42 protein-coding genes and 1 riboswitch are annotated in these 47,380 nt (G+C 74.4%); of the genes, 23 read left to right on the top strand and 19 right to left on the bottom strand.

Annotated features, from left to right (window positions below; translation table 11 throughout):
• Window positions 1-147 precede the first annotated feature (147 nt).
• Window positions 148-291, top strand: a riboswitch (cobalamin riboswitch).
• 31 nt (window positions 292-322) lie between these two features.
• Genes ACFWUY_RS32620 through ACFWUY_RS32600 form a run of 5 tightly spaced genes read left to right on the top strand, consistent with a single transcriptional unit; the run spans window position 323 to window position 6,984 of the window.
• Window positions 323-1,309 (top strand): cobalamin biosynthesis protein, encoded by a 987-nt coding sequence (locus tag ACFWUY_RS32620; RefSeq protein WP_384118317.1) that lies wholly within the window; start codon window positions 323-325, stop codon window positions 1,307-1,309.
• Window positions 1,306-2,814 (top strand): cobyric acid synthase, encoded by a 1,509-nt coding sequence (locus ACFWUY_RS32615; RefSeq protein ID WP_384118315.1) that lies wholly within the window; start codon window positions 1,306-1,308, stop codon window positions 2,812-2,814. The genes ACFWUY_RS32620 and ACFWUY_RS32615 overlap by 4 nt, the downstream gene beginning before the upstream one ends.
• Window positions 2,815-2,861: 47 nt before the next feature.
• On the top strand, window positions 2,862-5,012 hold the full coding sequence (locus ACFWUY_RS32610) for a putative cobaltochelatase (protein WP_384118313.1): 2,151 nt from the start codon (window positions 2,862-2,864) through the stop codon (window positions 5,010-5,012).
• Window positions 5,012-5,620: a cob(I)yrinic acid a,c-diamide adenosyltransferase gene (gene cobO / locus ACFWUY_RS32605; protein ID WP_384118311.1), complete on the top strand. Its 609-nt coding sequence runs from the start codon at window positions 5,012-5,014 to the stop codon at window positions 5,618-5,620. The genes ACFWUY_RS32610 and cobO overlap by 1 nt, the downstream gene beginning before the upstream one ends.
• Window positions 5,614-6,984 (top strand): cobyrinate a,c-diamide synthase, encoded by a 1,371-nt coding sequence (locus ACFWUY_RS32600; RefSeq protein WP_384118309.1) that lies wholly within the window; start codon window positions 5,614-5,616, stop codon window positions 6,982-6,984. Before cobO ends, ACFWUY_RS32600 begins: the two co-directional genes overlap by 7 nt.
• 2 nt (window positions 6,985-6,986) lie before the next feature.
• Here ACFWUY_RS32600 and ACFWUY_RS32595 read toward each other — a convergent pair whose 3' ends face one another.
• The gene (locus tag ACFWUY_RS32595) at window positions 6,987-7,715 is read right to left on the bottom strand and encodes a ZIP family metal transporter (RefSeq protein WP_384118308.1); all 729 of its coding nucleotides are present in this window, start codon (window positions 7,713-7,715) and stop codon (window positions 6,987-6,989) included.
• Between the two features lie 21 nt (window positions 7,716-7,736).
• Here ACFWUY_RS32595 and cobC point away from each other — a divergent pair, with 21 nt between their 5' ends.
• Window positions 7,737-9,434 carry an Rv2231c family pyridoxal phosphate-dependent protein CobC gene (cobC, locus tag ACFWUY_RS32590; protein WP_384118306.1) on the top strand — a complete coding sequence of 566 codons (1,698 nt, stop codon included), beginning with the start codon at window positions 7,737-7,739 and terminating at the stop codon, window positions 9,432-9,434.
• Window positions 9,435-9,692: 258 nt separating this feature from the next.
• Here cobC and ACFWUY_RS32585 read toward each other — a convergent pair whose 3' ends face one another.
• Together ACFWUY_RS32585 and ACFWUY_RS32580 are read right to left on the bottom strand one after the other, a co-directional pair.
• Complete coding sequence (locus ACFWUY_RS32585) at window positions 9,693-10,670, bottom strand: SCO1860 family LAETG-anchored protein (protein ID WP_384118304.1); 978 nt, start codon at window positions 10,668-10,670, stop codon at window positions 9,693-9,695.
• Between the two features lie 325 nt (window positions 10,671-10,995).
• Window positions 10,996-11,679, bottom strand: a complete 684-nt coding sequence (locus ACFWUY_RS32580; protein ID WP_384118302.1) for a siderophore-interacting protein — start codon at window positions 11,677-11,679, stop codon at window positions 10,996-10,998.
• 105 nt (window positions 11,680-11,784) lie between these two features.
• Between ACFWUY_RS32580 and ACFWUY_RS32575 the strand changes: the two genes are divergently transcribed.
• Both ACFWUY_RS32575 and ACFWUY_RS32570 read left to right on the top strand, forming a co-directional pair.
• Complete coding sequence (locus tag ACFWUY_RS32575) at window positions 11,785-13,980, top strand: penicillin acylase family protein (protein WP_384118300.1); 2,196 nt, start codon at window positions 11,785-11,787, stop codon at window positions 13,978-13,980.
• Window positions 13,977-14,540 (top strand): GNAT family N-acetyltransferase, encoded by a 564-nt coding sequence (locus tag ACFWUY_RS32570; protein WP_384118298.1) that lies wholly within the window; start codon window positions 13,977-13,979, stop codon window positions 14,538-14,540. Before ACFWUY_RS32575 ends, ACFWUY_RS32570 begins: the two co-directional genes overlap by 4 nt.
• Before the next feature lie 94 nt (window positions 14,541-14,634).
• Here the strand turns inward: ACFWUY_RS32570 and ACFWUY_RS32565 are convergent, their stop codons facing one another.
• Window positions 14,635-15,720 carry an amidohydrolase family protein gene (locus ACFWUY_RS32565; RefSeq protein WP_384118296.1) on the bottom strand — a complete coding sequence of 362 codons (1,086 nt, stop codon included), beginning with the start codon at window positions 15,718-15,720 and terminating at the stop codon, window positions 14,635-14,637.
• Window positions 15,721-15,870: 150 nt separating this feature from the next.
• Here ACFWUY_RS32565 and ACFWUY_RS32560 point away from each other — a divergent pair, with 150 nt between their 5' ends.
• Complete coding sequence (locus ACFWUY_RS32560) at window positions 15,871-16,971, top strand: pyridoxal-phosphate-dependent aminotransferase family protein (RefSeq protein WP_384118325.1); 1,101 nt, start codon at window positions 15,871-15,873, stop codon at window positions 16,969-16,971.
• 58 nt (window positions 16,972-17,029) lie between these two features.
• Here ACFWUY_RS32560 and ACFWUY_RS32555 read toward each other — a convergent pair whose 3' ends face one another.
• Window positions 17,030-18,097 carry an alkene reductase gene (locus tag ACFWUY_RS32555; protein WP_384118295.1) on the bottom strand — a complete coding sequence of 356 codons (1,068 nt, stop codon included), beginning with the start codon at window positions 18,095-18,097 and terminating at the stop codon, window positions 17,030-17,032.
• A 113-nt stretch (window positions 18,098-18,210) separates the two neighbouring features.
• Here ACFWUY_RS32555 and ACFWUY_RS32550 point away from each other — a divergent pair, with 113 nt between their 5' ends.
• Window positions 18,211-18,717, top strand: a complete 507-nt coding sequence (locus ACFWUY_RS32550; RefSeq protein WP_384118293.1) for a MarR family winged helix-turn-helix transcriptional regulator — start codon at window positions 18,211-18,213, stop codon at window positions 18,715-18,717.
• Window positions 18,718-18,727: 10 nt separating this feature from the next.
• On the opposite strand, the gene ACFWUY_RS32545 is transcribed toward ACFWUY_RS32550, so the two are convergent.
• From ACFWUY_RS32545 to ACFWUY_RS32535, 3 genes are all read right to left on the bottom strand, one after another.
• Window positions 18,728-19,786 carry an aminotransferase class V-fold PLP-dependent enzyme gene (locus ACFWUY_RS32545; protein ID WP_384118291.1) on the bottom strand — a complete coding sequence of 353 codons (1,059 nt, stop codon included), beginning with the start codon at window positions 19,784-19,786 and terminating at the stop codon, window positions 18,728-18,730.
• A gap of 100 nt (window positions 19,787-19,886) precedes the next feature.
• Window positions 19,887-20,594 (bottom strand): DsbA family oxidoreductase, encoded by a 708-nt coding sequence (locus ACFWUY_RS32540; RefSeq protein ID WP_384118289.1) that lies wholly within the window; start codon window positions 20,592-20,594, stop codon window positions 19,887-19,889.
• A gap of 64 nt (window positions 20,595-20,658) precedes the next feature.
• Window positions 20,659-21,135, bottom strand: coding sequence for a GNAT family N-acetyltransferase (locus ACFWUY_RS32535; RefSeq protein ID WP_384118287.1), 477 nt, complete (start codon window positions 21,133-21,135; stop codon window positions 20,659-20,661).
• Here ACFWUY_RS32535 and ACFWUY_RS32530 point away from each other — a divergent pair.
• Window positions 21,134-21,304 carry a hypothetical protein gene (locus ACFWUY_RS32530; RefSeq protein WP_384118285.1) on the top strand — a complete coding sequence of 57 codons (171 nt, stop codon included), beginning with the start codon at window positions 21,134-21,136 and terminating at the stop codon, window positions 21,302-21,304. The two genes, ACFWUY_RS32535 and ACFWUY_RS32530, sit on opposite strands and share 2 nt — an antisense overlap.
• Before the next feature lie 75 nt (window positions 21,305-21,379).
• Here ACFWUY_RS32530 and ACFWUY_RS32525 read toward each other — a convergent pair whose 3' ends face one another.
• The 3 genes from ACFWUY_RS32525 to ACFWUY_RS32515 form a co-directional block, all read right to left on the bottom strand.
• Complete coding sequence (locus ACFWUY_RS32525; protein ID WP_384118323.1) at window positions 21,380-21,589, bottom strand: S1 RNA-binding domain-containing protein; 210 nt, start codon at window positions 21,587-21,589, stop codon at window positions 21,380-21,382.
• A gap of 94 nt (window positions 21,590-21,683) precedes the next feature.
• Entirely contained in the window at window positions 21,684-21,836 is a 153-nt protein-coding gene (locus tag ACFWUY_RS32520) for a hypothetical protein (protein ID WP_384118327.1), read from the bottom strand.
• Window positions 21,837-21,944: 108 nt separating this feature from the next.
• On the bottom strand, window positions 21,945-23,456 hold the full coding sequence (locus tag ACFWUY_RS32515) for an aldehyde dehydrogenase (NADP(+)) (protein WP_384118283.1): 1,512 nt from the start codon (window positions 23,454-23,456) through the stop codon (window positions 21,945-21,947).
• 146 nt (window positions 23,457-23,602) lie between these two features.
• Here ACFWUY_RS32515 and ACFWUY_RS32510 point away from each other — a divergent pair, with 146 nt between their 5' ends.
• Window positions 23,603-24,373, top strand: a complete 771-nt coding sequence (locus tag ACFWUY_RS32510; RefSeq protein ID WP_384118280.1) for an IclR family transcriptional regulator — start codon at window positions 23,603-23,605, stop codon at window positions 24,371-24,373.
• Between the two features lie 90 nt (window positions 24,374-24,463).
• Here ACFWUY_RS32510 and ACFWUY_RS32505 read toward each other — a convergent pair whose 3' ends face one another.
• A complete protein-coding gene (locus ACFWUY_RS32505; RefSeq protein WP_384118278.1) occupies window positions 24,464-24,961 on the bottom strand; it encodes a cupin domain-containing protein in 498 nt (165 codons plus the stop codon).
• A 176-nt stretch (window positions 24,962-25,137) separates the two neighbouring features.
• Between ACFWUY_RS32505 and ACFWUY_RS32500 the strand changes: the two genes are divergently transcribed.
• The 8 genes from ACFWUY_RS32500 (at window position 25,138) to ACFWUY_RS32465 (ending at window position 35,964) form a co-directional block, all read left to right on the top strand.
• Window positions 25,138-26,136, top strand: a complete 999-nt coding sequence (locus tag ACFWUY_RS32500; RefSeq protein WP_384118276.1) for a hypothetical protein — start codon at window positions 25,138-25,140, stop codon at window positions 26,134-26,136.
• The gene (locus ACFWUY_RS32495) at window positions 26,133-27,374 is read left to right on the top strand and encodes a sensor histidine kinase (protein WP_384118274.1); all 1,242 of its coding nucleotides are present in this window, start codon (window positions 26,133-26,135) and stop codon (window positions 27,372-27,374) included. The genes ACFWUY_RS32500 and ACFWUY_RS32495 overlap by 4 nt, the downstream gene beginning before the upstream one ends.
• A 71-nt stretch (window positions 27,375-27,445) precedes the next feature.
• On the top strand, window positions 27,446-28,063 hold the full coding sequence (locus ACFWUY_RS32490; RefSeq protein WP_384118321.1) for a response regulator: 618 nt from the start codon (window positions 27,446-27,448) through the stop codon (window positions 28,061-28,063).
• Window positions 28,064-28,158: 95 nt separating this feature from the next.
• Window positions 28,159-29,607 (top strand): peptidoglycan D,D-transpeptidase FtsI family protein, encoded by a 1,449-nt coding sequence (locus tag ACFWUY_RS32485; protein WP_384118272.1) that lies wholly within the window; start codon window positions 28,159-28,161, stop codon window positions 29,605-29,607.
• 161 nt (window positions 29,608-29,768) lie between these two features.
• Entirely contained in the window at window positions 29,769-30,158 is a 390-nt protein-coding gene (locus tag ACFWUY_RS32480; protein WP_384118319.1) for a hypothetical protein, read from the top strand.
• A gap of 48 nt (window positions 30,159-30,206) precedes the next feature.
• Window positions 30,207-30,845, top strand: coding sequence for a hypothetical protein (locus tag ACFWUY_RS32475; protein ID WP_384118270.1), 639 nt, complete (start codon window positions 30,207-30,209; stop codon window positions 30,843-30,845).
• A gap of 110 nt (window positions 30,846-30,955) precedes the next feature.
• Window positions 30,956-33,022 (top strand): SpoIIE family protein phosphatase, encoded by a 2,067-nt coding sequence (locus ACFWUY_RS32470; RefSeq protein WP_384118268.1) that lies wholly within the window; start codon window positions 30,956-30,958, stop codon window positions 33,020-33,022.
• Window positions 33,019-35,964: a SpoIIE family protein phosphatase gene (locus tag ACFWUY_RS32465; protein WP_384118266.1), complete on the top strand. Its 2,946-nt coding sequence runs from the start codon at window positions 33,019-33,021 to the stop codon at window positions 35,962-35,964. Before ACFWUY_RS32470 ends, ACFWUY_RS32465 begins: the two co-directional genes overlap by 4 nt.
• Before the next feature lie 52 nt (window positions 35,965-36,016).
• Here the strand turns inward: ACFWUY_RS32465 and ACFWUY_RS32460 are convergent, their stop codons facing one another.
• Window positions 36,017-37,150, bottom strand: coding sequence for a hypothetical protein (locus ACFWUY_RS32460; protein ID WP_384118264.1), 1,134 nt, complete (start codon window positions 37,148-37,150; stop codon window positions 36,017-36,019).
• Complete coding sequence (locus ACFWUY_RS32455; protein ID WP_384118262.1) at window positions 37,147-38,079, bottom strand: 5-dehydro-4-deoxyglucarate dehydratase; 933 nt, start codon at window positions 38,077-38,079, stop codon at window positions 37,147-37,149. The genes ACFWUY_RS32460 and ACFWUY_RS32455 overlap by 4 nt, the downstream gene beginning before the upstream one ends.
• 212 nt (window positions 38,080-38,291) lie before the next feature.
• Here ACFWUY_RS32455 and ACFWUY_RS32450 point away from each other — a divergent pair, with 212 nt between their 5' ends.
• Window positions 38,292-39,101: an NAD-dependent epimerase/dehydratase family protein gene (locus ACFWUY_RS32450; RefSeq protein ID WP_384118260.1), complete on the top strand. Its 810-nt coding sequence runs from the start codon at window positions 38,292-38,294 to the stop codon at window positions 39,099-39,101.
• 238 nt (window positions 39,102-39,339) lie between these two features.
• Here the strand turns inward: ACFWUY_RS32450 and ACFWUY_RS32445 are convergent, their stop codons facing one another.
• Entirely contained in the window at window positions 39,340-40,275 is a 936-nt protein-coding gene (locus tag ACFWUY_RS32445; protein WP_384118258.1) for an AraC family transcriptional regulator, read from the bottom strand.
• A gap of 139 nt (window positions 40,276-40,414) precedes the next feature.
• Here ACFWUY_RS32445 and ACFWUY_RS32440 point away from each other — a divergent pair, with 139 nt between their 5' ends.
• Together ACFWUY_RS32440 and ACFWUY_RS32435 are read left to right on the top strand one after the other, a co-directional pair.
• Complete coding sequence (locus tag ACFWUY_RS32440) at window positions 40,415-40,654, top strand: hypothetical protein (RefSeq protein ID WP_384118256.1); 240 nt, start codon at window positions 40,415-40,417, stop codon at window positions 40,652-40,654.
• A gap of 36 nt (window positions 40,655-40,690) precedes the next feature.
• A complete protein-coding gene (locus ACFWUY_RS32435; protein ID WP_384118254.1) occupies window positions 40,691-41,935 on the top strand; it encodes a TerD family protein in 1,245 nt (414 codons plus the stop codon).
• Between the two features lie 22 nt (window positions 41,936-41,957).
• Here ACFWUY_RS32435 and ACFWUY_RS32430 read toward each other — a convergent pair whose 3' ends face one another.
• The 4 genes from ACFWUY_RS32430 to ACFWUY_RS32415 all read right to left on the bottom strand — a co-directional run bounded on the left by ACFWUY_RS32430 (window position 41,958) and on the right by ACFWUY_RS32415 (window position 47,132).
• Entirely contained in the window at window positions 41,958-42,977 is a 1,020-nt protein-coding gene (locus tag ACFWUY_RS32430; RefSeq protein ID WP_384118252.1) for a 1-aminocyclopropane-1-carboxylate deaminase, read from the bottom strand.
• Window positions 42,978-43,062: 85 nt separating this feature from the next.
• On the bottom strand, window positions 43,063-43,755 hold the full coding sequence (locus tag ACFWUY_RS32425; RefSeq protein WP_384118250.1) for a GntR family transcriptional regulator: 693 nt from the start codon (window positions 43,753-43,755) through the stop codon (window positions 43,063-43,065).
• A 52-nt stretch (window positions 43,756-43,807) separates the two neighbouring features.
• A complete protein-coding gene (locus tag ACFWUY_RS32420; protein ID WP_384118248.1) occupies window positions 43,808-45,250 on the bottom strand; it encodes an alkaline phosphatase PhoX in 1,443 nt (480 codons plus the stop codon).
• A 427-nt stretch (window positions 45,251-45,677) separates the two neighbouring features.
• Complete coding sequence (locus tag ACFWUY_RS32415; protein ID WP_384118246.1) at window positions 45,678-47,132, bottom strand: hypothetical protein; 1,455 nt, start codon at window positions 47,130-47,132, stop codon at window positions 45,678-45,680.
• Window positions 47,133-47,380 lie beyond the last annotated feature (248 nt).

The following is a 47,380-nucleotide window of genomic DNA, read 5'->3' as shown; positions in this document are numbered from 1 at the left end:
CGGGGGACTGGGCCAGCTGCTTGCTCGCCGGCGGCGGCCTCGTCCTGCGGGGGGGGGCTGCCCCCCCGGGGGGGGGCGCCCCCCCCCGCCGTCGTGTTTGTGGTGCTTCGCACAGTGACGCGGTGCAGGTCAAGGGTGAGTTGACGGGTGTTCTCAGGGCGTGGTGGACTGCCGAGGCCATTACGGCGGCAGTAGAGGAAGTCCGGTGCGAATCCGGCGCGGTCCCGCCACTGTGACCGGATCCGAAGGGTCCGGGAGTCAGGAACTCTTGCCGCCGGTCACGTCGATCCAGGGCGCGGACCCTGAGTGAGGACATGCGCCCATGCCCGGCCGCAGCCGCAGCTTTCCCAGAGCCAGTCGCCTTTCCCCGGACGGATTCGCGTACGGAGCGGCCGCCGGTCTCGCCGTCGACCTGCTCGTCGCGGACCCCCGCCGCGGGCACCCCGTCGCCGCGTTCGGCCGGGCCGCCGCCGCGGTCGAACAGCGCCTCCACCACGACCACCGCGGCTGGGGCGCCCTGCACACCGCCGTCTGCGCCGGCTCCACGATCGCCCTGGGCGCGCTCGCCGCACGGGCCGTACGGAACCGGCCGGCCGCCGCCGCGGCCCTGACCGCCGCCTCCGTGTGGGCCGTCGTCGGCGGTACGTCCCTGGGGCGGGAGGCCCGCGCGATCGGCGGGGCGCTCGCCGCCGGCGACCTGGAGGTGGCCCGGGAGCGGCTGCCGCACCTGTGCGGGCGCGACCCGCAGTCCCTGGACGGACCCGCGATGGCCCGCGCGGTCGTCGAGTCCGTCGCCGAGAACACCTCCGACGCCGTGGTCGGCGCCCTCTTCTGGGGCGCGGTCGCGGGCGTGCCGGGCCTGGTCGGCTTCCGGGCCGTCAACACCCTGGACGCGATGGTCGGCCACAAGTCCCCCCGCCACCGGCGCTTCGGCTGGGCCTCGGCCCGGCTCGACGACGTGGCCGGCTGGCCCGGGGCCCGGCTGACGGCCGTGCTCGCGACCGTCGCCGGCGGGAACCCGCGCGGGGCCGTCCGGGCCTGGCGCGCGGACGCCGCGAAACACCCGAGCCCCAACGCGGGGCCGGTCGAGGCCTCCTTCGCCGGGGCCCTCGGCATACGGCTCGGCGGGACCCTGTCGTACGGCGGACGGGTCGAGCACCGGCCCGTGCTCAACGGGGAGGGGCGGCCCGTCGAGGTCGCCGACATCGACCGCGCGGTCCGGCTGTCCCGCCGGGTCACCGGACTGACCCTGGCCGTCTGCGTGGGCGGCCGGCTGCTCGGACACGCGCTGAAGCGGAGGAACGCATGAGGGGTGGGGGGCTGCTCGTCGCCGGGACCACGTCCGACGCCGGCAAGAGCGTCGTGACGGCCGGCATCTGCCGCTGGCTGGTCCGCGAGGGCCTGAAGGTGGCGCCGTTCAAGGGACAGAACATGTCCCTCAACTCCTTCGTGACCCGCGAGGGCGCCGAGATCGGGCGTGCCCAGGCCATGCAGGCGCAGGCCGCGCGGGTCGAGCCGACCGCGCTGATGAACCCGGTGCTGCTCAAGCCGGGCAGCGACCGGTCCAGCCAGGTCGTGCTGATGGGGAAGCCTGTGGGTGAGCTCAGTGCCCGGGGCTACCACGGAGGGCGGCAGAAGGAACTGTTCGAGCCGGTCCTCGCGTGCCTGGAGGAGCTGCGGAGCACGTACGACGCGGTGATCTGCGAAGGCGCGGGCAGTCCGGCCGAGATCAACCTGCGGCGCACGGACATCGTGAACATGGGCATCGCGCGGGCCGCCCGGCTGCCCGTGGTCGTCGTCGGCGACATCGACCGGGGCGGGGTCTTCGCCCAGTTCTTCGGGACGACGGCGCTGCTGAGCCCCGAGGACCAGTCGCTCGTCGCCGGATACCTCGTGAACAAGTTCCGGGGCGACGTGACGCTGCTCGAACCGGGCCTCGACATGCTGCACGGGCTGACCGGGCGCCGGACCTTCGGCGTCCTGCCGTACGCCCACGGGCTCGGCATCGACGAGGAGGACGGGCTCCGGGTCTCGCTGCGGGGTGCGGTGCGCGAGTCGGTCGTCGCGCCGCCGGTGGGCGAGGACGTGCTGCGGGTCGCCGTGTGCGCCGTACCGCTGATGTCGAACTTCACGGACGTGGACGCGCTGGCCGCCGAACCGGGCGTCGTCGTCCGGTTCGTGGACCGGGCCGAGGAACTCGTCGACGCGGACCTGGTCGTGGTGCCGGGAACCCGGGGGACGGTCAGGGCACTGGCGTGGCTGCGGGAGCGGGGGCTCGCGGACGCGCTCGCGCGGCGGGCCGCCGAGGGGCGGCCGGTGCTCGGGATCTGCGGCGGGTTCCAGCTGCTCGGCGAGCGGATCGAGGACGACGTCGAGTCGAAGGCGGGTGTGGTCGACGGGCTCGGGCTGCTGCCCGTACGGGTGCGGTTCGGGGTCGAGAAGACCCTCGCGCGGCCGGTCGGCGAGGCGCTCGGGGAGCGGGTCGAGGGGTACGAGATCCACCACGGCGTCGCGTCGGTGGACGGTGGCGAACCGTTCCTGGACGGCTGCCGGGTGGGCTCCGTGTGGGGCACGCACTGGCACGGCTCCCTGGAGAGCGACGGGTTCCGGCGGGCCTTCCTGCGGGAGGTCGCGGCGGCGGCCGGACGGCGGTTCGTGCCGGCTCCGGACACGTCGTTCGGGGCGCTGCGGGAGGAGCAGCTCGATCGGCTCGGCGATCTGATCGAGGAGCACGCGGACACGGACGCGCTGCTGCGGCTGATCGAGGAGGGCGCTCCCTCGGGGCTGCCGTTCGTGCCGCCGGGTGCGCCGTGAGCATGACGCCCGCCGAACATCAACGAGTTGAAGGAGTGACCCGACCGATGAGCACCCGGTATCCGTTCACCGCCGTCGTCGGCATGGACGACCTGCGGCTCGCGCTGCTGCTGAACGCCGTCAGCCCGGCCGTGGGCGGTGTGCTGGTCCGTGGTGAGAAGGGGACCGCCAAGTCCACCGCCGTGCGGGCGCTCGCCGAGCTGTTGCCCGCCGTGCCGGTGGTCGTGGGGTGCCGGTTCAGCTGTGATCCGGGCTCGCCCGATCCCGGCTGCCCCGACGGACCGCACGAGGCCGGTCCCGGTACCGAGCGGGCCGCGCGGATGGTCGAGCTGCCCGTCGGTGCCTCCGAGGACCGGCTCGTCGGCGCGCTCGACATCGAGAAGGCGCTCGCCGACGGCGTGAAGGCCTTCGAGCCCGGACTCCTCGCCGACGCCCACCGCGGCATCCTGTACGTCGACGAGGTCAACCTGCTCCACGACCACCTCATCGACCTCCTCCTCGACGCCGCCGCCATGGGCTCCTCGTACGTCGAGCGCGAAGGCGTCTCCGTACGGCACGCCGCCCGGTTCCTGCTCGTCGGCACGATGAACCCCGAAGAGGGCGAGCTGCGGCCGCAGTTGCTCGACCGGTTCGGGCTGACCGTGGAGGTCGCCGCCTCGCGCGAGCCCGAGCAGCGGGTCGAGGTCGTCCGGCGGCGGCTCGCCTTCGAGGACGACCCGGCCGCGTTCGCCGCGCGCTGGGCGGGGGACGAGGCCGCGCTGCGCCAACGGGTGGTCGCCGCCCGGGAGTTGCTTCCGAAGGTGGTCCTCGGCGACGCCGTGCTGCTCCAGATCGCCGCGACCTGCGCCGCGTTCGAGGTGGACGGCATGCGCGCCGACATCGTCATGGCCCGCACCGCGACCGCGCTCGCCGCGTGGGCGGGGCGCGTCGAGGTCACCTCCGAGGACGTGCGGCAGGCCGCGCTGCTGGCCCTCCCCCACCGGCGGCGGCGCTCGCCCTTCGACGCGCCCGGCCTCGACGAGGAGAAGCTCGACGAGACGCTGGAGCGGTTCAAGGGCGAGGAACCGGACGAGGAACCCGAGCCGGACGGTCCGGATGACGGCGGTCCCGGCGACGGCGGTCCGGATGGCGGCGGTCCCGGCGACGGCGGTCCGGATGGCGGCGGTCCCGGCGGGGGGATTCCGCCGCAGGGTGAGGGGCCCGCGGCGGACGACGTACCCGCGCCGGACGACGTACCCGCGCCGGACGACGTACCGTCACCTGAGGACGTGCCGGCTCCCCGGGAGTCGCCGGCGCCCGCGCCCGCCCCGCAGGGCCCCGGCGTCGGGGAGCGTGCCGCCGTCAAGGCCGCCGAACCCTTCCGTACGAAGACGCTGAGCGTGCCCGGTCTCGGCGAGGGCGCGGCCGGACGCCGCTCCCGGGCCCGTACCGAACACGGCCGTACGACAGGATCCGTGCGCCCGCGCGGCGCGCTGACCAAGCTGCACCTGGCCGCGACCGTGCGGGCCGCCGCCCCGCACCAGAAGGCCCGTGGGCGTACCGGTCCCGGGCTCGTGGTCCGGCGGGACGACCTGCGGCAGGCGACCCGGGAGGGGCGCGAGGGGAACCTGGTGCTGTTCGCCGTGGACGCCTCCGGTTCGATGGCGGCCCGGCAGCGGATGAGCGCCGTCAAGGGCGCCGTCCTGTCCCTGCTGCTCGACGCCTACCAGCGGCGCGACAAGGTCGGCCTGATCACCTTCCGGGGCCGGGACGCCGAGGTCGCCCTGCCGCCGACCTCGTCCGTCGACGCGGCCGCCGCCCGGCTCGAGAAGCTTCCGACCGGGGGCCGTACTCCGCTCTCGGCGGGGCTCCTCAAGGCCCATGACGTGCTGCGGGTCGAGCGGCTCCGGGACCCCTCGCGCCGTCCGCTGCTCGTCGTCGTGACCGACGGGCGGGCCACCGGCGGCGGCGGCGACCCGGTGGCGCTCGCCGCCCGTGCGGCGCGGCTGCACGCCGCCGCGGGCACGGCGTCGGTGGTCGTGGACTGCGAGACCGGGCCGGTCAGGCTCGGACTCGCGGGGACCCTGGCGCGTGAACTCGGCGGGACCGCCGTCGGCCTGGACGAGCTGCGCGCCGACTCGATCGCCGGCCTCGTCAGAGACGTACAGGGAAGCCGGAAGACCACTGCCGGGAAGACCACTGCCAGGAGGGCCGCTTAATGCCACAGGGACAGCCGACCGTCGTACCCGACGACGGTCTCACCACCCGCCAGCGCCGCAACCGGGCGCTCGTGATGGTGCACACGGGCGTCGGCAAGGGGAAGTCGACCGCCGCGTTCGGCATGGCGCTGCGCGCCTGGAACCAGGGCTGGCCGATCGGGGTGTTCCAGTTCGTCAAGTCCGCCAAGTGGAAGGTCGGCGAGGAGAACGCCCTCAAGGCGCTCGGCGAGACCGGCAAGGGCGGCACCGTCACCTGGAACAAGATGGGTGAGGGCTGGTCCTGGATCCAGCGCGAGGTCGCCGAGGGCGAGCAGTCGCACGAGGAGAAGGCCCGCGAGGGCTGGGAACAGGTCAAGCGGGACCTCGCCGAGGAGAAGTACAAGTTCTACGTCCTCGACGAGTTCGCCTACCTGCTGCACTGGGGCTGGATCGACGTCAAGGAGGTCGTCGAGGTGCTCCGCGACCGTCCCGGGCAGCAGCACGTCGTCATCACCGGCCGCAACGCACCGCAGGAGCTCGTCGACTTCGCCGATCTCGTCACCGACATGTCCAAGGTCAAGCACCCGATGGACGCCGGTCAGAAGGGCCAGCGGGGCATCGAGTGGTAGCACGTCTCGTCATCGCCGCGCCGTCGTCGGGCGCGGGCAAGACCACGGTCGCGACCGGCCTGATGGCCGCGTTCGCCGGCCGTGGTCTGGCCGTCTCCCCGCACAAGGTCGGCCCCGACTACATCGACCCCGGCTACCACGCCCTGGCGACCGGCAGGCCGGGCCGCAACCTCGACGCGTACATGTGCGGTACGGGGCTGATCGCGCCGCTCTTCGAGCACGGGGCGCGCGGCTGCGACCTGGCCGTGGTCGAGGGGGTGATGGGCCTGTACGACGGAGCCGCCGACCAGGGCGAACTCGCCTCCACCGCACAGGTGTCGAAGCTCCTCAAGGCGCCGGTGGTGCTCGTCGTCGACGCGTCCTCGCAGTCGCGGTCGGTGGCGGCGCTCGTGCACGGCTTCGCGTCCTGGGACCCGGAGGTGCGGATCGGGGGCGTGATCCTCAACAAGGTCGCCACCGACCGGCACGAGCATCTGCTGCGGGAGGCGCTCGGGGAGTCGGGGGTGCCGGTGCTCGGCGTGCTGCGGCGGGCTCCTGCCGTGGCCACGCCGTCGCGGCACCTGGGGCTCGTGCCGGTGGCCGAGCGGCAGGCCGCGGCGGTGTCCGCGGTGGCGGCGCAGGCGGAGCAGGTGCGCCAGGGGTGCGATCTGGAGGCGCTGCTCGCGCTTGCGCGGTCGGCGCCGCCGTTGGGCGCCGAGCCGTGGGTGGCCGAGGTCGGGGAGCGGCCGCACGCCGGTGGGTCCGGCGTGCCCACACCGAGGGTGGCGGTCGCCGGCGGGGCCGCCTTCACGTTTTCCTACGCCGAGCACGCCGAACTGCTCACCGCCGCCGGCGCCGAGGTCGTCACCTTCGATCCGCTGCGGGACGAATCGCTTCCCGAGGGGACGAGCGGGCTCGTCATAGGCGGCGGCTTCCCCGAGGTGTACGGGGCCGAGCTGTCCGCCAACGAGCCGCTGCGGAAGTCCGTCGCCGCGCTCGCCGCGTCGGGGGCGCCCGTCGCCGCCGAGTGCGCCGGCCTGCTGTACCTGGCGCGGTCGCTGGACGGGCGGCCGATGTGCGGGGTCCTCGACGCCGACGCGCGGATGTCGGAGCGGCTGACGCTCGGGTACCGGGACGCCGTCGCCGTCAGCGACAGCGTGCTCGCTCCCGCCGGGGCGCGGATGCGGGGGCACGAGTTCCACCGCACCGTGATCGAGCCGGGTGCCGGGGCGCGGGCCGCCTGGGGACTGCGGCAGCCCGCGCGACGCGTGGAGGGCTTCGTACAGGGGGGTGTGCACGCCAGTTACGTGCACACGCACTGGGCGGGTGCGCCCGAGGCGGCCGCGCGGTTCGTGGCGCACTGCGCGGGCGGTCCTGTCGCGTGAGATCAGCCGCCGGAGACGCCCACCACGAGCCAGATGAAGGCCACGCCCGCCACCGTGCACAGCAAGGTGGAACGGGCGGGGTGGTCGTGGTGGGCCTCCGGCAGGATCTCGGCGGCGGCCAGGTAGAGCAGGGCGCCGCCGAAGAAGCCCAGATAGCTGCCGAGAAGTTCCTCCGGAAGGGTGAACAGCAGGGTGGAGGCCGCGCCGAGGACCGGCGCGACCGCGTCGGCGACGAGCATCCCGACGGCCTTGCGGCGGGCGTTCCCGTAGAGGCTCGTGATCGTGTACGTGTTGAAGCCGTCGGCGAAGTCGTGGGTGATGACGGCGAGGGCGACGGTGGCGCCCATGCCGCCGCCGACCTGGAAGGCGGCACCGAGGGCGATGCCGTCCATGAGGCTGTGCAGGACCATCGCGGCGGCGGCGGTGAGGCCGACCTGCGGGACCCTCTCGCCGGCTCCGACCCCGTGTGCCGCACGGCGGACGGCGAGGAGGCGTTCCACGACATGGGCGAAGAGGAAGCCGCCGACGAAGAGCAGCAGGGCCTCCGGGACACCGAAGACCTCGGCACTCGCCGCCTCCAGTGCCTCCGGCAGCAGGTCGAGTCCGACGACGCCGAGCATGAGGCCGCCGGCCAGGCCGAGGACGAGGTGGCGCCGGTCGGTGACGCGCCCTGCCACCCAGCCGCCGAAGAGCGTCATGAGGAACGCGCCGAGCGCGACGACTACAGCCATGGGCCTTTGGTATCGGATCGGATGGCGTCCGCGCACATCGGCGTCGGCGCCCGGCCGGGGGTTCCGGTGGACGAGGTGCTCGCCCTGGCCGACGCGGTGCTCCGGGAGGCGCGGCTGACGCGCGCGGACGTCCGGTCGCTCGCCACGCTCGACGCGCGGGCGGCGGAACCGGGCCTCGCGGGGGCGGCGGCGGTTCTCGGCGTGCCGGTACGGGGGTTCACGGCCGAACAGCTGGCGGCCGTGTCCGTACCGCATCCGTCGGCGCTGCCGCTGGCGGCGACGGGCACGGCGTCCGTGGCGGAGGCGGCGGCGCTCCTCGCGGCGGCCGGTGGGGGCGCGGGGGCCGGGGACGGGGACGGGGCGGGGCCTGGTGCTCGCACGCGCGCGGGTGCCGGGGGCGGGGGCGGGGCGGGGACAGAGGCAGGGGGCGGTGGGGGTGCTCGGGCGGGTGGCGGCGGCCCGGGCGGGACGGTCGACGGGGCCGTACTGCTCGTACCGAAGCGGAAAACCCGGCGCGTAACGTGCGCTCTCGCCGCTTCCGTCCCGTTTCTTCCGAACGAAGACGCCCCAGGCGTACGGTTGTTGCCCCTGACGCACGGGTACATCGCTGGCGAGCCTGGCTCACCCCCCACCATCCCCACCCCCCACACGACGGCGGCCATGGACATGCACACGCATACCGACGCCCACGACCTGCGCCACCACGGTGACGCCGAGGTACGGGACGAGAAGCTCATCGATCTGGCGGTCAACGTCCGGACGAACACCCCACCGGACTGGCTGCGCAGGCGCATCGCCGACTCCCTGACCGGACTCGCCTCCTATCCCGACGGCCGGGCCGCGCGGGCGGCGGTCGCCGAGCGGCACGACCTGCCGCCGAACCGGGTGCTTCTCACGGCCGGCGCGGCGGAGGCCTTCGTGCTGCTCGCCCGGGCCCTGCCGGTGCAAAGACCCGTCGTGGTGCATCCGCAGTTCACCGAGCCGGAGGCGGCGCTGCGCGACGCCGGCCACGAGGTGCGCAGGGTGCTGCTGCGCGAGGAGGACGGTTTCCGGCTGGATCCGGCGGCGGTCCCGGAGGACGCGGACCTGGTGGTGATCGGGAACCCCACGAACCCGACCTCCGTGCTGCACCCCGCCGCCTCGATCGCCGCGCTCGCCCGGCCCGGGCGGATCCTGGTGGTGGACGAGGCCTTCATGGACGCGGTGCCGGGCGAGCGCGAGTCGCTGGCCGCGCGGACCGACGTGCCGGGGCTCGTGGTGCTGCGCAGCCTCACCAAGACCTGGGGGCTCGCCGGGCTGCGGATCGGGTACGTGCTGGCCGAACCGGACACGGTCGCCGCCCTGGAACGGTCGCAGCCGCTGTGGCCGGTGTCGACGCCGGCCCTGGTGGCGGCGGAGGCGTGCATGTCACGGGGGGCGCTCGCGGAGGCCGAGCACGCGGCGCACCGGATCGGGGTGGAGCGGGCCCATCTGCTGGCCGGTCTCGCCGAGTTCGACGAGGTGCGGACGGTGGAGGGGTCGGAGGGCCCCTTCGTGCTGATCCGCATCGACGGGGCGGACACGGTCCGGGAGCGGCTGCGGTCGCTGGGCTTCGCGGTGCGCCGGGGCGACACGTTCCCGGGGCTCGACCGGAACTGGCTGCGGCTCGCGGTCCGGGAGCGGGCGACGACGAACCGCTTCCTGCAAGCTCTCGACCAGGCCTTGTTGATCGGCGGCTGACGCCGCACGCGGTCCGGGGAGGGCGACGGTGACGACGTCGCCCTCCCCGGACCTTCACCCCCTCGCCCTCCCCCTGCACGGCTCCCCCGGAGCCTCCCGCGCCCCCGGCGCCGGCCCCCCTCAGGGCCCTCTCTCAGGCCTCCCCCTCAGTCCCCCCTCGGGCCGGATCCCGCAGGCCGTCCCCCTCGGGCGCCCGTCCCCCGGGCGTGTCGGCCTCGGACCGTCCTGGCCGTCCCCCTCGGCCGGGATCCCCGGCCGTCAGCCTCGGGAGCGGGCGCGCGAGCGGGTCAGCGCGAGGGCGCCGCCGCCCGCCACGACGAGGGCGAGTGCCCCGCCCGCGATGTACGGGGTGGTGGAACTGCCGCCGGTCTCGGCGAGGTTCCCGGTGGGCGTGATGCCGCCGGCGTCGCTCGGCTCGGCCGAGGGCTGCCGCGTGGGCTGCTCGGAGGGCCGCTCGCTGGGCTTCTGGGTGGGCCGCTCGGCCGGCTTCTCGGTCGGCTTCCCGGTCGGGGCCGTGCCCTCGGGCGTCTCGCAGGTCGCCTCCGCGAGGGTCACGGTGCCGTTGACCTCGGCCACGCCGAGCTTCAGCGGGTCGACCTCCACCTTGAGTTCGAGGGCCGTCGCGGCGGCCGTGCGGGAGGTCGTGGAGGTACGGGAGAGGTCCAGGGTGACCTGGCCGACGCCCGGCACGGCGACCTGGGTCCTGCCCCCGGTGGAGAGGGTGGTCTTCTTGCCGAAGACCGTCACGTGACCGAGGACGTTGGACTCGGCGACCGGCTGCTTCCCCACCTCGCACAGTGCCTTGGAGGTGACCTTCTCGACCTCGATGAGGGAGAGCAGCGGGATGCCGGGGACGTGCACCTGCGCCTTGACGAGGTTGACGTACCCCTCGGCCTTCTCCTCGTCCACGGTGGCCTTCGAGGTGGCCACGTCGGCGGCGAGGATGTCGATCGGCTTCCCGCCCTCGGCCCCCTGCACCTTCACGGCGAGCGCGGTCTCGCTCTCGGTCTCCGGCGCCTTGACCTCGTTGAGGGAGGTACGCAGCGGCACGTCGACCGCCTTGTCGAGGAGGGAGACGTCGAGGCCGGTCCGCAGGACGACGGCGGTGGCGCGCCCTTCACCGCCCGTGGCGTGCGCCGCCGGAGCCACGAGGAGGACGGGGCCGACGGTCAGGGCGGCGACGGTCGCGGCGGCGGCGGTACGGCGTACGGGCATACGGAAGGTGTTGCTGTTCAAGGTGGTGGAACCCCCACAAGAGACATGGCGTCGCCGGCCGCTCACCACGGGGACGGTGGGTCGGCGCGGCCTCGGCGACTTGAGACACCGGAATCTTTACGCACGGAGAGTGAACCGGCAGTCGCCTGGCGTGAGTTCACTCCAAAGGGGGTTTCCGTGTTCATTTTCGATTTTTTTCGGCACAACCGTTCTCGGTCGCCCCGCGTCTCTCGTACGTGCGGGCGGGAGCCGCACCGTACGAGAGGGATGAGAACGATCCGCACTTCGCCGAAGTAACGGATCGTCAACGCGGTGCCGTCCGCGCGATGTCGTCAGCGCGGTGCGTTCAGCTCGCGCGCCAGTACCCGAGGGCGTGGACGCGCTCCTTGGGGAGGGCGAGTTCCTTGCGCGCGTACGTGGCGAGAGCGCAGGTGGTCGCGGTGTCGCAGGCGATCCAGACGTACGAGGAGGCGTCGGCGAGCGCGGGAAGCTCGGCCTTCACCCGGGCGACGAGGTCGGCCCCGCCGTTTCGGCGCGGCACCCGGCGCAGTTCGTGCCGCTCGGGGTCGAGCCGGACCGGCAGGTCCTCGTCGGAGGCGTGCTGGGTCTCGAACCAGACGGTGGCCGGGACGCCGGGAAGCGCGTCGAGGAGGGAGTTGACCGCGGGCAGGGAGGCCGGGTCGCCGACCACGAGCAGCCGGCCGGGGGACGGCTCGGGGGCCTCGAAGCCGGTGCCCTGGAGGGTCGCGTCCACGGCGTCGCCGGGGGCGCAGGCACGGGCCCAGCGGCTGGCGACGCCGTCGTGGAGGGCGAACTCCAGGCTGAACGTGCCCGCCTCCGCGTCCGGGTCGACCAGGGTGTAGGCGCGCTGGTGCGGCTTGCCCCCGGCGTCGAACCAGATCCGCACCCACATCGTGGGGTGGACTCCGGCGGCGGCGAGGAGACCGCCGTCCGTGAAGTGCACCCTGCGGTAGTCCTCGGTGACCTGCTCGGCCCCCGTCACGGTGAACGTGAAGTCCTTGCCGCGCATCAGCTTGAGAACGGCACCCTGTCAGCCGTGACCCACCGCAATCCCCTCCCCTGAACTCCTGTAGATTAATTTAGGTCAGCCTAACCTAAGAAAACCGCAGCGGACATGGACGGGAACGGGGTCTCCGTGAGCATCGAGGTCTACCGGGACGCCTGGGGCGTCCCCCATCTGCGCGCCGCGGACCCGGACGAACTCGCCTTCGCGCAGGGCCGGGTCACCGCCCGCGACCGGGCCTGGCAGCTGGAGGTCGAGCGGCACCGGGCCCAGGGCACCACGGCCGCCTTCCTCGGCGCCGCCGAACTCGGCTGGGACACCTTCGCCCGCCGTTCCCGGCTCGCCGACACCGCCCGCCGCTGCTTCGAGCGGCTCGAACGCGACGACGCGCGGACGGCAGCGTGGGTACGCGCGTACGTGGACGGGGTCAACGACGGCCTGGCGGAAGGGGCCCGGCGCGCGCCCGAGTTCGCGGAGACCGGCCTCACCGCCGGCCGGTGGGAGCCGTGGACGCCGCTCGCCGTCTGGCTCTCCACCCACATCCTGTTCGCGGGCTTCCCCACCAAGCTGTGGCGCGAGGAGGTGGCCCGGCGTCTCGGCGAGGAGTGGACGGAGCTCTTCGCGACCGACGGACCCGGCACCGCCGGCTCCAACGGCTGGCTGGTCGCGGGCGAGCGGACCGCGAGCGGCGCGGCCCTGGTGGCCGGTGACCCGCACCGGTTCATCGAGGCGCCCGGCGTCTACCAGCAGATCCGGCTCGCCTGCCCGGCGTACGACGTCGTGGGCATCGCCGTGCCGGGCGTCCCCGGGCTCGCCCACTTCGGCCACACCGGTCCGGTGGCGTGGGCCATCACCAACGCGATGGCCGACTACCAGGACCTCTACCGGGAGCGGCTGCGGCGGCTCCCGGACGGCGGGGTGGAGGCGTACGGCCCCGAGGGGTGGCGCCCGGCGGCGACGCACACCGAGACGATCGAGGTCGCGGGCACGGAACCGGTCGTCGTCGAGGTGGTCGAGACGGACCGGGGTCCGGTGATCATCGGCGTCGACGACGAGCCTTCGGCCGAGGGCGGCCCCGGGAACGGCTCTGGGGAGGGCTCCCGGGAGGGCTCCTGGGACGGCTCCTGGGAGGCGGTCGCCCTCCGCCACCCGCCACGGGTCACCGGAGAGCTCGGCTTCGGCGTGCTGCCCACACTGCTGCGCGCCCGGACCGTCGACGACGTGGACGCGGCCCTCGACGGCTGGGTCGAGCCCGTGAACGTCGTCCTCGCCGCCGACACGGGGGGCGGCCTGCTGCACCGGGCCGCCGGCCACGTACCCGTACGGGACCGGACCAACTCCCTGCGGATCGTGCCCGCCTGGGATCCGGCGCACGACTGGCAGGCCGCTCCGGCGCCGCTGCCCCGCGCCGAGGTGCGCGGCCACGCCGTGATGGCCAACGCCCGGGGCCTGGCCGCGCCCCTGGGCGTCGAGTTCGCCCCGCCGCACCGAGCGGCCCGGATCGACGCGCTGCTCGGCGCCTCGGCGGAGTGGACCCCGGAGACGACGGCCGCGGTCCACCGGGACACCGACAACCCCTCGGCGGCCCGACTCCTCGCGGCGGTCGCCCGGGCGGGGGGCGCGGATACCGATGGCGCTGGTGCGAGTGGCGCCGATGCGGGTGCCGGACTCTCCCCCGCCGCCTCCGCCGTACGGGACCGGCTGCTCGCCTGGGACCGGCGGATGGACGCCGAGAGCACCGACGCCGGTCTCTACGCCGCCGTACGGGGAGCCGTGGTACGCCGGCTCGCCGCCCACGAGGCCTTCGCGGCGCTGCGCGAACCCGCCCCGTACCCCGAGGTGTTCCGGCCCTGGCTGGCCCTCGGGCCGCGCGTCGCCTACGCCCTGGAGACCCTGCTCGTGGCCGGGCCCGTGCCCGCAGGGGACGTCGACCGGATCGTACGGGAGGCGCTCGACGAGGTCGGGTCCGGCGAGCCGCCCGCCGCCTGGGGCGTCACGCACCGGCTCGCGCCCTGGCAGGCGCTGCCCGACCCCGACGACGAGCAGTGGCCGGGGCTCGGCGGCGACCACGACTGCGTGCTCTCCACGTCCAGCGTGCCCGGGTGGACCGACCGCAGCGCCCGCGCTTCCGCCGCCCGCTACGTCTGGGACCTCGCCGACCGCGAACGGAGCGGGTGGATCGTGCCGTTCGGCGCGTCCGGCGTCCCGGGCGACCCCCACCACCGCGACCAACTCCCCCTGTGGCTGAGGGGCGAACTCGCCCCCGTCACCACCGACTGGCAGTACCTCACCAAGGAGCAGGGATGACCACCGCCGTATACGTCCACAGCGTCGAGGGCTTCGGCACCGTCACGGTCCGGCCCGTCGAGCCCGGGCGCGACGCCCCGCTCCTGCACGGCTGGGTCAACGAGGAGCGGGCGCGCTTCTGGGGCATGGTCGGAACCACCGTCGAGCAGGTCCGGGACATCTACGCGCACCTCGACTCGCTCACCACCCACCACGGCTTCCTGGTCAGCCTGGACGACGAGCCGGTAGCCCTGTTCCAGACGTACGACCCCGAGGCCGACCGCGTCAGCGAGTGCTACGAGGCGCTGCCGGGGGACATCGGCGTGCACCTGCTGATCGCCCCCGGCACGGCCCCGAGGCCCGGCTGGACGGGACGGCTGCTCACCGCGCTCGTCGCCTTCTCGCTGCGGGACCACACCCGGATCGTGGTCGACCCGGACGCCGCCAACGAGAAGGCGATCGCCCGCATGGTGCGCGCCGGGTTCGAGCTGGGCCCGGAGGTGGTGCTGCCGGAGGTGGACCTGCCGGAGGTCTTCATCCCGGAGAAGAAGGCCCGCCTGGCCTTCCTGACCCGCCGCTGACCGGCGGCCGGCCGACCGCTGACCCGCCGCGGGCCGGCCGGCGGCCGGCCTGCGCGGGACGCCTGTCGGGCCTGTCGGGCCGGGCGTTCGCCGGTCAGCCGGTCACCAGGCCGTTGACGACGACCCGGCGCGGTGCCGCCAGGACGCGGACGTCCGCGCGCGGGTCCTCGGCGTAGACGACGAGGTCGGCCGGGGCGCCCTCCTCCAGGGACGGGCGGCCCAGCCAGGCCCTGGCCCCCCAGGCGGTGGCGGAGAGCGCGTCGAGCGGCGGGATGCCGGCCTTCGTCAGCTCCTCCACCTCCTCGGCGACGAGCCCGTGCGCGAGGGAACCGCCCGCGTCGGTGCCCACGAAGACCGGGACGCCGGCGTCGAAGGCGGCGCGCACGGTGTCGTACCGGCGCTCGTGCAGCCGGCGCATATGGGCCGACCAGCGGGGGAACTTCTCCTGGCCGCCGTCGGCGAGGTGCGGGAAGGTCGCGATGTTGACCAGGGTCGGCACGATCGCGACGCCCCGCTCGGCGAAGAGCGGGATCGTGTCCTCGGTGAGCCCGGTGGCGTGCTCGATACAGTCGATCCCGGCCTCGACGAGGTCGCGGAGCGAGTCCTCCGCGAAGCAGTGCGCGGTGACGCGGGCGCCGAGCCGGTGCGCCTCCGCGATGGCCGCCTCCACCTCGGCGCGCGGCCAGCAGGCGGTGAGGTCGCCCGCCTCGCGGTCGATCCAGTCGCCGACGAGCTTGACCCAGCCGTCACCGCGCCGGGCCTCGCGGCCGACGTACGCCACGAGGTCGGCGGGCTCGATCTCATGGGCGTAGTTGCGGATGTAGCGGCGGGTGCGGGCGATGTGCCGCCCCGCGCGGATGATCTTCGGCAGGTCCTCGCGCTCGTCGATCCAGCGGGTGTCGGAGGGCGAGCCCGCGTCCCGGATGAGCAGGGTGCCCGCGTCCCGGTCGGTGAGGGCCTGCTTCTCGCTGGTGGCCTCGTCGACGGGGCCGTGCCGGTCGAGGCCGACGTGGCAGTGGGCGTCGACGAGCCCGGGCAGCGCCCAGCCCTCGACGGTGACCGCCTCGACGGCGGGCCGGTCGAAGGTGATCCGCCCGTCGACGCACCACAGTTCGTCCCGTACGTCCTCGGGGCCGACGAGCACCCGTCCCTTCACGTGCAGCACCGCGTGATCGCTCATGTCTGCACTGTACGAGGGCGGGCACCCGGCGGGGAGCCCGGGCCCGGGGGCTTCCGGGCGGCCGCGGCGAGGGGGCCTCGGTACCCTGATCCGGAGCTTCACCCCCACCGCACCACGTCGTATCAAGTCGAAGAAGGCACCACCGTGACCGTGACGCACCCGCTCCTGGACCTGGCCCCGCTGACCGCCGCGCACTTCGCGTCGATCGAGCGGCGGGTGGCCGCGCTGCTCTCCACGGAGCAGGACGTGGTGATCACCCAGGGCGAGGCGCTGCTCCCCCTGGAGGGGTGCATCCGCAGCGGCGCGCGGGCCGGTTCGACCGCGCTGAACGTGGTCACCGGGCCGTACGGGCAGACCTTCGGCAACTGGCTGCGGGACTGCGGCGCGACCGTCGTCGACCTGGAGGTGCCCTTCCACACCGCCGTGACGGCCGAGCAGGTGGAGCGGGCGCTCGCCGCGCGTCCGGAGATCGACTTCGTGTCCCTGGTGCACGCGGAGGCGGCGACCGGCAACACCAACCCGGTGGCCGAGATCGGTGAGGTCGTACGGGCCCACGGCGCGCTGTTCTACCTGGACGCGGTGGCCTCGATCGGCGCGGAGCCGGTGCTTCCGGACGCGTGGGGCGTGGACATGTGCATCATCGGCGCGCAGAAGGCGATGGGCGGTCCCGCGGGTGTGTCGGCGGTGTCCGTGAGCGCGCGGGCCTGGGAGCGGTTCGCCGCCAACCCGGCCGCCCCGCGCCGCTCCTACCTCTCGCTCCTCGACTGGAAGGAGCGCTGGATCGACGGCGGCCGGAAGGCGCTGCTGCACGCGCCGGCGCAGCTGGAGATGCTGGCGCTCGAGGCCTGTGTGGAGCGGATCGAGTCGGAGGGCCTGGACGCCCTGATGGCGCGGCACGCCTCGGCGGCGACGGCGACCCGGGCGGGCGCGCTGGCCCTCGGCGGCGGTCTCGAACCGTACGTGTACGAGGCGAAGGACGCGGCCCCGGTCGCGACGACGCTGCGCACGCCGGCCGGGGTGGACGCCTCGGAGCTGGTCGCGAAGGCGCTGGCCGCGGACCCGTCGCTGCCGCTGATCGCGGGGGGCGGGGCGCTCGCGACGGAGATGATCCGGGTCAACCACTACGGGGTGGACGCGACGCCGGGCGCCGTGCAGTCCTCGCTGGCCGCCCTGGGCGCGGCGCTCGGCGAGACGGGCCGCGCGGTGGACCTGGAGGGCGCGCGTCGGGCGGTCACGGAGGCGTGGAAGTAGGACGTACGCGAGGGGGCGGGGGCCCGGGTGCCGGGCTCCCGCCCCTCGTCGTACGCCCTCACAGGGCGGGGTAGTCGGTGTAGCCGCGGTGGTCGCCGCCGAAGAAGGTCGTGGTGTCCGGGGTGTTGTACGGGCCGCCCGCCTTCAGCCGGGCGGGCAGGTCGGGGTTGGCGAGGAACAGCGCCCCGTACGCGACGAGGTCGGCGGTGCCGTCCTCGATCAGGGTCAGCGCGTCGGCGCCGGTCGGTCCTTCGGTGGCCGGGTTGAGGATGAAGGTGCCGGGGAACGCCTTGCGCAGGGCGAGGGTCAGCTCGCGGATCTCCGGCGCGGGCTCCGTGACGTGCAGGTACGCGATGCCGACCGGTTCGATCGCGGCGACGAGGGCGGGGTAGAGCTCCTCGGTGTCGGTCTCGGCGATGTCGTTGTAGGTGTTGGCCGGGGAGATGCGCAGGCCGGTGCGCTCGGGGCCGATCTCGGCGGCGACGGCCTTGACGACCTCGACGGCGAAGCGGATGCGGTTCTCGACGGAGCCGCCCCACCGGTCGGTGCGGTGGTTGGAGCCGGAGGCGAGGAACTGCTGGATCAGGTAGCCGTTGGCGCCGTGGATCTCGACGCCGTCGAAGCCCGCCTCGACGGCGTTGCGGGCGGCGGCGGCGAAGCCGGCGATCGCCTCCGGCACCTCGTCGGCGGTGAGCTCGCGCGGGGCGACGAAGTCGATGAGTCCGGTGCCGGCGAAGAGCTGTCCGGCCGGGGCGACGGCGGAGGGCCCGACGGGGTGGAGGCCGTCGGCGAGGACGACGGGGTGGCTGATGCGGCCGGCGTGCATGAGCTGGGCGAAGATCTTTCCGCCGCGTTCGTGGACGGCGTCGGTGACCTCGCGCCAGGCGGCGATCTGTTCGCGGCTGTGCAGTCCGGGGGTGAAGGGGTAGCCCTGGCCTTCGGGGACCGGCTGGATACCCTCGGTGATGATCAGCCCCGCGGAGGCCCGCTGGGCGTAGTACTCGGTGGTGAGCGCGGTGGGGGTGCGGCTCTCGGCCTCGGCGCGGCTGCGGGTCATGGGCGCCATGGCGATGCGGTTGGCGAGCCGGGTCCCTGCGAGGTCGATGGGGTCGAAGGCGGTGGTCATGGCTGTCCCTCCATAATTAATTGGTCGGCCAAGCATATGGTCCGGATGCCACTGTAACCCATTGATTGGCCGACCAAGGTAATCTGGGGGCAGAACCTTCCCGAGGAGCCCCGATGTCAGGAACCGACCCCGTCTGTACCGGGACGACGCCGTCCACCGCCCACGGCGGCCCCGTCAGCATCGCCCTGGCCCGGGTGGCCCGGATGCACCGGATCGCCGCCGGACGGCGGTTGCGGGAACTCGATCTCTACCCGGGCCAGGAGATGATGATGATGCGGCTCTGGGACTGCGGGCCGGTCCGCCAGTCCGAGCTGATCCAGTCCCTCGGCCTCGACGCCTCGACGGTGACGAAGATGCTCCAGCGCCTGGAGCAGTGCGGCCACGTGCGCCGTGGCCCGGACCCCGCCGACCGGCGCGCGGTCCTGGTCGAGGCGACGGAGGAGGGGCGGTCGCTGCGCGCCGGCGTCGAGGGGGTCTGGTCGGACCTGGAGGCGCTCTCCCTGAGCGGGCTCGGCCCGGACGACCGGGCCGAGCTCGCCCGGCTCCTCGGCGTCGTGGCGGAGAACCTGCGAGAGGAGGCGGGCGAGGCGGGCGAGTGCCCGCCGCCGGGAAGCCGCTGAGCGGCGGGCCTCAGCCCGCCAGGGCTTCCAGGATCCGGTCGACGTCCGCCGCCGTGTTGTACAGGTGGAAGGAGGCGCGGAGGTTGCCCGCGCGGGCGGAGAGCAGGATGCCGGCCTCGCGCAGCGCGTCCGCGCGGTCTCCGAGGCCGGGGACGGCGACGACCGTCGAGTCGTCCATGACCGGCTCGTGGCCCAGGGCGACGAGCCCGGAGCGGAAGCGGGCCGCGAGCCCCTTGTCGTGGGCCTCGATCCGCCCGATGCCGATCTCTTCGAGGAGCGCGAGCGAGCGGGCCGCCCCGTGGTACGAGAGGAAGGCCGCGGGCTCGTCGAACCGGCGTGCGGTGCGGGCGAGTTCGCGGACCGGGCCGTAGCTGTTCACCCACAGTTCCTCGCCCGTGACCCAGTTGGCGTGGATGGCGAGGAGCGAGTCCTGCGCCTCCTCGGTGACGGTGAGGAAGGACGCCCCGCGCGGGCAGAGCAGGTACTTGTAGCCGCCGGAGACCGTGTAGTCCCACTCCCCCGCGCGCAGCGGCAGCCAGCCGGCCGACTGCGTGGCGTCGAGGAGCGTACGGGCGCCGTGCGCGGCCGCCGCGGCCCGGATCGCCGCGAAGTCGGCCGTCCGGCCGTCCGCCGACTGCACGGCGGAGAAGGCGACGAGCGCGGTCCCGGGACGGACGGACTCGGCGAGCCGCTCCAGGGGCACGAACCGGGTCTTGAGGTCGCCGCGGATCGTGAAGGGGGTGATGACGGAGGAGAAGTCGCCCTCGGGGAAGAGGATCTCGGACCCGGCGGGCATCGACTGGGCGATCATTCCGCAGTGCACGGCGACGGAGCTGCCCACGGCGACGCGCTCGTGCGACACACCGGCGAGGCGGGCGAAGGCGGCGCGGGCCTCGTCGACGATCTCGAAGCTTCCGGCGCCGTCGGGGCGACCGTCGGCGGTCTCCTCGGCGAGCAGCGTCACGGCCTCGATGGTCCGGCGGGGCAGCAGCCCGCAGGCGGAGGTGTTCAGATAGGTCTTCTTGGGCGCGAACTCGGCGCCTCCGAGCGGCTGGTCAAGGGGTTCCATGTCCCCACCCTGGGTTCCCCGCGATCAGCCGTCAATGGCGATTCACTCGCGGGGAAACCCAAGCCGCGCTTATCTCCGCAGGTCAACGGGGGTGCGGCCGTCAGGCGCCCGGGACCTCGCAGGCGCCGTCCGGTCCGCAGACCTCCGCGTCGGAGCCGACGGTCTGGAGGACCCGGCCCTGCCAGGCCTGCTCGAGGGCCTGGGTGAAGACCTCGGCGGGCTGGCCGCCGGAGATGCCGTAGCGGCGGTCGAGGACGAAGAACGGAACGCCGTTCGCGCCGAGTTCGGCGGCCTCGCGCTCGTCCTCGCGTACGGCCTCGGCGTAGGCGGAGTCGTCGGCGAGGACGGCCCGCACCTCGGTCTCGTCGAGACCGGCCTCGACGCCGAGCGTCACCAGGGTGCCGGTGTCGTAGACGGAGCGCTCCTCGGCGAAGTTGGCGCGGTAGGCCAGGTCCAGGAGCTCGTTCTGGAGCCCTCGGTCCTTGGCGAGGTGGAGCAGCCGGTGGATGTCGAAGGTGTTGCCGTGGTCGCGTCCCTCGGTGCGGTAGCCGAGGCCCTCGGAGCGCGCGTTGTCGGCGACGTGCGCCTCCATGGCGCGGGCCTCGTCGAGCGTGCGGCCGTACTTCTCGGCGAGCAGCTCAAGGACGGGGCCCGTGTCACCCTTGGCGCGGTTCGGGTCGAGCTCGAAGGAGCGGTGCACGACCTCGACGTCGTCGCGGTGGGCGAAGGCCGCGAGGCCCTTCTCGAAGCGGGCCTTGCCGATGTAGCACCAGGGGCAGGCGATGTCGCTCCAGATCTCGACGCGCATGTGACTTCTCTCCGAGGGTTGCCGGTGGGGTGTGCGGTCGCGACAACGCCCTCGGCGGCCGGGTTCATTCCGTTTCCGGGTCCAGTGTGAGCCGGAGCACGAGGTGGCTGCCGTCGCGCGGCTTCTCCGGGTCGGGGGTCCAGCCGTGGGCCGCGTAGAAGGCCTGGGCGCGCTCGTTCTTCTCGAAGACCTCCAGACGGGCCCGGGTCACCCCGGCGGTCCGCCAGGCGTCGGCGCAGGCCGCGTGGAGCTCGGCGCCGACGCCCGCGCGCCAGCGGGCGGGGAGCACGTGGAGCTGGGTGAGGTGCATGAGGCCGTCGCGCTCCCCGTACGCGGCGATTCCCGCGATCTCCCCGTCCCGTACGGCGCAGAGCACGGCCCCGCGGTCGACGGCCGCCGCCCAGCCGGCCCGGGAGCGGGCGACCTCCTCGGGGCCGAGGAAGTCGGCGTCGGGGACGTGTCCGCGGTAGTAGGTGGCGCGGGCCTCGGCATGGAGGGCGACGACGGCGTCGAGGTCGGCGGCGTTCGCGGTTCTGATCATGACCTTTCAGGACGCGCGGGAGGACGGGCCGGTTGCGGAACACGAGGGGCGGGGGGCCGCCGGTCTCCTGAACGCGGTACGGCAGGCGGCGGGCGCCCTCGCGGTCGTGGTCTTCGGCTCGTCGGCGGCCCGGCCCGTGGAGTCGGCCCCGCGTACGGGAGCCTCCTGACCGGCGCGGGCCTGCTGCCCCTGGCGTCCCTGCGCCTGCCCGGCCGCCGGCAGGCAGGCGCCCGGACGCCGATCGCTACGCCGGGCGCGGGGAGAGAGACAGCCTGCGCCGCGTCCGGTCGACCTCCGTGACGACGACCGTCGCCTCGTCACCGACCTCGACGGCGTCTCCCGGACGGGTGACGTGCGTCAGGACGAGCTCGTCGAGAGGAACCAGTCCCTCGATGCCGTCGGCGACGCGGACGAAGGCACCGATGGAGCACACCTCGGTGACCAGCCCCGGCAGCGTCCGGCCCGCCGCGATGCCGTCGGCCCATGTCCGGAAGGGATCCGGCTCCGTCGCCCGCAGGGAGAGCCTGGCCTCTCCCTGCGTCAGGACCTCACGGTCCCCGGCGGATACGCGGGGAACCGTCCAGGACCACCGCCACCACGTCCGATCGGCCGATCTCCGCGACGGCCCCGCCGCAGAGGTCGCCGACGCGCAGCCCCGCCAGGAACTCCCGGGTGCTCCGGTCCCCCGGCATCGCCCCCATGCCCTCCGTCCTTCCACGGCCGCGGGCGCGTCAGGCGCCCTCGCGGTACGGCCCCCGCGCCGCGCCGCACTCCCGTTCGCGGGGGTGGGCGACGGCGCGGGGGGACGGTCAGCGGCGGGGCAGGCCCAGCGGGTTGCCGTCGCGGAGCTCCGGCGGGAGCAGGTGCTCGGGGGTCGACTGGTAGGTGACCGGGCGCAGCCAGCGCTCGATCGCGGTCGCGCCGACCGAGGTGGAGGTGGAGGTGGTGGCCGGGTAGGGGCCGCCGTGGTGCTGGGACGCGGCGACGGCGACGCCGGTGGGCCAGCCGTTGACGAGGACGCGGCCCGCCAGCGGGGTGAGTTCGGCGAGGAGCGAGGCCGCGTCGGTGTCCTCTGCGGCCTCCGTGGCGACGTGGAGGGTGGCGGTGAGGTTGCCGGGCAGCCGGGAGAGGACGCCGGTGATCTCGGTCCGCGAGTCGTAGCGGGCGACGACGGTGACCGGGCCGAAGCACTCCTCCAGGAGGAGGTGGTGCCCGTCGCCTTCGGTGAGCAGGGCGGCGTCGACGGCGAGGACGCCGGCGCTGACCGTGTGCGCCTCGCCCGCGCCGGGCGTGACCGGGGCCCGTACCCCGGTGAGCGCGGCCCGCTCGGTGACCCCGGCGACGAACGCGTCCCGCATCCGGTGGTCGAGCAGCACCGCCGGTCCCGCCTTGGAGACCCCGGCGGCGAGGGCGTCGAGGAAGCGGTCGCCGGCCTCGCCCGAGGGGGCCAGGACGAAGCCGGGCTTGGTGCAGAACTGGCCCGCGCCGAGGGTCATGGAGCCGGCGAGGCCCTCGCCGATCTCCTCGGCCCGCTCCTCGATCGCCGCGGGGGTGAGCACGACCGGGTTGAGGGAGCCGAGTTCGCCGTGGAAGGGGATGGGCACGGGCCGGGCGGCGGCCGCGTCGAAGAGGGCCCGCCCGCCGCGTACCGAGCCGGTGAAGCCCGCCGCGGCGACGAGCGGGTGCCGGACGAGCTCCACACCGGCGTCGAAGCCGTGGACGAGGGCGACGACGTCCTCGGGGAGGCCCACCGCGGCGGCGGCCTCGCGCAGCAGGGAGGCGCAGAGTTCGGAGGTGGCCGGGTGGTCGGGGTGGGCCTTGACGACCACGGGGCAGCCGGCCGCGAGGGCGCTCGCGGTGTCGCCGCCGGGGACGGAGAAGGCGAGCGGGAAGTTGCTCGCGGCGTAGACGGCGACGACGCCGAGCGGGATCTTCCAGCGGCGCATGTCGGGCCGGGGCGGGGTGGCCCCGGGGTCGGGCAGGTCGATCCGGATGTCGAGGAAGGAACCCTCCTCGACGACGTCGGCGAAGGCCCGCAACTGGGCCGTGGTCCGGGCGAGTTCGCCGGTCAGCCGGACGGGACCGAGCGCGGTCTCCGCGTCGGCCGTCTCGACGATCCGCTCGCGCGCCCCGTCGAGGAGGTCGGCCGCGGTACGGAGGAAGGAGGCCCGTAGGCCCCGGTCGGCGAGACTCTCCCTGACGTCGTGGGCGGCCCGTACGGACCGGTCCACGTCCTCCGCCGTGGCCTCCACCGCGACCTGTTCGCGCGACTTCCCCGTCCGGGGGTCCACACTCCACACTGGTTCTGCCGCCACCGCCATGCCCCTGTTCGCTATTCTGAACACAGTTCCCGTAGATGAACACATCTGTACGGGACTCTAGGGACGGCTCGGCCGTCTCCACAAGGGCCCCGTTCAGCCAGGTGGTGGCCACGGGACGACCGGACGACGGAAAAGGGGCGAGGGTCATGGCGACTGCCGACGCGGGCGGAGCACAGGTGAAGTCCGCCGTGCGGACCGTGGAGCTGCTCGAGTACTTCGCCGGACGCCCCGGGATGCACTCGCTGGCCGCCGTCCAGGAGGCCGTCGGCTATCCCAAGTCCAGCCTGTACATGCTGCTGCGCACCCTCGTCGAGCTGGGCTGGGTGGAGACGGACTCGACCGGCACCCGGTACGGCATCGGGGTGCGGGCGCTGCTCGTCGGCACCTCGTACATCGACGGCGACGAGGTGGTGGCCGCTTCCCGGCCCACCCTGGACCGGCTCTCCGACGACACCACCGAGACCATCCACCTGGCGCGGCTCGACGGCACCAACGTCGTCTACCTGGCGACCCGCCAGTCCCAGCACTACCTGCGGCCGTTCACCCGGGTCGGGCGCCGGCTGCCCGCGCACTCGACCTCGCTCGGCAAGGCGCTGCTCGCCACCCACACCGACGAGCAGGTGCGCAAGATGCTGCCCGAGACCCTCCCGGCGCTGACCGAGCACACCATCACCGACCGCGAGCGGCTCATCGAGGAGCTGCACGTCATCCGGGAGCAGGGCTTCTCGGTGGACCGCGAGGAGAACACGCTGGGTCTGCGCTGCTTCGGCATCGCGATCCCCTACCGGACCCCGGCGCGGGACGCGATCAGCTGCTCGGTGCCGGTGGCGCGGCTCACCCCGGCCCACGAGCAGATGATCAAGGACGCGCTCTTCGACGCGCGGGACCGGCTGACGCTGGCGACCCGCCGCCTCTGATCCCGCTGGGGATCAACTCCGCCGGAGATCAGCCCCGCCGGGGATCAGCCCTGCCGGGGATCAGCCCGCCGGAGATCAGCCCGCCGGAGATCAGCCCCGCTCGGCGAGCGCCTTCTGCCACACCGGGCTGTCCACGTAGTGGTTGTCGTACTGCTCCGAGGAGGCCTTGATCTCCTCGAAGCTCGCCTCGCCGCGCATGACCCGGCCGAGCAGCCGCAGGTAGTCGAAGCGGGCCATGCCCGGCGTGAAGACGAAGAGGACGTCGGCCTCGGCGCCGGGCGCCGCGGCGAAGGCGTGCGGGGTGTGCGGCGGGACGAGGAGGAAGTCGCCCTGCTCCAGGACGGTCAGCTCCTCGCCGACCAGGACCTGGAGGGACCCGCCGAGCACGAAGAACATCTCCGAGGCCTTGGTGTGGAAGTGCGCCGGGGCGCCGACCGCGCCCTTCGCGAAGGAGGAGCGGTAGCTGGTGAGCCGCCCGCCGGTGCCGTCCGAGTCGGCGAGGAGCGTCATCACGCTGCTGGGGTCGGCGGTGGTCTCGGCGTCGGCGGCGCGGGTCAGGAGCGGGGCGAAGGTCGCGATCTCGTTCATGATCACCACTCTAGAGCGCGATTGACCTCCGACAAGGGTGCAATTGATCATCAGAAACGTGGGTCAATTCTCGTTGTGGGTGAGCTGAGGGAACGACGGCTCCTCCCCCGCGCGGCGGAGGCGGTTCACCGTCCGGCAGGAGGTGGCGCCGGGGGTGCTCGCGGGAGCGTGGAGCCATGACACAGACCGCTCCCCTCCCCCGGGCCGGCCGGCCCGCCGCGCCCCACCGGCCGACCGCCGCCCGCCGGGCGCTGCGCGCGCTCGCGATCCTGGCCTGCCTGCCGTACATCTCGCTCAAGGCCGCCTGGGTGGCGGGCAGCGAGATCGGCATCCCGGCCGGCAGCGTGCTCCTGGAGCACCGGCAGATGATGGCGATCGCCAACTCGGTGTCGGTGGTCGCCGACGCCCTCGTCGTCGTCCTCGCCCTGCTGCTCACCCAGACCTGGGGCCGGCGGTTCCCCGCCTGGCTGCTCGCCCTGCCCATGTGGGCGGCGACCGGGCTGCTCGTCCCGATCATGACCGGTTACCCGGCGCAGCTCGCGGTCGCCGCCGTCACCGGCGACGAGAAGGCCGCCGCGCCCGCCGAACCCTTCCTCGACCCCTGGGTCTTCGGCGTCGTCTACGGCGGCTTCATCCTCCAGGGTCTCGCCCTCGGCGGCCTCTTCGTCCTGTACGCCCGGGACCGCTGGGGCCACCTCTGGAGCGGCCGGCTCGGCGAGCTGTCGGCCCGCACGTCCGGGCCCGGGGTGCGGGCCGTCGCCCTGGCCGGCTCGCTGATCGCGCTCACGTCCGCCACGCCCCACCTGTCGTGGGCGGTCGGCTCGACCACGGGTCTGTCCGCCCGGCGGATCGCCGAACGCGACGCCGACTACTACGTCCTGGAGGTGCAGTGGCTCGGCTTCCTCGCCGTCGCCGTCGTCTTCACCCTCCTCCTGGTCCTGCGCCGGCCCGCCCGGCTCCGGGTCCGCTCCACGCTCGCCCTCGCCTGGACGGCGTCGGCGGCGGTGGGCTGCTGGGGCGCCTACATGTCGCTCGTCGCGCTGCTGCCCGAGACGGATCCCACCAAGCGCGTCCCCGGGCTCGTACAGCTGTCCTACGCTGGCGACATGATCACCGGGTTCCTGCTCGCCGCGTGCGTGGCCGTCGTCCTGCGGCGCCGGAGCGTCGAGGCGTGAGCCGGTACGCGGCCGCCCTCCTCGGGCAGCGGGCCAGGCGGCGCTGGCTGCATCTGATCGTGGGCGGCGCGCTGTTCATGCCGTTCTGGATGGTCGGCTCCCTGGTCATGGGGCCGTTGCTCGACTCCGGGGGGATGTTCGCCGGGAGCGTCGGAGCGCAGTTCGGGGCGTACGCGGTGGGGTTGCCGCTCGTCGTGGTCGCCGCCCTCTTCCCACCGGCCCGGCCGATGGCGGTGGCGGTGGCGCGGGCTCTGTGCGGGGTGCCGGCGGACCGGTTCGCGGACGGCCCGGCGCGGGGGCGGGAGGCGAGGGCCCGGACGGCCGGCTGGTTCACCCTGCACCTGGGCGTCGGGGCGCTGGTCAGCGGGGCGACCCTGGCCCTGCCGCCGTTCGCGGTGTCGGTGATGGCGCTGCCGTTCTCGCCGGCGCTCCGGGAGTCCGAGCTCGGCCGGTTCTGGGGCCTCGACCAACCCTGGTGGGTCTGGGCGGCGCTCCCGGCGGGGCTCCTGATGCTGCTCGCGCTCGCCGGCGCGGCCGCCGTGACCGGGGCCCTGCTCGCCCGGCAGGCGACCCGGCTGCTCGGGCCGAGTCCCACGGACCGGCTCGCGGCGGCCGAGCGGCGGGCGGCGGAGGCGGAGTCCCGCAACCGGCTCGCCCGGGAGCTGCACGACTCGGTCGGTCACGCGCTGAGCGCGGTCACCCTCCAGGCGGGGGCGGCCCGCCGGGTCCTGGAGGGCGGCGCCGGCGCGGACCTGGAGTTCGTGCGGGAGGCGCTGACCGCGATCGAGGAGACCACCCGGCGCACGGTCGGCGAGCTGGACCGGGCCCTCGGCCTGCTGCGGCGGGGCGAGGAGGTCGACGAGGGCGTGGGCCCGGGGCTCGACGCCCTGGAGTCCCTGGTGCGGGGCGCGGGACCGGAGGTGGCGCTGACCGTGTCGGGAGACCTCGGACCCGTACCGGAGGCGCTGTCGCGGGAGGCGTACCGGATCGTTCAGGAAGGCCTGACGAACGCGGCCCGGCACGCGGGCGGGGAGCCCGTCACCGTACGGCTCGACGCCCGTACCGAGAAGGTGGAGATCATCGTGGAGAACCCCTTGCCCGCGCGGCCCCCGGTCGCCCGCCCCGGCGGAGGGCGCGGTCTGCTCGGCATCGCCGAACGGGCCCGGCTGCTCGGCGGCACCGCGGAGGCGGGCCCGGCGGACGGCGTCTGGCGCCTCGCGGTCGGGATCCCCCGGTGAACGCGGCCGTGAACCGTCAGGGCCCCCCGGTGGGCGCGGCCGTACGCGTGGTGGTCGCCGACGACGAGCGGATGGTGCGGACGGCCCTGCGGGTCATCCTCGACGCGGAACCCGACCTGGAGGTCGTGGGCGAGGCGTCCACCGGCGCCGAGGCGGTGTCGGTGGTGCGGGCCGAACGGCCGGACGTCGTCCTGATGGACGTGCGGATGCCGGAGGTCGACGGCATCCGGGCCACCGAGCAGATCCTCGCCGGGATGGCGGAGCCGCCGCGGATCGTGGTGGTGACCACCTTCGAGAACGACTCCTACGTGTACGACGCGCTGCGCGTGGGCGCGGCCGGCTTCCTGCTGAAGCGGGCGGCGGCGGAGGAGCTGGTCGGCGCGGTCCGGCTGGTCGCGCGGAGCGATTCGCTGCTCTACCCGGCGGCGGTACGGGGCCTGGCCGCCGAGCACGCCCGCCGCAGACCGCCGGTGGCGCCGCCGTGGGTGGGGCGCCTCACCGAACGGGAGGCGGAGACGCTGCGCCTGGTGGCGAAGGGCCTGACGAACGCGGAGATCGCGGACCGGCTGGGTGTCGGGCCGGCCACGGTCAAGACCCACGTGGCGGCGGTCCTGGCGAAGTCGGGCGCCCGCGACCGCACGCAGGCGGTGATCCTGGCGTACGAGTCGGGGTTCGTACGGGCGGGGTGAGACCGGGCCGGTACGGCCGTCCCTGATGAAGGTTCCCTGAGAAACCGGACACATCCGGAACGCCCCCCACCGGCCCGTTCGTCCCCCTGAGTGCGATGAACAAGACGATCAGGAACACGTCGGTCTTCGTGCTGCTCCTGGTGCTCGCCCTCCTGGGCCGGGCCACCTGGGTGCAGGCGTACGAAGGCAAGGCGCTCGCGGACGACTCGAAGAACCGGCGGAAGACCATCGCGCAGTACGCGCAGCCGCTCGGTGACATCGTCGTGGCCGGTTCGCCGGTCACCGGCTCGAAGAGGACGGAGGGAGACGATCTCGCGTACAAGCGCACGTACACGGACGGCGAGCTGTACGCGGCGGTCACCGGGTACGGCTCGCAGGCGTACGGCGCCACCCAGCTGGAGGGCATCTACGGAGACGTCCTCGACGGCACCGACGACCGGCTGAAGAACCCGCTCGACGCCCTCACGGGCAAGCAGCAGGAGCCGGGCACGGTCGTCACCACGATCGACCCGGACGTCCAGAAGGCCGCCTACCGGGCGCTCGGGAACAAGAAGGGCGCGGCCGTCGCCCTCGACCCCGCCTCCGGCCGGATCCTCGCCCTGGTGTCCACCCCCTCGTACGACCCCTCGGAGATCGCCGGGACGACGGACGGCGACGCCTGGAAGCGGCTGACGGCCGACGAGGACAAGCCGATGGTCAACCGGGCGCTGCGCCGGCCGCTGCCGCCCGGCTCCACCTTCAAGCTGGTCGTCGCCGCGGCGGCCCTGGAGGACGGTCTCTACGGCTCGGTGGACACGGCGACGGAGAGCCCCGACCCGTACACCCTGCCGAACACCCGGACCGTGCTGAGGAACGAGAACGCCTCGGCGCCCTGCGAGGACGCCACGATCCGCACCGCGCTCCAGTACTCCTGCAACAACGTCTTCGCCAAGATGGCCGCCGACCTGGGGCAGGACAAGGTGAAGGCGATGGCGGAGAAGTTCGGCTTCAACGAGGACGAGCTCGACGTGCCGGTGCGGGCGTACGCGAGCGCGTACCCGTCCGGCATGGACGCGGCGCAGACGGCGCTCACCGGCATCGGACAGTTCGACGTGACCGCCACCCCGCTCCAGATGGCGATGGTGTCGGCGGCGATCGCCCACGACGGACTGCTCGCGGCCCCGCACATGGTGGCGGAGGTCGTCGACTCCGACGGCGACGCGCTCCGGTCGTACGAGGACGGCGACACCACCCGGATCGTCTCCTCCTCGACGGCCGGGCAGCTGCGGAGCGCCATGCGGACCGTCGTGGACGAGGGCACCGGCACCAACGCGGCGATCGACGGGGCCGAGGTCGGCGGCAAGACGGGCACGGCACAGCACGGCGAGAACAACAGCAGGACGCCGTACGCCTGGTTCACGTCGTACGCGAAGGACCCCTCGACCGGGAAGCAGGTCGCCGTCGCCGTGATGATCGAGGACTCGGGCGCGGCCCGCTCCGAGGTCAGCGGCAACGGTCTGGCGGCCCCGGTGGCGCGGAAGATGATGTCGGCGGCGCTGAAGTGACGCGGTGAAGTGACGGTGCACGGGGTCCGATTGGCCGTCGGGCCCCGTCACACGATATGCAGAGTCACGCTCGTGTCCGAGCACGCATTCGAGCCACTGACCCTGCACCCACCTCGCGGAGGACCGCCGTGCGCCTGCCCCGTTCCCTGTCCGGCTGGACCATGGCGGTCTTCGGCGTGCTCGCCGCCGCGCTGGGGGTGGTGGGCCTGGTCGTACCGGACGCCCTGCTCACGGCGATGGGCTTCGCGCCGGTGCCCGAGGGCGGGCGCGCGGACGACGACCACACCCTCGTCTTCCTCACGGCGTCCTCGATGGCGGCGCTCAACATGGGCGTCTACTACGTCCTGGCCGCGCTCGCCGACTGGAAGCCCTTCTTCCGCTGGACGGTTCCCTTCCGGCTCCTCACCTGCGCGGTCTTCACCCTCGCGGTCGTCACAGGCCGGGCCCCGGCCGGATTCCTGGGCGTGGGCCTGTGGGAGGGCCTGGGCGCGCTGGCGACGGGGGCCGCGCTGCGGTACGAGAAGCGGGGAGCGGCTTCCGCCACCCCCTAGGAAAGGTGACCGATCCGTCGGGCCCTCCTCAGGGACGAGCCTGGGGCGATGCGCTGGTATCTGACAGGTGTCGTGGTGTCCGGATTCGGTACGACGGCGATGTGGCTGGTCGCCGGGATCTGGGTGGAGTCCCTGACGGGGTCCGACAGTCTGGCGGCCCTGGCCGCCTTCGCCCTCTGGGCGCCCGTACTCCTCGGGCCGCTGCTCGGCACGCTCGCCGACCGGGTGCGGCGGCGACCGCTGCTCGTCGTCCTGAACGCGGCGATGGCGGTGCTGCTGCCGCTGCTGCTGTGGGTGGACTCGGCCGACCGGGTGTGGCCGCTGTTCGCGGTGGCCGTGGGGGCGCGGGCGCTGTCGTACGGGACGACGGCCCTGGCGGCGAGCGCGGTGATCGGCCTGGGGCTGCCGTGGGTGCTCGTCGCCGTGGTCACGGCGGTGCAGCGGGAGGTGCCGGCGGAGGCGGTGGGCCGGGTGGCGGCCACCGCGAACACCCTGGTCCTCGCCCCGAACGCGATGGCCCTCGCGCTCGGCGCGGGCCTGGTCGCCCTGGTCGACGTCCGCGTCCTGCTGCCCCTGCTCGCGGTGGCGGGCACGGGATGGGCGGCGGGGCTGACCGTACGGGGGCGGAGGCGGGTGCGGGGGTCCTCGGGGCGGCCCCGCCCGGGATCCGTCGGGGCCGCCGGCTGATCCGCCGGAGCCGTCGGAGGCGTACCCGCGGGCCGTCCGCCGCTCGCGGTGCGGGGGGACCGGCGGGCGGCGAGCATGGAAGGAGGCGCGCGCGGCGGGAGGAGGGCAGTGTGACGGCCGGTTCCTTCCCGGGGGCGACGGGGCGGGCGGGGGTGCCCCTGTACGGCAGGGGTCTCCTCGACGTGCTCGGGGTCGCCGCGGTCGTCGTGGACGCGCGCGGCCGGGTCGTGCTGTGGAGCCCGCAGGCGGAGGCTCTCTTCGGCTTCCGCTCCGACGAGGCGCTCGGCCGGTACGTGGCCCGGCTGATCGTCGGCGAGGAGCACCGCGAGGAGGCGACCCGCCTCTTCGCCGAGGTGCTGCGCGAGGGCACGAGCTGGACCGGCACCTTCCCCGTACGGCACAAGGACGGCAGCGTCCGGCGCGTGGAGTTCCGCAACATGGGGCTCACCGACGACCTGGGCGGTCTGTACGCACTCGGGATCGCCGCCGACCACTCCGCCGTCGAACGGGTCGAGACCGAGCTCGCCCTCTCCGACCGGCTCGTCTCCCAGTCCCCGATCGGTCTGGCCGTCCTGGACACCGACCTGCGCTACGTCCTGGTCAACCCGGCCCTCGAACGGATCGACGGGGTACCGGCCGCGCTGCACATCGGGCGGCGGGTCGGCGAGGTGCTGCCCCTCTTCGACACCAGCGCCCTGGAGGACTCGCTGCGCGCCGTACTGACCACGGGGACCCCCCTGCTCGACCGGCCCACCGTCGGAAGGACCCCCGCCGACCCGGACCACGACCACGCCTGGTCGGTGTCCTTCTACCGCCTGGAGGGGCCCGAGGAGCGGGTCCTGGGGGTCGCGGCCTCGGTGATCGACGTGACGGAGCGGCACCGGGCGGACACGGTCGCGGACCGGTCCCGGCGGCGGCTCGCGCTCATCGCGGACGCCTCGGCCAAGGTGGGCACCACCCTGGAGGTGGAGCGGACCGCCGACGAGCTCGCCTCGGTGGTGGTCCCGGAGCTCGCGGACATCGCCGCCGTCGACGTCCTCGACTCCGTCCTCGCGCTGCGCAGGCCCGGCGCCCCCGAGGAGGGGCCCGAGCTGTTCCGGGCGCTCGCGGTGAAGGCGGCGGCCCGGACGGAGGCGCTCCCGGCGGCGGACCCGCCGGGAGCGGTCGCGATGTACGGGGCGGACCGGCTGGTCACCCGCTGCGTGCACACCGGTCTGCCGGTCCTGGTGGAGCACGTCGGCCCCGGTGACCTGGCCCGGATCGCACGGAGTCCCGAGGCGGCGGAGCTGCTCGCCCGGGCCGGGGTGCACTCGTACCTGGCGGTGCCGCTGATCGCACGCGGCGAGGTGCTGGGCGCGCTCGACCTCAAGCGGGACCGCAACGCCCTGCCCTTCGACGGCGACGACGTGCTGCTCGCGACGGAGCTCGCGGCCCGCGCGGCGGTCAGCATCGACAACGCGCGCTGGTACCAGAGCGTGCGGAACTCGGCGGTGACGCTCCAGCGCAGCCTGCTGCCGGGCATGCCGCCGAAGCGGGCGGGCCTGGAGGTCGCGGCCCGCTACCAACCGGCACAGGCGTCGAGCGAGGTCGGTGGCGACTGGTACGACGTGATCCCGCTGCCCGACGACAAGACGGCGCTCGTCGTCGGGGACGTCATGGGCAGCGGGATCGACGCGGCGGCGACGATGGGCCGGCTGCGGACCGCCACCTGCGCGTTCGCGGACCTCGATCTCGCGCCCGCCCAGGTGCTGCGGCATCTGGACCGGATCACGGCGGGCCTGGAGCACTACATCGCGACCTGTCTGTTCGCCGTGCACGACCCGGCCCAGGGCCGGTGCCGGATCGCGAACGCCGGCCATCTGCCGCCGGTACGGGTCCCGGCGGACGGGCCGGCCGAGCTGGTGGACGTGGAGCCGGGCCTCCCGCTCGGGGTGGGCGGCGGAACGTTCCGCACGACCCGGGTGCCCTTCCGGCCGGGAGACCTGCTCGTGCTGTACACGGACGGTCTGATCGAGACCCGCGACGAGGCGATCGACGAGCGGATCGCCCTGCTCGTGAGCCTGCTCGACGGGGCGCGCGGGCCCCTGGAGGAAACCTGCGACATGCTGCTGCGGGCGCTGCGCGTGCCGGGCGCGGCGGACGACGTGGCGCTGCTCATCGCCCGGAGCACGGGATGACGGCCCGGGACCGGCGGAACGACACGGGCCCCGGACAGGAACCCGGTCAGGGACCCCGCCCGGGGCCCGGCCTGGGCCCCGGCCCGGACGACGCCGCCCGGGAGCGGGAATGGGGACGGCGGGGACGTGGCCGGCGGCGGGACCAGGAGCGGGGACAGGGCCGGGCGCAGGGGCGCGCCGAGCGGCGGGCGCGCGGCCGGCAGCCGGGTCCGGACGGACGCGAGACCGGGCTGCGGAGCGTCGCCGGGCAGGTGTTCGCCCTGGAGGCGCTGATCGCGCTCCTGGTGATCGCGGCGGCCGTGTTCGTGACGTTCTACCAGGCGCGCGGGGACAGCGAGCACGACGCCCGGGTCCGTTCGCTCGCGGTCGCGGAGGCCTTCGCGAAAGCTCCCGGCGTCGACGACGCGCTGGCCTCGGCCGATCCGACGGCGGAGCTCCAGGACCGGGCGGAGGCGACCCGGCGGGCGACCGGGGTGGACTTCGTCGCGGTCCTCGCCCCGGACGGACTGCGGTACACCGACTCGCAGCCGGAGCTGATCGGCCGCAAGGCGAGCGGCGACCTCACCCGCGCGACGGTGGACGGTGAGTCCTACACCGAACTGTTCACGGGCGCTCCCAACGACGCCGTACGGGCCGTGGTCCCCGTGGTGGACGACCGGGGCCGGATCGTCGGCCTCGTCACCAGCGGCATCGAGGTGGAGAACATCACGGACGCGGTGCGGGGGCGGCTGCCGCTCCTCGCCGGCGCGGCGGCCGGCGCGCTCGTGATGGCCGTGGGCGGCGCCGCCCTGGTGAGCCGGCGACTGCGGCGGCAGACCCACGGCCTCGGCCCGGCCGAGATGACCCGGATGAAGGAGCACCACGAGGCGGTCCTGCACGCGGTCCGCGAAGGCGTCCTGATCGTGGGCGCCGACCGCCGGCTGCTGCTCGCCAACGACGAGGCGCGCCGGCTGCTCGGTCTCACGGCGGACGCGGAGCGGCGGCACGTCTCGGAGCTCGGTCTGGACCCGCGGACGGTCGAGCTCCTGGAGTCGGGCCGGGCGGCGACGGACGAGGTGCACCGCGCGGGCGACCGGCTGCTCGCGGTGAGCGTGCGTCCGACGCTCCCGGAGGGCTCGGAGTCCGGCAGTGTGATGACGATGCGGGACACCACCGAGCTGGCCGCCCTCAGCGGCCGGGCGGCGGTGGCCCGCGGCCGGCTCCAGCTGCTGTACGAGGCGGGGGTGCGGATCGGGACGACGCTGGAGGTCGTGCGGACGGCGGAGGAGCTGGCGGAGGTGGCGGTGCCGCGGTTCGCGGACTTCGCGACGGTGGAGCTGCTCGAACCGGTGCTGCGGGGCGAGGAGCCGCCGGAGTCCGCGGCGGCGACCACGGAGATGCGGCGGACGGCGCTGAGCGGACTGCGGCCCGACCACCCGCTCCAGCCGGTCGGGGACGCCGTGCGGTTCGACGTCCCCAGCACCCCGATGGCGAGGGCCCTGAGCGGGGGTCACGCGGTGGTGGAGCCGGCGCTGGCCTCGGCGGAGGGCTGGCGGGCGCAGGACCCGGAAGGGGCGGCGCAGGCCCTCGCGATCGGGATGCACTCGCTGCTCACGGTGCCGCTGCTCGCCCGTGGGGTGGTCCTCGGGATGGCGAACTTCTGGCGGGCGGACACTCCGGAGCCGTTCGGGGAGGAGGACCTGTCGTTCGCGGAGGAGCTGGCCGCGCGGGCGGCGGTGGCGATCGACAACGCGCGCCGGTTCACCCGGGAGCACGCGATGGCGGTGACGCTCCAGCGGAGCCTGCTGCCCCGGGTGCTGCCCGATCAGAACGCGGTGGACGTGGCGTACCGCTATCTCCCGGCGAAGGCGGGGGTGGGCGGCGACTGGTTCGACGTGATCCCGCTGCCGGGGGCGCGGGTGGCGCTCGTGGTGGGGGACGTGGTGGGGCACGGGCTGCACGCGGCGGCCACCATGGGGCGGCTGCGGACGGCCGTGCACAACTTCTCGACGCTCGACGTGCCGCCGGACGAGCTGCTCGGGCACCTCGACGAGCTGACGGGCCGGATCGACGCCCGGGAGTCGGAGGGGCCGGAGGGCGAGGGGCGGCGGCGCGAGGAGGGCATCACCGGTGCGACCTGCCTGTACGCGATCTACGATCCGGCGTCCGGCCTGTGCACGGTGGCGAGCGCGGGGCATCCGGGTCCGGCGCTCGTGGGTCCCGACGGACGGGTCGAGTTCCCCGAGCTGTCGCCGGGGCTGCCGCTGGGGCTCGGTCTGGGCGACGCGCCGTTCGAGGCGACGGAGCTGCGGCTGCCGGAGGGCAGCAAACTGGTGCTCTTCACGGACGGGCTCCTGGAGGACCGGGCGCGGGACCTCGACACGGGTCTCGGGCTGCTGCGGTCCGCGCTCGCCCGGCCGGACCGGAATCCGGAGCAGACCTGCGCGGACGTCCTCGCGACCCTCCTGTCGCCGTCGCCGCGCGACGACATCGCGCTGCTCGTGGCACGGACCCGGCTGCTCGAACGGGACCGGATCGCCGAGTGGGAGGTGGCGCGGGATCCGTCGGCGGTGTCGCCGGTGCGGAACGCTGCGGCGGCGAAGCTGACGGAGTGGGGTCTCGAGGGGCTCGCGTTCTCGGCGGAGCTGATCCTCAGCGAGCTGATCACGAACGCGGTGCGGTACGGAGCCGATCCGGTGCGGGTACGGCTGCTCCACGACCGGACGCTGATCTGCGAGGTGTCGGACGGCAGCAGCACCTCGCCGCACCTGCGGCACGCGGCGGCCATGGACGAGGGCGGGCGCGGGCTGTATCTGGTGGCGCAGTACGCGGAGCGCTGGGGCACCCGGTACGCCCGCCGGGGCAAGACGATCTGGGCGGAGCTGCGGGTGGGCGCGAGCGGAGCGGAACCGGTGGCCGCGGTGGTGCCGGACCTGGACGCGCTGGAGGACCTGGCCTGGTGAGGGCGGCCGGGCCCTCCGGAGGGCCCGGCCGGCAGCCGCCGGACGAGGCTTCCTAACCCAGTTCCCGCAGGGCCGTACGGACGGCGGCCAGGTCCTCGTCGGAGGCCAGTCCGGCGTGGTAGAGCCGCAGTTCGGTCGCTCCCGCGTCGCGGGCGCTCCCGGCGTCGCCGGCCAGCCGGTCCGGGGCGCCGCCCATGCCGGCGACGACGGAGAGGTTCGCGGCGAGGACGGTGTCCGGGCGGGCGTGGGCGGCGAAGTCCGCGACCCGGGACGGGCGGGCGACCACGCCGTCCGCGAGGCCGAGGACGTGCGCCGGGTCCGTGCCGGCGTCGGCGCCGCAGCGGTACGGGTCGGGGTCGGCGTGCAGCAGGATCCGGAAGCCGGCCGGGGCGGCGGCGCGCACGGCGGCGACGGCGGCCTCCTGGAGGGTACGGGCGGTCCGGGCGCGCCAGGCAAGGGCGGGTGCCTCCGGGGCGCCGAGCCCGCCGGCCGGTCCCGCTCCGGCCCAGACCGGTTCCAGGGCGCCGCGCACGGCGGCGGCCAGTTCGTCGGGGTCGGCGCCCTCGTCCGCGTACCCCGCGCGGCAGGAGGGGCAGAAGCAGAGCGACATCAGGTACTGCTCCCGCTCCCCCAGGGCGACGCCGCCGGTCTTGTCGTGGGCGTGCAGGTGGGCGAGTCCGTACCAGCCGCAGGACTCCAGCTCGGTGCCGGCCGCGCCGGGCCGTACGGCGGCCTCGGCGGCCAGGTCGACGAGCAGGGCGCGGACCTCGGGGCGGGCGATGCAGGGGGCCCAGGGGTAGCGGTCTCCGTAGGCGTTGACGACGGAGGTCTCCGGGTGTTCCGCGCCGAGGCGGGAGTTGTGCGCGAGGACGACCCAGCTGTGCACCTCGACACCGGTGGCGGCGAGGACCTCGGCGGCCCGCCCGAAGGAGTCGCCGGGTGCCCACTCTCCCGCCGGGTACGGGCGGAGCGGGCGGCCCGCCCAGCGCTCCTGGTCCGGCGGGTAGAGCACGGCGGAGTGCTCGGCGGTGACGATCCGGTGGGCCGGGTGACGGGGGGTCAGCGCCCGGGTGGAGTGGTAGGCGGCGGCGAGGGTGACCTGTGCGAGGCCGAGCCCGGCGAGGAGCGCGGGCGCGGCGGGGTCGCCGTCGACGTCCCAGGGGTAGACGAAGGCCGCCGCCCTCATGCTCCGGCCTCCTTCAGGAGGGCCCGGCCGCGCTCGACGAGCAGCATGAGTGCGTCGATGTGCTCGGGTGCGGGCTCGCTCAGCGGCGGCCGTACCTCGCCCACGTCCAGGCCTCCCCTGCGGACCGCCGCCTTGACGAGCGAGACGGCGTATCCCCGGCCCTGCGCGCGGAGTTCGACGAGCGGCCGGTAGAAGCCGTCGACGAGCAGGTTCACGGTGGCGTCGTCGCCGGTGGTGAGCGCCCGGTGGAAGGCGAGCGCGATGTCGGGGGCGAAGCAGAAGACGGCGGAGGAGTAGAGGGTGACGCCGATGCCCCGGTAGGCGGGGCCGGTGAGTTCGGCGGTCGGCAGGCCGTTGAAGTAGAGCAGGTCGAGGCCCTCGGCGCGGACGGCGCTGACGATCCGCTGCATGAGGTCGAGGTCGCCGAGGCCGTCCTTGAGGCCGATGATCCCGTCGGTGCGGGCCAGGGCGACGGCGGTGGCGGGGGTGAGGACCGCGTTGTCGCGCTGGTAGACGATGACGTCGAGCGAGGTGGCGGCGGCGAGTTCGGTGTAGTGGCGGAGCAGCCCGGCCTGGTCGGCGACGACGAGGTACGGCGGCATGGCGAGGAGGCCGTCGGCGCCGGCCTCCTCGGCGAGCCGGGCGTACCGGACGGCGAGGGCGGTGCCGTAACCGGCGCCCGCGACGACCGGGACGCGGTCGGCGGCCTCCTCGACGGCGGCGGCGACGCAGTCCCTGAACTCCTCGGGGGTGAGGGCGTGGAACTCGCCGGTGCCGCAGCAGGCGAACACGGCCGCGGCTCCCGCGTCGATCCCCGCGCGCACGTGGGCGCGGAAGGTGTCGAGGTCGACGGAGCCGTCCGGCGCGAAGGCGGTGACGGGGAAGAACAGCAGGCCGTCGAGCCGGCCGGCGAGCGGGGCAGTGGTCACGGGCGCTCCCTGGGAAGTCCGTTGTGCGGGGTCATCGTGCACGGTTATGACCGTCATCCATATTCTTGAACGCTGACGCTCCGCACGCTAGAACAGGGCGGAAGCACCGGTCAAGAAGGAACGCGCCGCACCGAGGACTCTTGACGCTCCGTCGCACGGCTCCTTAGCGTGTCCACGGTTGTGAACGCCACTTATCAGAGGAGATCCCCTCCATGTCCGCACCCCGCACCGTCCTGCTCACCGGCGCCGCCGGGGGCGTCGGCACGCTGATGCGGGAGCTGCTGCCCCCGTACGGCTACGAGCTCCGCCTCCTGGACGTCGCCCCCGTGCCGGGAGCGCCGGACGCGATCGTCGCCGACCTCGCGGACCGCGCGGCCCTCCGCGAGGCGGTCCGGGGCGTCGACGCGATCGTCCACCTCGCGGGCATCTCCCTGGAGTCGACCTTCGAAAAGATCATGGCCGCCAACATCGCCGGGACCTACCACCTCTACGAGGCGGCCCGCGAGGAGGGCGTCCGGCGCGTGGTGTTCGCCTCCAGCAACCACGCCGTCGGCTTCACCCCCCGGCCCCGCGACGGCGAACCGCTCGTCCCGGTCGACACCCCGCACCGCCCCGACACCTTCTACGGCCTCTCGAAGTGCTTCGGCGAGGACCTGGCGCAGTTCTACTGGGACCAGCACGGCATCGAGACCGTCTCCGTCCGCATCGGCTCCTGCTTCCCCGAGCCCACCTCGGTCCGGATGCTGTCGATGTGGCTCAGCCCCGACGACTGCGCCCGGCTCCTGCACGCCACCCTCACCGCCGAGGACGTGGGCCACACCGTGGTGTACGGATCGTCCGCCAACACGCGCGCGTGGTGGGACCTCTCCACGGCCCGGGCGATCGGCTTCGAGCCGCGGGACGACTCGGAGCCGTACGCGGAGAAGCTCATCGCGGAGAAGGGCCTCCCGCCGGAGGGCAGTGCCGACGACCTCTACCTGGGCGGCCACTTCTGTGTGGACCCGCCCCGCTGGCCGCACTGAGCGTGAGGGTACGCAGGACCCGGCCGGACTGATACGGGGGAGCCGGCCGGGGCCCGGGTCACGGCGCGCGCTGGCGGACCGGACCCGCTCACCGTAGGCCCGGACGAAGATCACCGCGAGCCGCGGAACGCGGCACCTGTCCGGATTGCGCGGCGGGTCGAGGCACGGAAGCACCCGGCGGCGCGCGGCGTGTGGTGTGTGGCGCCGTCGGCAGGGCGGCGTCGGCGTGGTGGCGCCGTCAGCGTGGCGCCCGCAGCGTCCGGGACGGCGACTCGCCGAACCTTTCCCGGTAGCGCGCCGCGAACCGCCCCTGGTGCGCGAAGCCCCAGCGCCAGGCCACCTCGCTCACGCCCACCTCGTCCGGCGCGGCCGCACGCAGCTCCTCGCGGACCCGGTCGAGCCGGACCTCCCGCACGTACGCCATCGGCGACATCCCCACGTACTCGCGGAACGACTCCTGGAGGCGGCGCACGCTCACCCGGGCCAGGGCCGCGAGTTCCGTGGTCGTGAACGGGTGCTCGGGCCGCTCCCGCACCGCGTCCATCGCCCGCTTGACGGGCGCCGGGCGCCTGGGCTCCCCCGGGTGGGCGAGCGCCTCGCGCCAGGGATGCTCGGCGGCCAGGAGCAGCCCGTTGAGCAGCGCCTCCTGCAAGGGTCTCGCCACCAGCTCGTGCCGGGCGAGGCCCTCGCCCGCGAGCGCCTCCGCGGCGACCCGGCGGGCGAAGCGCACCCAGCTCAGGCCGGGGCCGCGGGTGATGTCGAGGCCGGGCGCGAAGACCAGCGGGCCACGGGGCGGGCGGCCGATCAGCCGCTCCAGACGGTCGCGCAGCTCGGCCGCCCCGACCTTCACCGACAGGGTCCGGCAGTCCCCCGTCCAGCGGTCGAGGAAGGTGTCACCGGCCGGGTCGAGGAGCAGCGCCTCCGCGGGCGTCGCGACGATCGGGGCCCCGCCCTGCCGCATCTCCATCCTGCCGCTGAGCGGCGCGTTCAGGTGGTACGCGCCGAGTTCCCCGAAGCTCATCCGCACATCGGCCCCGCAACTCAGGTCGCCGATGACCAGCGGCCCGAGCACGAGGGTGTCGAAGCTCGCCGCGAAGGGGCGTCCCTCCCGGTCGACGACGTCCATCCGGTTCGCGTAGTAGCGGGCGTCGAGCTCCTCGCGCGCCTCGTCCACGTCCCGTGTCCGGAAACGGCTCCCACCCACAGCGTCCCCTGCCCCCACCGGCCCCAAGGGCCCATCCGCCCCCACTGCACCCATGGGTCGAAAGAATATTCATATGACGGATCTGACCGGGAACGGCAGGATGCCCGGCATGCCACGACCTCATGGATTCACGTACGAGCGGCGCCGTGACGGCTCCGTCGTCCTCACCCACCTCGGCCGCGCCGCCGGCGTGCTGCGCGGCGGGCGGGCCGAGAAGTTCCTCGCCGAGGTCGGGTCGGGCGACGCGCAGCTGGTGATGGCCCGGTGGACGGGCTCGTACCGCTTCGGGAACGAACGGCAGGCCAGGAGCCATCCGCGTAACCAAGGTGGCCGAACCGGGCGCGGGTAAGGGAACGGCAAAGGGGCCCGGATCGTTAGCCCTGGCATGACCGCTATGACCCCCGGCTCGAACATCCCTCTCACCGTCGCGCGCGTGGCGGTGGACGTCGCCGCCCCGGTGCGGCTCGACGTCTCGGGCCTGCTGCTCGGCGCCGACGGCAAGGTCCGCTCGGACGACGACTTCATCTTCTACAACCAGCCGTCCGGCCCCGGTGTCACCTACCGCTCCGGCGGCGGCGCCGCCCCCGACGCGATCCTGGTGGACACCGGCGCCGTTCCGGCCGGCATCGAGAGGATCGTCGTCACCGCGAGCCCGGACGCCGCCGGCCAGACCTTCCAGGGCATCGAGCCCACGGCCACCCTGCGCAACGCGGACGACGGCAGCGTCCTCGCCACCTTCACCCCGCCCCGGCTGGCCACCGAGACCGCGCTCGTGGTCGTCGAGATCTATCTGCGCAACGGCGCGTGGAAGGCCCGCGCCGTGGGCCAGGGCTACGCGAACGGGCTCGCCGGCATCGCGACGGACTTCGGCGTCTCGGTGGACGACGAGCCCGCGGCCACTCCGGCGGCGGCGCCCGTCGCCCCCGCCCCCGTCGCCCCGCCCGCCCCGGTGGCGCCCCCGGCCCCGCCGGTCGCCCCGGTGGACCCGCGGCTCGCGGCCGTCACGCCGCCCGCTCCCCCGGCCGCCGCACCCGCCGCACCCGTCTCCACGGGCAAGATCAACCTCGACAAGGGCCGGGTCAGCCTCCAGAAGAACCAGACCGTGTCCCTGGTCAAGGGCGGCCGCCCGCTGCTCTCGCAGGTCAAGATGGGCCTCGGCTGGGAGCCCGCGTACCGGGGCAAGGACATCGACCTGGACGCCTCCGTCATCGCGTACGGCCCCCAGCGCAACCACCTGGACAGCTGCTACTTCGGCAAGCTGGCCATCCTCAACGGCTCGGTCAAGCACTCCGGTGACAACCTCACCGGCGAGGGCGCGGGCGACGACGAGGTGATCGTCGTCGACCTCGGCCGGCTGCCGGCCGAGGCCACCGGTCTGGTCTTCACGGTCAACTCCTTCTCCGGCCAGAAGTTCACCGAGGTCGCCAAGGCCTACTGCCGTCTGATGGACGCGGCGACGGGCGAGGAGCTGGTCCGCTTCGACCTGACCACCGCGGAGCCGCAGACCGGCGTGATGATGGCCAAGCTCATCAAGCAGTTCAGCGGTGAGTGGGAGATGACGGCGATCGGCGAGTTCGTCAAGTCCCGGACCGTCCGGGGCATGGTGAAGCCGGCCGCCCAGGCACTCTGAGCGACCGGCTCCGGCCCCGCCGCTACGAGAACAGCGCGCTGTAGGCGTTGAGGGCGGGCTGGCCGCCGAGGTGGGCGTAGAGCACGGTCGAGTCCCGGCCGATCTCTCCCCGGTCCACCAGGTCGACCAGACCCGCCATCGACTTCCCCTCGTACACGGGGTCGGTGACCATGCCCTCGGTGCGGGCGGCGAGCCGCATCGCGTCGAGGGTGGTCTCGTCCGGGACGCCGTACACCCCGGCGTGGTAGCGCTCGTCCAGCTCCACGTCGGCGGCCGTCACCGGCCGCTCGACCCCGATGAGGGCGGCGGTGTCCCGGGCGATCCGGGTGATCTGCTCGTGCGTCGGACCGGGCTTCGCGGAGGCGTCGACGCCGAGGATCCGGCGGGCCGGGCCGCCCTCCTCGGCCAGCGCGGCGAAGCCCGCGACCATGCCGGCCTGGGTGGAGCCGGTCACCGAGCAGACGACCACCGTGTCGAAGAAGACGCCGAGCGCCCGCTCCTGCTCGGCCACCTCGTACGCCCAGTTGGCGAAGCCGAGGCCGCCGAGCCGGTGGTCGGAGGCGCCCGCCGGGATCGCGTACGGCTTGCCGCCGCCCTCCTCGACCTCCCGCAGGGCCTGTTCCCAGCTCTCCTTGAAGCCGATGCCGAAGCCCGCCCGGACGAGCCGTACGTCGGCGCCCGCGAGACGGCTGATGAGGATGTTGCCGACCTTGTCGTAGACGGAGTCGGGCCAGTCGACCCAGCTCTCCTGGACGAGGACGCAGCGCAGCCCGGCACGGGCGGCGACGGCCGCGACCTGGCGGGTGTGGTTGGACTGGACGCCGCCGATGGAGACGAGGGTGTCGCAGCCCTGGGCGAGGGCGTCGGCGACCAGGTACTCCAGTTTGCGGGTCTTGTTCCCGCCGTACGCGACACCCGAGTTGCAGTCCTCGCGCTTGGCCCAGAGGGTGGCGCCGCCGAGGTGGTGGGTGAGCCGTTCGAGCGGATGGACCGGCGAGGGCCCGAAGAGGAGCGGGTAGCGGTCGAAATCGGTGATCGGCAAGGCGGCTCCCGGTGAGTGACGGCTGCTGGTCCTGGACGCCGTGACGGACGGCCCGCGGCGCTCTTACGGATGGTCCTGGGCGCTCCTAAGGAACCGGGGGCCCCGGGATGCCGGTGACCTCGGCCACCTCGATGGCGTCGTCCGCGAGTTGTTCGAGCGCCGCCCAGATCTCCGTGGTGACCCGTACCGCCTCCGCCGCGTCCCCCGCCGCGCACGCGTCGATGAGCCGGGCGTGCAGCTCGGCCGATCCGCAGCTCCCGGCGTCGCCGAAGAGCCGCCGCTCGACGCGGCGGATCAGAGGGGTGTACCGCGCGATCGTGGCGGCGGCGGCGTGGTTGCCGCTGGCGACGACGAGGACCTGGTGGAGCTCGTCGTCGGCGCTCAGGGCGGCTTCGACGTCGGAGGCGCGAACGGCCGCCGCGAAGCGCTCGTTGGCCTCGCGCATGGCCCGGATGCCCTCGGGGCCGAGGAGCGGCACGCCGGTCCTCGCGGCGAGTTCGTGCATCACCCGCACCACCGAGGCGGCGTCGCGGACGACCCGGCTGACCGGCCGGGTGACCCGGGTGTAGCTCTGCGGCTTGGACTCGACGAGTCCCTCGTCGCCGAGCCGGGCCAGGGCCTCGCGCACGGGTGCGCGCGAGAGCCCGAGCCGTTCGGCGAGATCGGCGTCCTTGAGCGGGGCGCCGGGGGCGAGGTCGCCGCGCACGATGGCCTCGCGCAGCGCCTCGTACGCCCGGTCACGCAGCAGGGTCCGGCCCACGGGCCGTAGTACGTCCATGGACTGACATGTTAGATGTCAGTCCATGGACCGGCCAGGGCCGTTTCCGGCCTCAGCGGCGGGGCTGGCGGCGCCAGGGGCCGGTGATCGCGACCATGATGCCCGGGTTCTGGATGCTGGCGAACAGCGTGTCGCCGTCGGGCGAGAAGGTGACGCCCGCGAACTCGCTGTCGTTCAGGTCGTTGCGGGCGATCGGGTAGGTGCGGCCCGAGTCGGTGGCGCCGAAGAGGTGCTGGACGCCCTCGCCGTCCTCGGCGATGACGAGCCCGCCGTACGGGGAGACGGTGATGTTGTCGGGGCCGTCGTAGGCGCCGTCCTCGTCGGGGGCGGCGTTCACGCCGAGCAGCACCTTGAGGGTGAGGGTGCGGCGCTTCGGGTCGTAGAACCAGACCTGGCCGTCGTGCGCGGCGCCGGGGCTCTCCGCACGGGCGTAGGAGGAGACGACGTACGCGCCGCCGTCGGCCCACCACATGCCCTCCAGCTTGCGGGCGCGGGTGACCTGGCCGTCCGTGAACTGCTTGCGGACCGAGGTGACGCGGCCGTCGCGGTCGGGGACGTCGACCCAGTCCACGCCGTAGACGGTGCCGATCCGGCTCGCCCGGGAGAGGTCGTCCACGAAGCGGCCCGCGGAGTCGACGCACTTGGCGGCCTGGAGCGCGCCGGCGTCGTCGGCGAGGGTACGGAGCTTGCCGCGGCCGTGCTCGAAGCCCTGCGGCGGCACCCAGCGGAAGAGCAGCCCGTTGGGGTTGGAGGCGTCCTCGGTGAGGTAGGCGTGGCCGCGCTTCGGGTCGATGACGACGGCCTCGTGGTCATACCGGCCGAAGGCCTTGATCGGCTTCGGATCGCGGTTGGCGCGGCGGTCGCGCGGGTCGACCTCGAAGACGTAGCCGTGGTCCTTGGTCATGCCGTTGACGCCGGCGCGGTCGGAGTTCTCCTCGCCGGTCAGCCAGGTGCCCCAGGCGGTGCTGCCGCCCGCGCAGTTGGTGGAGGTGCCGGCGATGCCGACCCACTCGGCGACGGTGCCGTCGCGCTGCACCTCGACGACCGTGCAGCCGCCGGCCGCGGCGGGGTCGTAGACGAGGCCCTCGGCGAGCGGGACGGGGTGCGCCCACTTGTCGCGGGTGCCCTTGAGCTCGTGGTTGTTGACCAGGTACGTGGTGCCCCGCGGCCCGGCGAAGGCGGCGGTGCCGTCGTGCTTCTCCGGGGTGAACTCGCCGGACTCCAGCCGGGTCACGCCGCTGCGGGTGACGACGCGGTAGGAGAACCCGGCGGGCAGGGCGAGGATCCCCTCGGGGTCGGCGACGAGCGGCCCGTAGCCGAGCCGGTGACCGTGGCCGTGCCCATGGCCGTGGTCGTGGCCGGTTCCGTACGCCTCCGGCTCGTCGGACGCGAGCGCCTCGGGCGCGGTGGCGAGAGCGCCGACGACCCCGGTGAGGGCGAGGCCCGCACCGGCGACGGCGGACTGCTTGCTGAACTCTCTGCGGTTGAGGGGCATGGTGTGGCGTTCTCCCTGTGGTGGCCGGATCTCGCGGGCCACCCTGCCGCGCCGCCACGAACGCCGCCTGAACACCACGGGAACACCGCCGGGCGCGAGCACCCGGGCCCGTACGCACCGGCCCGGCGGGCACGGGAGGCCCGCCGGACGCGGGAGGCCCGCCTGGCTCGGGAAGCCGTGCGGGCCGAGGTCCGGCGCCCGAACCCGCCGCCGGGCCTCCCGCCCGACCCGCTGTCAGGCCCCGGCCCGCTGTCGGCGTTCGCCCGACCCGCGGTCAGGACACCGGTTCCGCCGGGCTCGTCAGGCCTGCGATCGAGACACCGGCCCCGCCAGGGCCCCGCCCCACCGACCGGCCGTCGGGCCCCTGTCCCGACCGGCCGTCAGGCCCCCGTCCCGGCCGGCGTCAGGACGCCGCCCCGACCCGCCGTCAGGACCCCGACCGGGAGCGGGCCTTGAACGCGGCCTTGCGGGCCTCCTTCGCCACGGCCTTGTCCCGGTGCAGGCGGCCCATCGCCTCGAGGACCTCCGCCGTCGCCGGGTGCTCCACCCGCCAGGCCGCCTCGAAGAAGCCGCTGTGGCGACCGGTGAGTCCCTCGATCAGCTCCTGGAGCTCCTCCAGGTCGCCCTCCGCGTCGAGCTGGGCCGCGATCGTGTCGATCGCCAGCCAGAAGATCATCGACTCCGGCGGCGGGGGGACGTCCGCCGCACCGCGCTCGGCGAGCCAGACCCGCGCCAGGCCGCCGAGTTCCGCGTCGTCCAGGACCTCCCGCAGCGCGGGCTCCGCCTCGGGACCCACCAGGGAGAGCGTCTGCTGGCAGTGCAGGCGGCGGAGCGGCGAGCCCGCGTCCGCGCCGCGCGCGGCGTGCAGCAGCTCCCGGGCCGCGGTCGGCACGTCACGCCCGTCGAGCCAGGCGGCGGTCTCCTCGCGGGCCGCTTCCTCGGGGTAGCCGGCGATGCCGTCGAGGAGCGCGTCGGCGCCCTTGTCCGCGAGGTCGCCGACGGCGGGCGCGTCGACGCCGGCCTCCAGCATCCTGGCCCGGACGCCGTAGAGGCCGAGCGGGGTGAGCCGGACCATGCCGTACCGGGTGACGTCCTCCTCGTCGACCGGCGGCGCGGGCTCCTCGCCCTCCTCGGCCATCAGGGCCTCGTCGACGGGCTGGTACTCGACGAGCCCGATCGGTTCGAGGAGCCGGAACTGCTCGTCGAGCCGCATCATCGCGTCCGAGACCTGCTCCAGGACGTCGTCGGTGGGTTCGCCCATGTCGTCGGGGACGACCATCGACGCGGCGAGCGCGGGCAGCGGCACCGGGCCCTCACCGGGTCCGCCCTCGCTGACGGTCAGCAGGTAGAGGTTGCCGAGCACCCCTTCGAGGAACTCGGCCTCCACCTCGGGGTCCCAGTCCAGCGACTCGATGTCGATCTCGCCGTCGTCGCCGACGATCGCGTCCAGGTCGTCGATGACGGGGGCGACGGCGTCGGCGAAGACCGTGTCGAAGCCGTCGAGCCAGAGCGTGAGGACGTCCTGCGGCGAACCGTCCGTGACGATCGGCAGGTTCCCGCCGGGCGCGGCCCGCCCCGGGGCGTCGCCGTCCTCGCCCTCCGTGCCGTCCTCGACGGCCACGAGGCCGGTGTCGACGGCGAGCCGCCAGGCGTCGCCCGCCCACATCTCGCCGTCCTCGTCGTCGCCGAGACCCAGGACCTCGACGGCCTCGGGCAGCTGTTCGTCGACGAGTTCGCCGCCCGCGTCGACCCGGGTGTCGGGGCCGGCCCAGCGGGCGAGCCGTACCGCGTGGGCGAGGAGGGGGGCGGCCAGGGCGTCCCGCGCCAGCTCCGCGTCCGCACGGAGCCGAACGGGGGGAAGGGTGGGGTGCTCCGCTGACATCTGGGGGGTCTCCTCGGCGCGTACGTGGCTGATGGGGGCTGAAAGAGCGGCTCCCAGCGTAGACGCATCCGGGGGGACGTCCGGCGGTTCACGGATCCGTCAGCCTTCGTACACCCGTCGACTCTTGACAAGTCCACCATTGTCGCAAGAGATTGACGCGCGTAGATTCATCTGCCGTTCCTCCAAGCACCCTCCGGAGCCCTGATGCCTTCCTCCATACCGAGATTCGCCGCCGTTTCCGCCGTCGT

Origin of the sequence: Streptomyces sp. NPDC058664 (assembly GCF_042716635.1) — a bacterium.
Lineage (GTDB): Bacteria > Actinomycetota > Actinomycetes > Streptomycetales > Streptomycetaceae > Streptomyces.
This window is presented reverse-complemented; position numbering and strand designations above follow the sequence as displayed.

Coding starts and splice junctions, on each gene's coding strand:
- ACFWUY_RS32620 (WP_384118317.1), top strand. CDS start 323: ATGCCCGGCCGCAGCCGCAGCTTTCCCAGAGCCAGTCGCCTTTCCCCG.
- ACFWUY_RS32615 (WP_384118315.1), top strand. CDS start 1,306: ATGAGGGGTGGGGGGCTGCTCGTCGCCGGGACCACGTCCGACGCCGGC.
- ACFWUY_RS32610 (WP_384118313.1), top strand. CDS start 2,862: ATGAGCACCCGGTATCCGTTCACCGCCGTCGTCGGCATGGACGACCTG.
- cobO (WP_384118311.1), top strand. CDS start 5,012: ATGCCACAGGGACAGCCGACCGTCGTACCCGACGACGGTCTCACCACC.
- ACFWUY_RS32595 (WP_384118308.1), bottom strand. CDS start 7,715: ATGGCTGTAGTCGTCGCGCTCGGCGCGTTCCTCATGACGCTCTTCGGC.
- cobC (WP_384118306.1), top strand. CDS start 7,737: ATGGCGTCCGCGCACATCGGCGTCGGCGCCCGGCCGGGGGTTCCGGTG.
- ACFWUY_RS32580 (WP_384118302.1), bottom strand. CDS start 11,679: ATGCGCGGCAAGGACTTCACGTTCACCGTGACGGGGGCCGAGCAGGTC.
- ACFWUY_RS32575 (WP_384118300.1), top strand. CDS start 11,785: ATGGACGGGAACGGGGTCTCCGTGAGCATCGAGGTCTACCGGGACGCC.
- ACFWUY_RS32570 (WP_384118298.1), top strand. CDS start 13,977: ATGACCACCGCCGTATACGTCCACAGCGTCGAGGGCTTCGGCACCGTC.
- ACFWUY_RS32565 (WP_384118296.1), bottom strand. CDS start 15,720: ATGAGCGATCACGCGGTGCTGCACGTGAAGGGACGGGTGCTCGTCGGC.
- ACFWUY_RS32555 (WP_384118295.1), bottom strand. CDS start 18,097: ATGACCACCGCCTTCGACCCCATCGACCTCGCAGGGACCCGGCTCGCC.
- ACFWUY_RS32550 (WP_384118293.1), top strand. CDS start 18,211: ATGTCAGGAACCGACCCCGTCTGTACCGGGACGACGCCGTCCACCGCC.
- ACFWUY_RS32545 (WP_384118291.1), bottom strand. CDS start 19,786: ATGGAACCCCTTGACCAGCCGCTCGGAGGCGCCGAGTTCGCGCCCAAG.
- ACFWUY_RS32540 (WP_384118289.1), bottom strand. CDS start 20,594: ATGCGCGTCGAGATCTGGAGCGACATCGCCTGCCCCTGGTGCTACATC.
- ACFWUY_RS32530 (WP_384118285.1), top strand. CDS start 21,134: ATGACCTTTCAGGACGCGCGGGAGGACGGGCCGGTTGCGGAACACGAG.
- ACFWUY_RS32535 (WP_384118287.1), bottom strand. CDS start 21,135: ATGATCAGAACCGCGAACGCCGCCGACCTCGACGCCGTCGTCGCCCTC.
- ACFWUY_RS32520 (WP_384118327.1), bottom strand. CDS start 21,836: ATGGGGGCGATGCCGGGGGACCGGAGCACCCGGGAGTTCCTGGCGGGG.
- ACFWUY_RS32515 (WP_384118283.1), bottom strand. CDS start 23,456: ATGGCGGTGGCGGCAGAACCAGTGTGGAGTGTGGACCCCCGGACGGGG.
- ACFWUY_RS32510 (WP_384118280.1), top strand. CDS start 23,603: ATGGCGACTGCCGACGCGGGCGGAGCACAGGTGAAGTCCGCCGTGCGG.
- ACFWUY_RS32505 (WP_384118278.1), bottom strand. CDS start 24,961: ATGAACGAGATCGCGACCTTCGCCCCGCTCCTGACCCGCGCCGCCGAC.
- ACFWUY_RS32500 (WP_384118276.1), top strand. CDS start 25,138: ATGACACAGACCGCTCCCCTCCCCCGGGCCGGCCGGCCCGCCGCGCCC.
- ACFWUY_RS32490 (WP_384118321.1), top strand. CDS start 27,446: ATGGTGCGGACGGCCCTGCGGGTCATCCTCGACGCGGAACCCGACCTG.
- ACFWUY_RS32485 (WP_384118272.1), top strand. CDS start 28,159: ATGAACAAGACGATCAGGAACACGTCGGTCTTCGTGCTGCTCCTGGTG.
- ACFWUY_RS32480 (WP_384118319.1), top strand. CDS start 29,769: ATGGCGGTCTTCGGCGTGCTCGCCGCCGCGCTGGGGGTGGTGGGCCTG.
- ACFWUY_RS32475 (WP_384118270.1), top strand. CDS start 30,207: ATGCGCTGGTATCTGACAGGTGTCGTGGTGTCCGGATTCGGTACGACG.
- ACFWUY_RS32465 (WP_384118266.1), top strand. CDS start 33,019: ATGACGGCCCGGGACCGGCGGAACGACACGGGCCCCGGACAGGAACCC.
- ACFWUY_RS32460 (WP_384118264.1), bottom strand. CDS start 37,150: ATGAGGGCGGCGGCCTTCGTCTACCCCTGGGACGTCGACGGCGACCCC.
- ACFWUY_RS32450 (WP_384118260.1), top strand. CDS start 38,292: ATGTCCGCACCCCGCACCGTCCTGCTCACCGGCGCCGCCGGGGGCGTC.
- ACFWUY_RS32440 (WP_384118256.1), top strand. CDS start 40,415: ATGCCACGACCTCATGGATTCACGTACGAGCGGCGCCGTGACGGCTCC.
- ACFWUY_RS32435 (WP_384118254.1), top strand. CDS start 40,691: ATGACCGCTATGACCCCCGGCTCGAACATCCCTCTCACCGTCGCGCGC.
- ACFWUY_RS32425 (WP_384118250.1), bottom strand. CDS start 43,755: ATGGACGTACTACGGCCCGTGGGCCGGACCCTGCTGCGTGACCGGGCG.
- ACFWUY_RS32420 (WP_384118248.1), bottom strand. CDS start 45,250: ATGCCCCTCAACCGCAGAGAGTTCAGCAAGCAGTCCGCCGTCGCCGGT.
- ACFWUY_RS32415 (WP_384118246.1), bottom strand. CDS start 47,132: ATGTCAGCGGAGCACCCCACCCTTCCCCCCGTTCGGCTCCGTGCGGAC.